The organism is Cohnella algarum (genome assembly GCF_016937515.1).
Taxonomy (GTDB): domain Bacteria; phylum Bacillota; class Bacilli; order Paenibacillales; family Paenibacillaceae; genus Cohnella; species Cohnella algarum.
On the sequence record NZ_JAFHKM010000002.1, the window covers coordinates 1,846,442 to 1,903,847 of the forward strand.

Sequence of the window (57,406 nt, forward strand, 5' to 3'; positions counted from 1 at the left end):
CGCCGCGATGAAGGGCTTCGTCGTCTTCCACCAGCAGCAAGCGAGGCGCCATTTTGTTCGCACATCCTTTTGTTGTATTTTGTGGAATACTACTTTCGGATTAATCCACGGGCAGTCAGACCCAAAAATTGTCGTAAATTGAAGGAAATTATAACGTTGTTATCGACACTATTCTACATGATTCAAGAAATAATTAACTTATAATAAGGAAGAGTTAAAAATAGGAATCGTTGCTCGGCGAATTTGCCGGAAAGGGGCGGCCAGGAGACCTATGGACAATCAGCTCATCATTCATCGCCTGCAATCGTTGCAGAACAGACTGCGAGAGTTGGCGGACAACCTGGGAAATCTGACCGATCCCGAAATCCTCAGAGTCAGCGAAGAAGCGGACCGACTGATCGTTCAATTGCAAAGGATGTACCTGGAACAAGCCGGCAGGCACCGGCACGGCAAGGAAGCGTTATTTCCGGACCCGCAACCTCCGGAAAAAGTCCGTCAAGAGGGCGGCGCATTGTCCCTGAAGCACTCCTGACGTCCATTCGGTCGTATGATTGAAACGATGATCTTGCAGCAAATCCATCAACGTGCCGACGCAGCCCGCTTTCGGATCTTGAGTTCCATAGACGACCCTCTCTACCCGAGACTGAAGGATCGCGCCCGCGCACATCGGGCATGGCTCCAGCGTGACGTATAAGGTGCATCCCAATAACCGCCAAGCCTTCAGATTTTCGCTTGCCTGCCGGATCGCAACCATCTCGGCGTGGCCGGTGGGATCCTTCGTCGTCTCCCTTACGTTATACCCGGCTCCGATCACGATGCCTTCCCGGACAATGACCGCGCCGATCGGCACTTCTCCGAGCCGTTCGGCTATTTTGGCTTGGTTAATGGCCTCTTGCATCCACAATTCGTCCTCCGACAAGGGGGCAGCTCCTCTCTTTTCCCGCGAACATTCATTCGTTGTTAACATGCTGTGCACAATTTTGTGGATAAAATAACTTTACCCACAGAGTTATACACAATATTGTGATTAAATTGGGGATATTGTGATTCGTTTGGGGATAAGTTCCGCCGTCTTCGGTTCTGCTTATCATTTTATCAAAGGGGATTGGAAGTGCAAATTCAACCGGAACGCGAATATAGATATAGAAGGTGTGGACAACCCGAATCCAACGCCCAAGGAGGGATGGCTGTGAGTTTGACGAAGCCTGTCGGTTACCGCTTTCGCGTTCGGCCGGGACGGGAAGCGTCGGGCAAGACGAGCATTTTGGGGCAGGCCACTTGCACGGCGGAAGAGCTGACTTCGTTCGCCAGAAGGCGGAATGCCGGAGCGCCCGATTGCGCCGGGTGGTATGTGGAGATCGGCGAGCGTTACGGCGTGCGGGGGGATTTGGCCTATTGCCAGGCGATGTACGACACGAAAATGTGGACAAAAGAGGCCCCGCCTTCGGAGGAAAAGCTGGCCGAAACGGCGGAAGCCCGGATTCGCGAGCTGCGAAGCTTTGCCGTCGAAGGTCCGCCGTTCGGAGTGCCGAGGACGGCCGTGAGCATGGCCCAGGACGAGCGGAAAATGAAGCAAAGCCGGCCGCGCTGCTGGGAGGATTTGAACGGGAAATGGCCGGGCGCGGGCGACCGTTACGGCCAGGACATCGTATCCATTTGGAGAAACCTGCTGGAATGGGCAGGTAAAGGAGGCGTGCGCGTGGAAAAGAAAGGGGAGAACGGTTCGACGACGTCCGAACGGAACGAGGACGATCTTGCTTGGCTGCGCGAGCGGCGGCTGCTGCCGCTGCCGGAGCCTTCGTCGGGCCGGGGCGTGACCTGGGGCGAACTGGCCGCGCTGCTGCGGCGGCTGGAGGAAAGGCGTCCGGAGGAAGGGCGTTCGGGCAACGCCGCTGCCGAAGGCTGAAGGCTGAAGGGGCGAAGGCCGGCCGAGGAAGGGGCAGGCGGGCGCGGCGGATTTATTGGCAAGCGGAGCGAGGCCTATGTTGGATTTTGTCCAATCAAGGGAGCGCAAAATGCGGAAACCGTTGGCTTGAATGGATTTTATCCAACGAGCAACTTGGAATTTGGGCGAAAACGCGGAAAAGGCCTCGCCTGATTGGATAAAATCCAACGAAGCCGGAAAGTTTCGCGAAAAAGCCGATTTTGGTTGGAAGAAATCCAACCAAGCTTCGCCGAACCCAACGTCATCGCGGCCCAATCCTGTGCAATCCAGCATACTCCTGCCCAGTCTTACGCCATCCCGGCAGGAAGCCTGTCAAGTACCTGTATGTGGCTGCATGTTGCCTCGACTCGCATAATTACGCTAATAATCTCCCGTTCACGAGCCAAAGAAGTCCTTCCCAGAACGGCGAAAGCGTTTCGCTTGCCTAAAGAAAGAAGGAAGCCATTATGTCATCATCATCTTTTGCCAAAAGCAGCAAGACCGCCGGAGCGGGCGGGGGAAAGAGCGCCGTCGTGGCCGGGGCCACCGGGCTCGTGGGCGCCCGGCTCGTTGCGCGGCTGTTGGCCGATCCCCGGTACGGCAGCGTGCTCGCCGTCACTCGCCGGCCGCTGGGCGTTGCGCACCCGAAGCTGACCGAGGCGGTTGCGGAATGGGATCGCCTGGAGGAGGAACCGGTACCGTGGCCTGACGGAGGCGACTGGTTCTGCGCGCTGGGAACGACGATCAAACGCGCCAAAACCCAAGCGGCGTTTTACGTCGTCGACCACGATTACCCGCTCAAGTTTGGCCGGGCGGCCGCGGCGGCGGGCGCCGACGCGCTGCTCGCCGTCACCGCGATGGGGGCGGACGAGCGCTCGCGGATTTTTTACAGCAAGGTCAAGGGCGAAACGGAGCGCGACCTGGGCAAGCTCGGGCTGAAAAGCCTTCATCTCTTCCGCCCGTCGCTGCTGCTCGGGGATCGGGACGAAAAGCGGGCGGGCGAAAGCTTCGCCTCCGTCGTCATGACGGCGACCGCGCCGTTGTTCGCCGGACCCTTGCGCAAATATCGCGCGGTGCAGGCGGACGCCGTCGCGGCGGCGATGATCGCGGCGGCAGCCTCCGCGCGTTCGGAAGGAACGTTCGTCTATGCGAACGACCGCATTCTCGATTTGGCCGCGTCCGCCGAGACCGGTCAAGACGGACAACAATAACGGCCTGCCGCAGGGGCAGGCCGTTCTCTCCGATCGTTTTCAGTTCGCCGCTTGCGCTTGAGTTTGCGCTTGAGTCTGCGTTTGCGTCGTCTGACCGGCACTCGCCGTTACCGTGAGAGTCGTCTCTTCGGTGGCGGGATCGGTATATTTTCTCAAGATCGACACTTCGACGCGGCGGTTTTTCGCGCGGCCGTCGGCGGTCGCGTTCGAGTCGACCGGACGGTACTCGCCGTAGCCGATCGCGCTGAACTTCTTGGGATCGTAAGCCGGGTTTTGCAGCAGGATCATCATAAAGTTGATCGCCCGCTTGGAGCTCAAGTCCCAGTTCGAGTCGAACTCGGCCGTGCGGATCGGCACGTTGTCGGTATGGCCGGAAACGACCATCTCGTAATCCGGATATTCCTGGAGCATCTGCCCGATGGCAACCGCGAGCGTCCGCGCTTCCGGCTTGATGTCCGCTTCGCCGGAAGCGAACAGCGCCGTGTCGCGGATCGTGATCAGCAGCTCCGACTGGTTCAGCTGCGTTTGCAGCTGCGTGGAAAGGCCGTTGTTCTGAATGTATTGATCGAGCGCCTGCTTCAGGTGTTCCAGATTTTCCTGCTCTTGCTGCTGCAGCTGCTCGCGGGTCATCATGCCGTCCTCGGTATGGCGCTGGCGCATGCTGTCGCTCAGCTCGCTTTCGCTCTCGACCATGGCCGACATGTCCAGCAGGCCGACGCCCGAGTTGAAGGCGCTGCGGAACGCGTTGCTCATCGCCTCGAGCTTGGACGTATTGACCGAGCTGGCCGCGTAAAGCACGATAAAAAGGGCCAGCAGCAGCGTCATCAGGTCGGAATAGGGAAGCAGCCAGGATTCGTCCGCATGTTCCTCATGCGGCTCATGCCGTTGCCGCTTTTTGCTCATTGGCCGTCTCCTCCTGCTCTAACAACTTCTGCCGTTCCGTCGGCGTCAGGAATACCGACAGTTTCTGCTGGATGGCGGTCGTGGACACCCCGGATTGAATCGACAGGAGCCCTTCGACCATCATGAGGCGCAGGTCGATTTCTTTCTTGGACAGGCGCTTGAGCTTATTGGCGATCGGGTGCCAGAGCACGTACCCGGAGAAAATCCCGAGCAGCGTGGCCACGAAGGCGGCCGCGACCGCGTGTGCCAGCTTCTCCATCTCTTCCAGGTTGCCGAGCGCGGCGATCAGGCCGATAACGGCGCCGAGAACCCCGAGCGTCGGCGCGTACATGCCCGCCTGCGAAAAAATCTGCGCGCCCGCCCGATGGCGGTCTTCCGTCGCGGAGATATCTTCAAGCAGAACGTCGCGGACGAAATCCTGATCGTTGCCGTCGATGATCATCCGCATGCCGTTGCGGAGGAACTGGTCTTCGATCTCCTCGACGCGGGCTTCCAGCGCGAGAAGGCCTTCGCGGCGGGTAATCGAGGCCCAGTCCGTGAACATCCGGATTACCTCGGACCGCTCGACCAGTTTGGGCTCGACGAATACGATTTTGAACAGCTTCGGTATTTTGGCTAAATCTTTCATCGGGAAGGCTACGCATACGGAAGCCGCCGTACCGACAAAGATGATGACGTAAGCTGCTGCGTTGTTGACCAGGTTGATCAGTGGAGCGTCCTTCAGCATCATGCCTAATACAAGCGCGCCCAAACCCAATACTAAACCTATAATCGTTGAGTTCTTCATTCCTACACCCCAGCTTGTCATGAATAAGTGCATCGTCTTGCCGTTCGGAAGCGACACGTTATTCTTTTTATCGACAGCTTTGGGGTAAAGTATTAGAGATGAACCTGCTTTTTCACAAATTTGCCGTCCGCGGCCGGCGCGCGATCGGGGCGTTTCCGGAAGGTGAACGCGGGAGAGGAGCGACAGGATGGAAAAAAAGAAGCCGCTCGAGGAAGCGGAGCTGGGCGAGGCGCTGCGGAACTTGCAGGGCTGGAAAATCGAAGAGAACAAGCGAATCGCGAAGTCCTATTTATTTCCGTCATTCGGGGATGCGGTGTCGTTCGTGCAAAAGGCGGCCGATATCGCGGAGAAGCAAAATCATCATCCGTTCATCTCGATCGATTATCGTCGAGTGACGCTGCGGCTGACGACGTGGCATTCGGGCGGACTGACGGAGCTCGACGTCGCAGCCGCGGCGGCATACGACGAGCTGTACGGTCCGTCGTAAAGGAAAACCAAAAAAGACGGCCGAACGAGGGGACCGCCCCCGCCCGGCCGACGCTTGCCTTTATCCGTCGCTCAAGGCGCGGTTTATTCCTCTTTGACGACTTTGCCAAACAGCGACAAGGCGTACAAAGCCGCTACGCCGACGACAATGTATACGATTTTGGAACCGACTTCGGCGCTGCCTCCGAAAATCTCGCTCACGACGTCGTACTCGAACAGTCCCACCGAAAGCCAGTTCAGGCCTCCGATAATGATGAGGATCAGGCTGATTACATTGAGCGTCTTCAAACCGCAACAGCCTCCTTGGAGAGTTTGGGTCGCACCCTTTACACATGTATGTGAGGGCTGCGCGGCATATTCCAGTTGGCGGCTCGTCGCGGCGAAACCATGATTACCCGGAAGCGTATAAACCCATAATGGAAAATGAAGATGAGAAGGAGGCGAACGACAGATGAATTGTCCGGTATGCCACGACACGCGCATGAGAGAAGTGGAAAAGGACGGCGTCATGATCGATATTTGCCCGAGCTGCAAGGGCGTATGGCTGGATCGCGGCGAGTTGGACAAGCTGATGAAAGAGGTTCGCGAGGTCAAGGACGATTACAACGACTGGTACTACCAGGACCGGAGACCGCCGCAGTCGCCCCCGCCGCAGTCGTACCCGCAGCAGGGCTACCCGCCGCAGCAGGGATATCCTGCGCAGCAAGGGTACCCGCCCCAGCAAGGATATCCGCAGCAGGGCCATTCGAAATACGGCTACGATTCGAAATACTACGGCCATAAGCATAAGAAGAAGAAAAGCGTCCTGGACGTGTTCGGCGACTTGTTCGAGTGACCGGGCGGCCGGGGCTTCGGATCAGGTCGTGAGTTCAGGGCCGCGAGGTCAGAATCGCGAGTTCGGGATCGGGAGTTCAGGGTCGCGAGGTCCGAATCGCGAGTTCGGAATCGGAAGTTTAGGGTCGTGAGGTTAGAATCACGGTTCGGGATCGCCCTTTGGGGCGGTCTTTTTTGCCGTTTGGGGGAAGAATCCGGGGCGTTTTGGCGAATTATGCTCCGAAAAGACGTACAGTTGCAGACCCCAAAGCGGCAGATGACGGAGGTTCGTATGAACTATCATACAAAAGCGTATGCAGAACCACCTGATGGAGCGGGTTTGTATGATAAATTGTACAAATAAAGTCATGAAAGCGGCAAATGAAGGGTTTTTGTATGAAATATCACACAAAAGCACCCAGCAGAACCACCCGACGGGCCGATTTTGTATGAAATATCATATAAATGGCATCAAAAAAGCGCCAAATGACGGTGTTTTGTATGAAATATCACCCAAAAGCGCCAGCAGAACCGCCCGACGGGCCGATTTTGTATGATAAATCGTACAAATGTCATCGCGAAAGCGGCAGCGGAACCATCCAACGGGCCGACTTGGGTTGAGAAATCGGTTGGGTTCATGGACAAGCGGAAGGATGAAGCGGATTCAGGGATCCTGCTACAGCTTGGAATACGGGTGATCATTTCAGCGGGAGATCGATCTACCGGGAAAATGGAACGCGTTGCAGCTGGATTGGATTTTGTCCAATCAGCGGAGCGAACACGGCGAAAAGGGGAAGCTGCGAAGGATTTTGTCCAATGAGAAACGGGGCTTCCGGACGTGAAAAAGCTCCCGCCAGGTTAGACGAAATCCAACGTAGACCGCGAAATTTTGCAAAAAAGCCGCTCCCGATTGGATAAAATCTGATAAAATCCATCGAAGCTCCGACCAAATGAAAAATGCGCTGAGTCTGCAGGGGCGGGCAGAAGCCATCAGGGGCGAGGACAGCGGTTCTCCTCCTGAAGCACCATGCAGCAAATATGGACGCATCCGTGCATCGCCCGTTTCGTGTACGTATCGGTAACGGCAAAGCCCGCCTTCTCGTAAGCGCGAATCGCCCGCTTGTTCCACGTTTCCACCTCAAGGTCGATTTCCGCTCCGGGATGGCGAGCGGCCGCCTCCGCGCACAGGCTGCGCATCAGTTCCGGTCCCCAGCCCCGGCCGCAGCAGTCCGGCCGAAGCCCCAGGCCGAGGCGGACGACCCCCGCCAGCGGGAAAAACTGCGCATACCCAACGAGCCGGCCAAGCGCGTCGCGAACCGAGGCGTACTGCGCGCGGCGGATATCCGGATCGCCGAATTCCTTCCCTTGCGACCGCATTTCCTCCCACGACGGCCAGCGATACCGGTCGTAAGGGGCCGGGTATCTCCAGGCGCATATTTCGGCCGCGTCCGTCTCCGTCATCGGGCCGATCCGGAAATCCGTCCATCGCACGCCCCTTCTCCCCTTTGCCCGAGAATATCGTTCCTCCAGCATACCACAGCTTCTTCTTCGTGGTATAATGAATCCGCTTCGCGCCGATCGGAGGATCGGCCGGATGAGAGATAAGGAGAGAGAAAATGGCATTGCCGATGAAACGGATTCTTTTGTTGAGCTGCATGGCTTATTTGACCGTAGGTCTCGGCCAGCTCGTGGTCGGTTCGGTCATGGAGCCGATGGTGCATGCCTACGGCATCGGCTACGGCGACGGCGGCCAGTTGGTCATGCATCAATTTTTGGGCGGTTTGACCGGCACGCTGTGCGCGCCCTGGCTTATTCGCCGGTTCGGGCTCAAGAGCCTGCTGACGGCGGGGTTCGCGCTGATGGCGCTGGCCGAGTTTACGTATGTTGCGCAGCCTTCATGGGCGATCATGCTGGCGGCGGCTCCGCTTGCCGGCTTCGGATTCGGCTGCGTGGAGACGACGGTCGGGTCGCTCATCATCAGCTCGGCGGGCAACAAGGCCAATTCGGCTCTGAGCCGGGTGGAGGTGTTCTTCGGCATCGGCGCGTTGGCGATCCCGTTCGCAAGCGCCGCGCTGATCGATATCGGGCAGTGGCGGCTCGCGTTCGCCTGCGTCGGCGGGCTGGCGGTCGCGACGCTGGCGTCGTGGCTGCTGCTGTGGCCGGCGGCGCTGAAGGGAAGCGCCGCGGGCGGCGGACCGGAGGCCGGACGGGCGGCCGCCCGCCCTCCGCGGCTGAGCGGCCGCGTGAAGCTGACGCTTGCGGCCTGCGCCAGTTTTTTCTTCGTTTATGTCGGCTTTGAAATGAGTTTCGCCCATTATTTGCCCTCGATGCTGGTTCAGACCGGAGGCGTGTCCGAAGCGGGCGCGGCGCTGGCTTTAAGCGTGTTCTGGGGAGCGATGACGCTCGGGCGACTGGTGGCGGGACAGCTTGCGGACCGGTTCGGCGGCGCGGCCTACCTGATCGTCTCCTGTTCGGTCTGCGCCGGCGCGTTTATTCTGATGAGCTTGCTGAGCGAAAGCGTCGTCGCGACGATGGCGCTATCCTTCGTCGCGGGCTTCGCCATGTCCGGCCTGTTTGCGATCGCGCTCGTGTTCGGAACGCGCGCCGCTCCGGAGCAGACCGTTGCGCTGACGAGCTTGCTGCTGGGGTGCGGGCTGCTTGGCAGCGCGGTGCTGCCTCGTCTGGTCGGCGATTTTCTCGACCGGTTTGGCGCCGGCCCGACGTATGCGATCGTGGCGGCCCTCGCCGTGCTGCTGCTCGCGATCGCCTTCGTCGCCGTGGCCGCGAACCGCTCCCGCGGAAAGAGCGAGACGGCCGCGGCCCGCGGGTAGGGGCGGCGAATGCTTTTTCAAATAAAACGGTTCATTTTAAAAGCCAAAGGAGTGGATGAACATGCAAAACATCGTTTCGATGAAATGGACGCTCGCCCGCATGTACGAGCCGGATCTCGTCATCGCGGACTGCCGGTTCTGGCTCGGGAAGCCGGATGCCGGAAAAGCCGCCTATGACGAAGACCACATTCCGGGAGCGGTGTACCTCGATCTGGAGCGGGATTTGTCCGCGCCCGTCGGCGAGCACGGCGGACGGCATCCGCTGCCGGAAGCGGATGCGCTAGCCGCCAGCCTGAGCAAGGCCGGCATCGGCAACGGCACGCGGGTCGTTGCCTACGACGACCAGGGCGGGGCGATGGCTTCGAGACTGTGGTGGCTGCTCAAGTATATGGGGTATGAAGAAGTCTATGTAATGGATGAAGGCTATTCGGCTTGGAAACGGAAAGGCTACCCCGTAAGCGCGGAGCAAAAGATTATCGTACCGGCGAGCTTCGCCGCCCGTCCGCGCCCGGAAATGGTCGCGGACGTGGAGAGAGTGCGCGAGATCGTGTCGGGCGGGGGCGCGCTGCTGGTCGATTCGCGCGAGGCCCCGCGCTACCGCGGCGAGGTCGAGCCGATCGACCGCGTGGCCGGGCACATTCCCGGCGCGGTCAACCGCTTCTGGAGCGAAGGCCGCCGCGCGGACGGCACGTGGAAGTCGCCGGAGGAGCAGCGCGAGCGGTTCGCGGATTTGCCGCGCGATCGCGACATCGTCGTCTACTGCGGCTCCGGCGTCACCGCGACGCCGAACGTGCTGGCGCTGCGCGAGGCGGGGTTCGACCGCGTGAAGCTGTATGCGGGGAGCTGGAGCGATTGGATATGCGACCCTTCCAATCCCATTGCTGTTGGAGACGAAGAATAACCGAGAGACGTATAGCAGTACTTACACGATGAATACATCGCCGTGGGATCTAAAGCCCCGACGATGTATTTTTTATTTTCTGAAGTCAACACGGAGTCAACAAGCCGCCCAAAAGCGGTTGTTGGGAATGCTTTCATAACGGGTCAAACCGAACGTTCGCTCGCATCCTGCGTGATGCCCTGTTCAGACAAACAAAGGGCCGGGTCAGCCCACCATTACGATGCTGCAAATCCCGGCCCAACGATTGATAAGAAATAAACAGAAACACTTAAGTCAACAATTCGAAAAGGCGGTGCTTCGATTCAAATTCAGGCGACTTATGGCTTTGTGATTTTATAGACCGAAAAAAACCTCCAATCGGAGGTTTTTTCAGTTATCATAAGGCTAAAATGTTCATTTAGGCGGAGGTGCGAAAATGGCTAAAAAAGCAGAGCCGTTGCCGATTCAGCTGTTCCCGGATGCGGAGGCGTTCGAGGAATGGCTGGCGGAAAATTACGAGGTTTCTCCAGGGATTAGACTTCAGCATGCGAAGAAAAATTCCGGAGTCCAGTCTGTTTCGTACGTGGAGGCGCTTGATGTCGCGCTTTGTTATGGCTGGATCGACAGCCAGAAGGAAGCGCACGACGAGAAGACGTGGTTGCAACGCTTCACGCCGCGCGGCAAGAAGAGCATCTGGTCGCAGGTGAACAAAGACAAGGTCGCCGCCTTGATCGAGAGCGGCAGGATGAAGCCGCCTGGCTTGCAGGCGATAGAGACCGCGAAACAGAACGGCCTATGGGACGCTGCATACGCGCCGCAAAGCACGGCGGAAGCGCCGGAGGATTTCGCCGCCGAGCTCGAGCGAAATCCGCAAGCGAAAGCCGTATACGACGGACTTAACAGGCAAAACAAATACGCGATGCTGTTCCGCCTGCAAACGGCAAAAAAACCGGAAACGCGCGCGAACCGCATCAAGCAATTCATCGAAATGCTCGAAAAAGGAGAGAAGCTTTATCCATAAAGGAGGCCTCTATCGTGAGCAATCTCGTAATCGCGGCATCCCCGCAGACATAAGCCAGCATACAATTTGCAAACAACAGTATTGCTGCCCTGCCGATCTTCGGGTTGTTGGCGTTCCATTCAGTATGACCAGCCACCTGCCCGATTTTTCTTTCATGAACTCGCAGCCATTCCAAGTCAATCGTCGCTTCTTCTCAATCTACTTTCGACAGCGCCAAGACGAACGCCTTCATAGCCGCGTATTCCGACTCCGCCATCCAGTTCTCTAGCTGCTTTTCATCTCCGCTGAAGCAAACTCGCAACGCTTCTTTGAGCTTCGAAAAGTAGGATTCGTCGTTCGAGTCCTGGCTTTCTTCCTTTAAACCTTGAACAAGCTCGCTCCAATCCGGGTTGTCCTGGTCGTAATAGGAGCGTTCCGGATACTGACGCGCGAGCTCTCCGGCCGTATCCAAGGTGCCGGACAAATAAATGACGCTCGCGATATAAGTGCCGATGAATCGATTCGAGGGATCGTTCTCTTGGGCCTGCCGAAGCTGCGCCTCGCCCTCTTCGACTCTCCCTTGCTTCAGCAGCAGCCTCCCGTATTGGGCTTGAGAGTAGCTTTCCACCCTTCCTTGACGGGCTTCGTTCAGCATGCCGTAATATCGGTCGACTTGGGCCCAATCTCCGACGCTTCCATAGTATTCGATCAAGGGAAAAATGGCGTTTCCGGTATCATCGACGCTTGCCAGCTTCTCAAGGTACGTTACGGAAGTCGCGTCGAGCGGGCGCTTAGCGTCCCTGGCGTTAATCTTCAGCAGTTTAGCTATCATCCGAAGACTATGCTTATCGTGGTCGTTTCGTTCATAATCCGCTTTGTACCCGAGCAAGGCTTCCTCCGTGCGGCCCTCCAGAAGCAACCGGTCGGCGTCGGTAAGCGTGCGCTCCTTCAGATAGAAGAAGGGAAGAGGCCCCATCGTCTGCTCGTTCAACCGGTAACCGTTGCTCCGCGTCAACAGCTTCCCGTCGGCATCGTAGGCTTCCACGCTCCAGGAGAATCGGCTGGACGGATCGGCGTACCCAAGCAGATTAGAGGGGTCGGGGATTTCCTTGTCTCCGAATTTTTTATATGAAAAGCCGCTTTGGACACTGTAGAGCGTTTCGAGAGGCAGCTCGATGGAATTGCTCTCGATATGTTCCTTGATTTGGTGTCCTACCGTACCGTTTTCGACTGGAAAAGTCCCGTTCAAAGTGTAGAATGCGGCTCCTTCGACGGGCTCCCATTCGAATTTGACCGTCTTGCCGGTAACGACTTGCTGGTCCACCGGGGAGCGTAATTGGATTAACCTCTGCAAGGTAATGTTCCGGGTCAGATGTTCTCCTCCCCGAAGATCGATCCACTCCTCGTTATAGTTTGCAGGTCGCGTCCAACCGTCGATTTGCTCGAAGTTCAGGCCGATGTAGATCACGTAACTGCCGGGGGCAACGCCTTTGAACGCAAAGTTTCCCTCCGAGTCGGTCAATGTCTGGTAAGGTTCGCTTTCGATCAGGCTATGGTAGACGTCCCTGCTGCTTCGCAAGTACACCCCGATGCCTGCCATCGGCTTGCCGTCACTTCGTTTAATGGTTCCGGATACGCTTGAAGCCGCATTGTCGCGCTGTTCCATGATCCGGGTTTGGAGCTTCGCGATATTGTCGTTAAGATACGTATCCTTCTGGTTCGGCTCTTCGCTCAATTCCGTCAACAAGCGCTCCGCCGTCCCGAAATCTTCGGCATCCGCGTAGATTTTCGCTCGGGCCAGCTTAAGCTCTCTTCTCTGATTATCGTAACGGCCCGAAAGCCTTTGTTCCGTCCGCTCCAGCGCGCGAATCGCGTCTTCAGTCCGGCTTAGAATGAGATATTCGAAGGCCAACTGCTTCGCCGCTCTAACTAAATAACCGTCGATTGGACCGCCTTCCAGATAGGCTTCCAAGTACTTGATTTTCTCCTCTCTCGTCCAGCGCGGCGCATCCGGAAGCGAGGCTGCCGTAGAAGAGTAGAACGTTCCCTCTCCCGCTATAACGTCGAATCTCGTCATGCTCATGTCCGAACCGTTCTCGATCATGTAGCGCCGGATAAGCTCCCACTTGTCGTCCCCGGATGAAGCATCGACTACTCGAAGCAGGTCATTTTTTCCGCCGGCCGTCCCTTGCTCGAAGTGCTTTTTGGCCATCGCGACTTCGATCCTGGGCATCACGATTAGCTGGAGAAGGACAAACGAGGCGCACAGGGCGACGGCGAGCGCGAAGAGATGCTTAACTTTGATCTTTAATTTCAACGCCTTCCACCGCCTTCTCGTAATCGTCCTTCCAGTAGGTATTGCCTCCTGCTTCCACGAGCTGTCTTCCGGCGCGAGGCATATCCCCTGTCGACTCCCCTTTACCCGTATCCTCTTGTAACGGGGCAACGAACAAAATTGCCAACAGCACGGCGAAGCTAGCGCCTATCGGAATAAGCGGCAGTTCGAGTTCGTAATTCCACAAAGCTCGCAGCTTGGCCCGCCATGAACGGGGATGGGTTCGATCCAACACTTCCGCGCCTTTATGAAAACGCAGGTCTCCGAGCTCTTCCTCCAGCCTTTTTCTAATGAACTCTTGCTCTTGCTCCGGTTTCATTCCCATCCTCCTGTTCCTCCAGCATGAGCTTAAGTTTCGCCCTGCCTCTCGCAAGCCTGGCCTTCACCGTATTTTCGTTGCTGCTTGTTTGTTCCGCGATCTCGGCCACGTTTAATCCGTTGAAATAAAATAACACGATCGTCTCGCGATATTTGTAATCAAGCTTCAGCAGCGCTTCGCTTAACTTCTTGTTGCGCCATGCGTCGATCAAGAGCTCCTCCGGGCCCGGTTCTTCTTCCTCAATCATTTGTTCAACATGGGATAGAGGAAATATTCGACTCCAGCTCCAGGTACGCATTTTCATCCGGCACCGGTTTACGGTGATTCGTAGAAGCCAACTTCCAAGCCGGTCGGGATCTTGGAGTTGGGCGATCTTGCGATAAGCCTGTATGAACGTATCCATGACGGCTTCTTCCGCGGCTTGCTTGTCTTTGACCAACAAGTAAGCCGTACGCATCAGTTCGTTGCCGTACCGCTCCATTAACGCTCGAAGCGCGGCTTCGTCTTTTTCCTTCAAGCCCAGAACGATATCCAGAAAGCTTCCTCCTCCCCCTATGTTAAGATGCTTCTTGAATGACTTCGGTTGCGTAAATCGAAATAATAATGAAGAGAGGTATACCGAATACGGATCGCCCGATGTTCTCCATCTGAAGGAAGTGGAAAAACCCGTACCGAGGGACAATACAACATCCCACGCAATAACCCCTGCTACAAATGGGTATTGTCCTCTTTTTGTATATCTGTTATATAATATATATAACAGATATACGCAAGGCGAGGAGTCCGCCATCCGGCCATTCCTCATGTTGCTGTTCTGTGCTAGAAGGAGAGATATTCATGTTCATCGAGCTGGATCTGCAATCGGAGACCCCGTTATACGAGCAATTAATCAACCAGTTGATCGAAGGAATCGCGTCAGGCGCATTGAAGCCGGGCGATCCGCTTCCGTCCGTCAGGAATCTGGCCGAGAATCTGGGCATCAATCTTCATACGGTCAATAAGTCGTACACCTTGCTGAAGCAGGATGGCTTTCTCCAAGTGCACCGGAAGAAGGGCGTTATCGTTCAACCGGACGCGATGCCGGGCGTGACGGAGGAATTCGAGGCCAAACTGTTCCGACAGCTCCGTTCGCTCGCGGCGGAAGCGGCCGTGCGCGGAATGACGGAAGAAGCTTTTACGAATCAATGCAGAAGGCTGTACGGGGACATCATGATGAAGCGTGGAGGGGACGGGCATTGATGATGAACGGAACCGTCATAGCGGTCGCAAGCCTATATGTCATTCAGGCGCTGTTGATCTGCGTACAGAATCTCTTCGGTCCTCGAACCTTGCTGTTCGGAGTGCCGATTCCGGCTGCCGAGACGCAGGATCCGGCCGTCCGGCGGATACGCGCGCAATATGCGATTCTGATGGGGATATTCGTGGTGATTATGGCAGCCGCTTGCTTCTTTTTGATTCGGTACCTGGACGCGGCGCACGCCTTGGCATACCTTTTGACCGCACTGCTCTCTCAATTTCCGCTCTCCGGCATCGCGATCGCGATCTGCAGACAATCGGCGCTGCGACTGAATGCAATCCGCGGCTGGCATGTCCCTGTCGAACACAGAAGGGCGGCCAGCATCCCGAGCAGACGGCTAATTGGAAAATAATGGGCAAAATCTATTGCAATCCCGATGATCCGGCGATCTTCGTTCCGAAACCTTACGGCATCGGCTGGACGGTAAATATGGCCAAACCGATGGGCCGGCTAACGGTCGCAGCGATTGCGGGAGGTTCTTTTATGCTCCTGGTATGGGTATGGCTCCTGAGCAAGTAATATCTATGCAAATCGGTCCGATCTCAAGCGGATTGGAAGGAGAGATCAAATTCCGATGAATTTAGCCGTCAAGTGGATGCAAAAATTCAAAGACCGCGATACCCGGCATAAGCTGAAAGGCTATCGGAACAAAGCGGAGCTCATCCGAAAACGGAATTTTGAAGCATGGGACGAAAAGCGGCTGCAAGCGGAATCTCTCCGGCTGAAAAGGGAAGCAAAATCGGGCAAGCCTTTAGACGAGCTGCTTGTCGATGCCTATGCGCTGGTCTGCGAGGCAGCGAAGAGAAAGCTCGGATTACGGCCTTACGATGTCCAGATCATGGCTGCCATCGCCCTGCACGAGGGATTTTTGATCGAGCAGCAAACCGGCGAAGGAAAAACGCTCTCTGCCGTTATGCCTGCTTATCTGAACGCGCTAACCGGCGAAGGCGTTCACGTGCTGACTTTTAACGATTATTTGGCAAATCGGGATGCGGAGTGGATGGGCCCGATCTATCGTTTCCTCGGGTTAACGGTAAACGCGGCTCAAGCGGGCATGAGCTTGTCCGAGAAACGGGAAGCGTACGCAGCGGATATAACCTATGTTACGGCCAAAGAGGCGGGATTCGATTATTTGCGCGACACGATCGCTCTGAACGAAGCCGATATCGTGCATCGTCCTTTCCACTGCGTCATCGTCGACGAAGCGGATTCGCTCCTCCTCGACGAAGCGCGGGTGCCGCTGGTCATCGCCGGCGAGCCGAGCTCTTCCGGCAGCGACGGAATTCGTTTGGCAGAAGCAGCCAGGCAGCTCAAGCAAGGTGAGCATTACGACTTCGACGAGTTCGAGCGGAACGTTTATTTAAATGAAGCGGGCTCTGCCAAAGCGGAATCGCTGCTGGGATGCGGCAATTTGTACGAAAGCCATAACAGTCATTTGTTGTCGTCGTTGAATTGCGCGCTGCATGCGGAAGCGTTATTGAAAAAAGACGTCGATTACATCGTCCGGGACGGCAAAATCGAGCTGATCGACGAATATACCGGCCGCGTGGCGGAGAACAGGCAATTGCCGGACGGGCTTCAAGCCGCGCTAGCGGCCAAGGAAGGGCTGCAGCCCTTAGCCGGCGGAAAAGTTCTCGGTACGATCACCCTTCAGCACTTCCTTAGCCTATATCCGAAGATTTGCGGAATGACGGCCACCGCGCACGCTTCCGCCGTGGAATTCGAAGAGATTTATGCGCTGCAGGTCGTGCAAATTCCGCCGAACCGGCCAAACATACGGATCGACCATCCGCACCGGATTTATACCCATAAAAAAGCCAAACTTAAGGCGCTTGTACGAGAAATCTCTTCCGTCCATGCGACGGGACGCCCGATTCTCATCGGTACGTCAAGCGTAGGGGAGTCTGACATGCTGGCGGAGGCGCTGGCGGCTGCCGGCGTACCTTGCCATGTTCTGAATGCGAAAAACGATACAGAAGAAGCCGAGATCATCGCCAAAGCGGGAGAAATCGGCGCCGTGACGGTGTCTACGAATATGGCGGGACGCGGCGTCGACATTCGGCTCGGCGGCGGCGACCCCGCACAAGCGGAAATTGTCGCCAGGCTGGGCGGGTTGTACGTGATGGGTACGCATGTGCACGAAAGCGTGCGAATCGACGACCAGCTGCGCGGGCGTTCCGGCCGCCAGGGCGACCCGGGAGCCTCCGTATTTTTCGTAAGCTTGGAGGATGAGTTGTTCCTTCGGTTCGGCATCGAGAAAGCGATTCCGCCCCTGTATCGCGATCTCAAGCAGGATGAGGCTCTCGATGAGTCGGTGCTCCGCAGCAAAATCGCGCATATCCAGCGCGTGATCATGGGCCAAAACTTCCATATCCGCCAGGAACTGAACCATTATTCGGATATGGTGGAGGAACAGAGGCGGATTCTATACGAGGAGCGGCTCGGAATTTTGAAGGGCGAGACGCCGATGAGCCCTTCGGAGCAGCGGGTACGGCTTTATTATATCGACAAGTTCTGGGCTGACCATCTGGCATACGTTTCTTACATTCGCGAAAGCATCCATTTGACGAGCCTCGCCAGCCGCAATCCGATCGACGAATTTCATGCGCAAATCATCCAGGCCTACGAGCAAATTCCGGCTAAAATAAATCGAGAGTCGGAGAAGATGCTCGCAAGGCTCGGAGGTTCGAACGATCCGGCGAAGTGGGAAAAGTTCGGGCTCAAGAGCCCTTCTTCTACTTGGACGTATCTCATCAACGATCAATTCATGGAATACTTGCAGAAGCCCGGCTCGTGGAGCTCAGGAACGATTATCGCTTATTGGATTCGCAAGATGTTGAGACCGGTATTCGGGTGGGAAAAATTTTTCATGCAAGGAAAATAAGGACGGTTGCACGTATATACATGCTTATTTCCGAGCTTATCTTATGGAGGCCGATATGGAAAAGTAACTCATCTCAACGGGTGAGACGGGCTTTGGGCTCGGTTCTCCCGCCACATTCTCTGACACGCCGTCTTGGCTTTCATCCGAGCAGTCCCGGCGGTATTTTCCCTGCTCCAGCTTCATGTCAATAAAATCGACGACCTGCTGCAGCGAGGCGATTTGGTTGACGATATTTTCCCGGTGGCTCCTCATGTGCTCCACCAGCTCAGGATATTCTCCGGGATCTGTGTCGGCGGAGACCGCCAAAAACGGCCGCATTTCCTCCAGCGGCATCCCCGTTTTTTTCAGGCAGGAGATCAGCCGGATCGTATTGATGTCTTCCTGCCGGTAGATGCGGTGCCCGTTGTCCTTCCGATCCGCCCGAGGTAGCAGCGCGATCTTTTCGTAATAACGAATCGTATCCTCGGAGATTCCGGTTTGCTCGGCGGTTTGCTTTATTGTAAAGGTTTGCTCTTCCATCATCCTGTTTCCTCCCGGAGAATGCTTTTTTTGTGCATTATACATCTTGGTGCTGGCTCCAAGTCAAATCTTAGGACAAAAACTTTTGCTTTCGTGCCTTGACTTAGAGTCGACTCCAAGTTATAGAATGTGCGCTATCAGGGAAAATATCCCGCCATCAGGAGGAGACGTAAAATGAACGCGAACCAACGAGAAAATATCGCACTGATTACCGGCGCAAGCAACGGGATCGGGTTGGAATTAACACGGAAGTTGCTGTCGGAGGGCTGGCAGGTGGTTGCTTTGAACCGTTCCGGCTTTCCTGCGGATGATACGCAAATCCAAAAAGCCATCCATAGTGGACGGCTTCGCATGTATAAAATAGCGGATCTCGCCGATTTTTCCAGCTTGAGACGTACTTTGGAAGAGATCAAAGGAAAAGAGCGGCAGATCGACATCTTGTTCAACAATGCCGGCGGAAGCTTTGACGAACTGAGCTATTCGAAACAAGGGCGCGAGAAACATTATGAACTGATGACGGTCGTTCCGTATATCATTCTGATGGAATTGAAGGAACTCTTAAAAAACGCCGGCTTAAAAACGGTAGTCAATACCTCATCGTCAGCATTAAAATTTGTGAAAGAGTTTAATATCGAAATCCTGGAACGCCCCAAAACCTTCCGCAAACTGCTTGGTCCATATGCCGCTTCGAAGCTGGCGCTTTCGCTGTGGACTCAAGCTATCGCACCGCAGCTTGCCAAAGAGGGCATTAAGATCCGCAGCGTTGACCCGGGTAGCAATAATACGCTAAGAAAAGGAAAAAAATCCGGATTACCCATAGTGGCTAAATTGTTAATGAAGCTGTTTTTCTCTCCGCCTACCCACGGCGCGAACCAGTTGTATGAGGGGGCCCTCGGAGAACACCGTAAGGAGACTGGCGTGTTTTTGCTGAAAGGTCAGGTTGCAGATGTAAAATTTAAAGATCAAGCGCGGAACGTTTTGGATAGGGTTCATGCGATTTACAGACACGAATTTCTTGGTGAGCGCGCTTAAAGCCGTGCTCCTTCTTTCACTCGCCTCTTTCTCCTCGCCAACGGCAATCGGATTCTCCTCATAGCCGATGTTGTTTGCAAACGATTATGTATACATCGGGACGAATCGTGAGACTCGCCTCTCCATCGCCATTGCTCGTTGCCCGTCAGCTTCAGTTTAGCGTTCGGAATAAAGACAGGCGCGACATTTCTGTCGCAGCCTGTCTTCAAAGCATTAGGAAACAATCATCCCCCTGCAAGCCAACTCTTGCGACGCCAGTTCTTGAAGCTCATGGAACCCTCCTACGAAAGCGTCGCTTCTTTTAATTCCGGCCTTCCGGCTTCGACCAGCCGTTTGTTTTTAACGAAAAACAAGGTCAGGACGAGCATAAGCAACCCGGTTCCGACCAGAAGCCATTCGATCTCGATCACATCCGCTATAGGACCGAAGATCAGCATGCCGATCGGCATCATGGACGTCGAGATCATGCCGAAGACGCCGAAGATGCGCCCCATGTAGTTCGGATCCACCTTTTCCTGCAGCATGACGGTCGTCGGAGTATTTAACATAGGCATGGCCACGCCGAATACGGCCATCGGGATTAAGTAAATCCAGAAGTTGGGGATAACGCCCAACAGGACCGTACATACGCCCATCACCAGATTGGCGAGAGTCATCGTGTGGATTTTGTTGCGGAAGCCGCCCCACGAGGCGATGAGAGCTCCGCCGGCCATCATCCCGACCGAGAAAGCGATCTCTATGGCCGTCAACCGCCAATAATCGTCCCCGAAGCTGCGCGTCACCTGCAGCGGCGTCAGAAACGCGGCCGGAGCCATCAAAACAAAGAAAATCGCGAAAAAGACAAAAAAGGATTTGAGAAAGCCGTGGTTCCGAATGTAGGCCAGACCAAGCTTAAAGTCCTCCCGATAGCTGGTCGTTTGCGCATCCGACGCCTTTTGGTGCGGCGGAATTTTCAAGAAGAACAACAAAGAGAGAATCGCGATCGCCGCGGTGACCACATCGATAAAGAAGATGACTTCGATCGTAGCCACCGTCAGCAGCGTCGCGCTGACAATCGGAGCGACGAACATCATAAGCGCCTGAAGGGTTCCGTTGATTCCGTTGACCTTCGTCAGCTTTTCCTCCGGCACGATCTGCGGCAGGATCGCCCCTACCGCCGGCGTCTGGATTCCGGTGCCCAGCGCGCGAACGGCCGCAATGACGAACAGCAGCCAAGCCTCGTCGTAACCTAGCAGAAAGGTGATCGCTAGAACCAGAGTCACGGCGGCAATCATGGCATCGGCCAGCATGATCAGATTTTTGCGGTTGAACCGGTCCGCCCACACCCCCGCGAACGGCGACAACACGAAGGTCGGGATGAACCCGCAAAGGATAAACAGCGTCATCATAAGGCCGGATTCGGTCGTGAGCGTAACGTACCACATGATCGCATACTGGACTAACGCGGAACCGAATAACGATATGGTCTGACTACTCATAAACAGAACGATATCCCTTTTCCAATTCTTGCTTCTATGTTCTTCGATTTGTGTCATCCCCAACACCTTTCCGAGTCAAAATAGCGCCGTTATTTGCAAGTATTGCCTTATTGTAACACGTAATACGGCGCTTTACTTATTACGCCTGGGCAAAGCTCTGCGTTCCATTGTTTCTCCCTCTTTCTCGCCCCTATAATAATTGTATACTCTAACTGAATCAGGATTCGAATGGGAGGAATAACGATGGTATTCGTAGCTTTGCTACGGGGAATTAACGTAGGCGGCAACAATAAAATCGATATGAAGCTGCTCAAACGCACGTTCGAAGGGCTGGGACTCGCTCAAGTCGTCACCTATATCAACTCGGGCAACATCATTTTCTCGGACGAGCTGCGTACTTCGGAGGAACTAGCCGCCAAGCTGGAGGAAGCCATTCTTGCCGACTTCGGACTTGCCATTCGGGTGATGATTCGGACCCTGGACGAAATCGGAATCATTATGGACAAGCTTCCCGAAGACTGGACGAACGACGCGAACATGAAAAGCGACGTTCTTTATCTATGGGAGGAATACGATCGCGAGTCCGTACTGGAGGAGCTGCCCGTCAAGCCCGGGATCGATCGGGTCATCTATGCTCCGGGGGCGATTTTATGGTCGTACGATAAAATCAATGCCGCCAAGAGCGGCATGACCAAGATCATCGGCACGAAGCTTTATCGGCAAGTCACCGTCCGCAACGTTAATACGGCCCGCAAAATATACGACCTGATGCAGGCCGCCGCCAATCAGGCATAACGCAACGTGGAGCGAAAACCGGTTAGCAAGTTACGGATCAGAACCGTCAAAACGGGCGTAACAGGCTGCCCGATTCGGTCTGATTCGAGGAAAACTTTAACTGGATAACCCAAGCTGTTCTAATCCAGCAACACTTCTTTCGCAGGATCGCGCAAGAACTCGAACATGGCATGGATTTGCGCGGCCGTATTCCGCTCGACGGAAAGCTCCGGCAACCCGTCCTGGGCGAAAAAGCCCACATCGCTCGTCTCCACGCCGCTGAGGGCCTGGCCGCCGACGATGTCGCAGCGGATGAACAGCTTGTAGATATGATAAGGCTCGGGCGGATGGTCATGGAATTTCTTGTCCAGAACGGCCAAGAGGCGGACCGGCTTCACTTCATACCCCGATTCTTCCCGCACTTCCTTCACGGCAACTTCGGAAGGGGACAGGCCGATGTCGGCCCACCCTCCGGGCAAGGCCCAGGCTCCGTCGATCTTTTCGCGAACGAGCAAAATTTTCCCGTCCCGGAATACGACGGCCCGGATATCCGTTTTGGGCGTGGCGTATCCGGTCTCGCCGGCAAAGGCGAGCCGGATCCGTTCCTTTCCGGCCCATGTATAGGAACTGTAGCAAATTAAACTACCTATTTCTAGGTGAAATCGTGTAATTCCATTCTCCATGAAAGTCATTTTTTTCTAGGTTTACTTGGGCCAGTTCTTCATCCGTTACTTTGATTCCTTTTGGGTACGCTGTTGTGTCCAACTCGGCCTGTACCTTCAGCCCGGTTGTTGTCGTCGTGGACGCAATCAGATTGACAATGACCTCGTGGCTGGTTAGCGGCTTTCCCCGCCAATTCTGGGTGATGCATGAAAACAGACGATGCTCAATCTTGTTCCATTTGCTCGTCCCCGGTGGAAAGTGGCAGACCGATAGGGACAACCCCGTTTCGTCCGACAACGTCTGCAACTCCGTCTTCCACAGCCGTACACGAGAGCCGTTGCTTCCGCCTCCATCCGCTGTGATCAGGAGCTTCGTGGCGTTTGGATAGGTAGCTTGACCCATCGCCGTCCACCAACGGCGGATGCTTTCTACCGCAAAAGCTGCCGTATCGTGATCCGTGCCTACGCTCACCCATCCGGCATTCGCGCTGAGATCATAGACGCCGTATGGATTGACTTTTCCGAGCTCGGGGATTTGAAAATCATGAACGCGTACCTTCTCCGGGCTGCCTTTGGGTTGCCATTCGACACCGCCGTTTTTGAAGTCGCCGACCAACTCTTTTTTCTTGGTATCCACGGAGATCACCGGCTCTCCTTCGTTTTGGAAGGCCTGCACCTGATCGTGAATATGCTGAAATTGCGCATCACGGTCTTCATGACGACCGCCTTCTTCTGTTTTTCGATTGGCCTGCAGACTGTAGCCGAGCTCGTGTAATAGCGTGGCTACCATCTTGTTGTCGGTCTTGTGCCCCATTTCATTCAAGGCGGCAGCGAGTTTACGCGTACTCTTGTTCGTCCAGCGCAGAGGCGAGTCGGGTTCACCTCGGGTAGCGGGATCAATCAACTTCTCCAGATCGCTCAGCAGCGTCGGATCCGTATCCACCGTTCGCTTCCGACCCCCACCCGATTTCCGAATCCGTTCAGGGTCGATCTGCTCCGGGTTCTTCAATTCCCGAATGCCCGCTTGGATGACTTTATGACTGATTCCCAATTCTCGTTCGACGAATGCGATCCCTCCACGACCATAAGCGAGGGCTTCAGTTGCCGCAAATAATCGTCTCTGACGTTCATTCAGAAAGGGGCTCAATTGTTCGTAACGTTGCTTCAACGTATTCTGCATGAGAGGATTCCTCCTTCGGGTTGGAGGCCGTTCTCCTGCCAAGCCGTTGTTTCTACCAGTCTACCAGATTTCGCTACATCGCGCTTTCTTCATTTCCAGCCTTATGTGTAATTTATTAGGGTGTTTATTTCGCTACAGTCCCATAGTTTGCAAGAATGTCCACGCTAAGCTGCCTTAACGCTTCGTACCGTTCGATATCGTAGACGTCTTTCGCATAGGTCAGCCCGGTTTGGGCGATCGCCTGGATCTGTTTGGCCCACTCCAACCATTTCGGCTCGGTCATCGTTTCGCTCCTCTATCTCCGACTTTTATCGTTTCTTCTTCATTCTACTTCGATCCGGGAAATCCTTTGCCGGTTCCGATCTTCGGAAGCGGCTCCGAAAGCCCGCAACGATCGAAACGAATGGCTTCGGCTTCAAATGCGAATACGCCCCCAACCGCCGGAAAGACGGCAGGGGGCGTTTTCGTCAGGATGAGCCGGAGGCTCCGGGGAGCGGGCAGCGCCTGCAGTACTCCGCCGATATTTCATAATAAAGGCAGCAGGTGCGCCGCAACCGGTGCCGGCAACCGTCGCCGGACTCAAGGCCGGCAGGATCGACCAGCCCGGACAGCGGATTGCGCCGCTCGCCGAACGGTTCCCCGGGGATCTCGCGGACAAGATAGCGAAAATCTTCGCGAATGCGGCCGGCGGCATCCCGGTCGCCCGCCTCCTCAAGCGCATCCTCGAATAGCGGGACGATTCGCACGACGACATTTTCCCACAGCACGACGGGAGGGATGCGGGCGGTCTCGGCCAAAGCGCGGAGCAAGGGGGCGACATGCCCGGCAAAAAGCTCCCGCACCGACCGTTCGCGCCACTCATCCCGCCTTCCGGGCTCGGGCTCCGTCGAGCGATCGTCCGCCAGACGAAGATGGGGAAGCTTCGTACCGCCCGGATGGCGTTCCGGGTCCGCATACGTCTCCAGAAAGCAGTGCTCCAATCGCAGCGTTAACTCTTTGTTATAAACGCTCATGGCATACAAAGCGGGCGAAACGGCGAGATAAGCATACCTCTTGACCAGCGTGGATGCCGTCACCCTGCGCGACGGCGACCCGATATAGCCGCCCAGCCAATCGAGGTATTGCTCGCGCGTTTCGCGATCGAGCAAATCGGCGGCGCGCACGCTCCTTCGGCACGAACGCGGGCTGTCCTGCCTGAGCAGACCGAAGCGCTCGGACAAGTCCGTCCATTCCGAAGCGGTAAGAGGGCCCGGCATGTTAAGACGTGCCCAGCAAAGCTTCCGCGACCTGGTCGACGACGAGGTTGATCGCCATCGGGCCGTAGTAGCCGATCCACATGGTCGTATCTACGGTGTAGACGCGATTTTGCTTGACCGGTTCGAGAGACTTCCAGGTTGCCGTCTCCTGAACTTCCTTTACCATCTCCGCGAACATGTCGTCCGTCAGCAGGAAGAGGTGGTCGGCGCCGACATCGGCCAGCGCTTCCAACGAGATGTGATACGCCGTATCGTCGACTTCGGTCGTCGGCTTCGGGGCGATCAGGCCCAGGTCGTCGTAAAGAATTGCTCCCGTGCGGTGCTTGGGCGTATGCACGCGAATCTCGTTGTCCCGCGGGCGGATCAGCCCGACGCTTTGGCCGTCCAGCTTGGCGGCAAGCTCGGCGGACAACTTGGCCGTTTTTTCTTTGTAGGCTTCGAGCACTTGCTCGGCTTCCTGCTCCTTGCCCACGATTTTGCCGAACGTGACCAGCGTATCCCGCCAGTCCTCGTTGCGCATGAGCATGACGGTCGGCGCGATTTTGGACAGATTCTCGTAGATCTTTTCGTGCACTTCGGTGCAAATGATCAAATCCGGACTCATGGCCAGCACGGCTTCCAAGTTGGGCTCCTCATAGGTCCCGAGCACCTTCACGTCCGCAAGCTTGCCGCTGAGATATTCGGGGAAGTCCGCGGCCGCTCCGGCGGCCTTGACGCTTCCGGCCGGCTGCTCGTTCAGAGCCACCAGCTGATCGACATACTGAACGTCCAGCACGGCGATGTTCTCCGGCTTTTGCTCGAGGGTAAGCTCCCCTTTGACATGGCTGATCGTAACCGGATAGCTGCTTTGCTGCGTTTGAGCCGGAGTCGGAACCGGCGTTGCAACGGAGGACGGGGTCGCCGACGCTCCGTTGCCGGATGCGGGACTTCCGCTGCCGCCCGCAGAGCATGCTCCCAACAGTAGCATGATAATCAGCATGAAATTGACCGCCGCCAATGATTTCGTACGCGAATGCATTTTTGCCGCTCCTCTGTCTGTGTAGTGATAATGATTTTCATCATCGACATAACTATACGAGAGGTCGCGGCTTGCGCCAATGGACGAGGACGACAGCGAAAATGCATCCGAACGACGCTTGCGCCGAAATTGCAGAGGGGACAAGCCGAAATGCTTTTTGAAGGAGCGGCTGAAATGATACGCATCGACATATCCGACGGCTTCGGCGACTTCCTTGATCGACGCATCGGTTCTTTGCAGCATCCCCTTGGCTTGTTCCATGCGCACCCGGGTCACATACTCCATGGGGCTCATTCGGCAATACGCCTTGAACTGCCGTTGCAGCTGCCTGACTCCGCATTGAAGAACCTCCGCGAGCTCCCGCAAGTCAAGCGGCTCGGCATAGTGCCGTTCGATATAGCGGACGGCCCGGTCGATCAGATCGGTCCGCAAGGTTTGCGCATTTTCCGCTCGCTGCAGCTGCCTCAGCAATTCGTAGACGAGTTGGTGGAAGAGAGCCCGCACATGGAATTTTTCCAACGGGTCTTCCCGTTCCCACTGCAGATACATCTGCTCCATTCTCGCATAAAGTTCAAGCGGGGAGGCGGGGACAAAACCGTACGCAGCCTGAAAAGGGTTATAATCGCGGTATAGATCGAGCAGCTTCCGACGATACGGAGGCATCATGACCGCTTTATAGTAGATGAGAAAATAGTCGACGGTCTCCGTCACCCGGACGATGTCCAGCGATGCGCCTTTGCCGGCATGGCAAACATAGCTGCGGTCGATCGTGTGGACAACGCCGTCGATCCGTATTTGTCCTCTCCCGCCGCACGCGTACAAAAACGCGCCGGCCGGCAGCCGAATAAAGCGCGCGCTGTCTCCCGCCGGCACGGCGGAGCGCCGCACATCAAGCACTTTAAAGGCCGCGTTATTCCATATCGGCAGTTGTTTCTGCAGCAATCTTCCATCCCCCCCAAGCCATAAAGCAGGCTAAGCCATTATATCAAATCCGGAACAAGCGATTGGCGCCTCGCGTCCATGACATCGGCAAGGACCAGATCCGTCAGGTCGACCTTCCCCGGCCCCCCGTCCGGAGCAACCGGACCTGAATATCCAGCTGTCTGCTGAGCGATATAGGATCCCCTGCGCCGAAGCGCTGAATGTCGACTTCATAGACGCATCCGCGTTTGACGGCGGGGAGATCCGCCCAGATCCGGCTTGCCTTCATTTCCTTCGCCCGCTCGGCTCCGCCGCCCTCCCCGTACACGGTCAGGAAGACGCGGTCCCCGGCATACGCGGGCAATTGCTCGAGCGTGATCGTCCGGTACGGCTCTTTGTCAATCAAGTGCTGCAGCACCGGCTCCGGAGGATTCAATTCCAGACCGTTATACAGGTTATAACCGCCCCGGCCCCACCGGTTGCCGTAAATGACGATGCCGTGCCCCCATACCTCGATGATCGATACCGTCTCCCGCGGTCCGACGGCCCCGTCCAACGTTTTTCGCAGACGCTTGGCCTTCGCTTCATATCGGCCGATTCACTGCCGGGCTTCCTTTCGCTTGTCCAGCATGTCCGCCAGGCGCAGGAAGTGATCCATCGAAGTGCCTTCGCCGTAGGGCAAGAGAACGACGGGGGCAACGGCGGACAGCTTCTCCTCATCGGAAGGCTCCCAGCCGATAATGAGATCGGGGTCCAATTCGCCGACCCGCTCGACGGACAGGGGCGGATCGACCGACTCGATTCCTTCCACAAGCTCTCTAAGGAACGAGTGCGACATCACATTGCTTGTCGCTCCGACGGGGCGGATGCCGAGCGACAGGAGATGCCCCAAATATTGCGTGGCGAACAGCTTCTTGTCGTACTTGAGGTTGCGCGAGTACTGTCCCGGAGCGACGCCGAAGGACTGTTTGAACTTGCGGTTGAAATAAAACTCGTCCCGGTAGCCCACCGCCGAAGCCACGTCTTTTACGCGCGAACCGCTTTGCGACAGCAAATGCCGGGCATGGTTCATCCGCAGCGTCGTGACGTATTCCGTGACGCTCGAACCGGTGAGTTCCCGGAACAACCGGTTGAAGTAGCGCTTCCCGATCATGGCGTCCGCAACGAGCCGTTCGATGTCGATATCGCGGTCAAAATGAGCCTCCAGATAGGCCGCGGCCCGTTCCACGGCCTTTCGGGAGTTGTGCCGCGAAGAAGGGGGGCCGTCTCCGGCCTCCGACCATACCGCTAGCATGATCTCCTGAAAAATCGCCTGGTTGCGAAGCTGCCGGCCAAACTCGGCGCTTCTGCCGTGCCGCAGCAATTCTTGCAGATGCATGACCGTTTTGGCGAACGATCCCGATCCGATTCCATCCCAGCAAACAAAGCCGGAACTCCCGGTCTCTACCTGCGGCGCCGATCCGGCGGAAAAGAGGAGAAACGCGCAAACGAACAGACGGAAACCGCACTCCCCCTTCGTTCCCGCGCGAACGGATATGCCGGGCTCTACCCAAATGCATTGGCCATGGCGAACCTTGCAGCGGCGGCCATGGATACGCAGCGCGCCTTGCCCCTCTATGACGACCAGCAGCAAGCGGACATCGTCGGAACGCTCGGCCCGCCAGCCATTTCGCATGGACAGCAGCTGAATGTCGACGGGAACGCAGCCAATCGACGGAACCGGGCTCGTATCGGGATCTCGCATGCGCAGCTCACACCATTCGAATGAGAATTATTATCATTAAGTGAGTCCATTGTATAAAAAAAGAGCCGGACCCGCAACGGTCCGACTTCTGCTTGTCCAGGCGAATTCAGGATTGGGCGGCAAGAAGACTCTCCACCTGGATATCCATCTGCTTTTCCAGGGAGATCGGATCTCCCGGCGCCATTTCGTCGATATTCAATTCGATGATCCGGTTATTTTTGAAGGCGGGGAGACTCTGCCAGATCGGACTTTCTTTGATCTCCTGCGCCGCTTTGTCTCCGCCGTCCGCCTCGTAGACGGTCAGAAATATATAATCGCCGGCATAGTCCGGCAAAACCTCCAGAGAGATCTGCCGGTACTGTTCTTTGTTCAGAATTTCGTTTTCTACGATCTCCGGAGCGGACAACCCGAGGGCGTTATACAGGCTGAATCCGCCTCTGCCCCAGTTGTTTCCGTATACGAACGTGCCCTGCGCCCATACCTCGACAATCGATACCGTCTCGCCTTCGGCGATGACGCTCGCCAATTGTTCTTTATAGGAGGCCGCTTTTCGGTCGAAGTTTTCTTTCCATTGCTGCGCCTCCTGCTGTTTGCCCAGAATCTCCCCGAACAGCTCCAATTGCTCGATCGAATTCAGCTTGCCATATTCGTATACGATCGTAGGAGCGATCTTCGACAATTGCTCGTAGTTTTCCCCGTCTTGCACAATGATCAAATCGGGCTTCAGTTCAAGCACCTTTTCCGGCGACATCGGGCTTCCGGTATCGGCGATATCCGCTGCAAGATCTTTCAAAAACGGGGTATCGATCAGGTCGCCTCTTGCTCCGACAGGCTTGATGCCGAGCGCCAGCAAATGGCCGACGTATTGATCGGCGACGATCCGCTGCGGATTCGCCGGAATGACCGTTTCGCCCATTTCGTGCGTAACCGTTCGCGTCGCTTCCGCCGAAGGCGAAGCGCTCTCGCCTCCCGGCGCGTCGCCGCTTGCTTCGCTCGCCGCCGTACCCGCTGTACCCGCCGTTTCGGCGGCTTCATTGCTCATCCCGCAGGCTCCTAATGCCAGACTTGCCAACAATGCCAAAGCGCACAAGACGAATCCAAACTTGAATTTAGCCATCGCGTCCCCCTGAGAGTCGAATTGAGAATTATTATCATTGATAAGCATTATAGAGTCGCCTTATTCTGCAAGCAATGGAGAAAAGGGCATAAATCTTTATACAAACGGGTACAAGTCCGGAGGTTCGATCGGCCCGGCCGGAAAAATACCCTTGAAGAAACACGCAGCGTCAGCTTCAGACGACCCTATTCATCGCCGCGCTTATTCAATAATCTTATAGACCCTATATGCATTATATATTTCACCTATTGTCTTTTTAATGTTAAGTTTGCTCTATCCTTTCAATTCCGAGGAGGTTGTCCACATGTCCGTATACCGATTTCGGGCATCGCTGATCGACGGGAAGGAAATCGAATTATCGGCCTACCGGGGAAAAGCGCTCCTGATCGTCAACATCGGCAGCAAATGCAGCTATTCGCGCCAGTTGACCGGTCTGCAAAAGCTTTACGAAAGACGGCGGGAACAAGGCTTCGAAATCCTCGGGTTTCCGTGCAATCAATTTAACGGCAAGGAGCCGGGAAGCCATTCGGAAATTCGGGACTATTGCGAAAGGAACTTCGGCGTGACGTTCCCTTTATTCGAGAAAACGGACGTGAGGGGCCCGTCCGCCCATCCGCTTTTTCAATACTTGACGGAGCAAGCGCCGTTTAAAGGCTTCGATGCCGGGAGCGCGGAAGGCCGGAAAATGAGGGATTTCCTGATGGAAAACGATCCGGACATTTACGCGGGCGACGGGGTGAAGTGGAATTTTTCGAAGTTTCTGGTCGGTCGCGACGGCGAGGTGAAGGGGAGGTTCGAAACGACGGTCGAGCCGCCGGACATCGAGAAGGAAATCGAGGAGCTGCTGTTTAACTAGTAGAATAGGATGATTTCCATCGAGAAGAGGACGGCCTATGAACGGGATCGAACGTTTCCGCGACGAGATTGAAAGGGTGTTCGAAGAAGCTTCGCGGGAGCTGGCGGAGCTGCCCGCCGAATTGCGGGAGCTCGGCCGGGCTTTGCTGCTGCGCAGCCATCCGCTGCGGAACGGGGGCGGCACCAACGCGATCAGCTTCCTGCTGCCGTACTGGCTGCAGGAGGAAGCGGGAGCGCCGACAGAGCTTTGCCATCACCTGGCGGTCGGGAATTTGTACGCGATGCTTCATTTTTTCATATTGGACGATGCGATGGACGGAGGAACGGGGCGCTTTCCTTCGGGAAAACGCAAATCCATGGCGCTCGGGCAAATGCTCCATGTTTATTTCCGGCGGCGGTACGGCCGTTATTTCCCGCTCGACTCCCCTTTGTGGACGTACGAGCGCGACTATATGGAGCAGTGGGCGTCCGCCATGAACCGGGAAGGATCGTCTCCGGCCGATCCCCGGGATTTCCGGCAGCTGGCGGGCAAAGCCGCTCCGGTCAAGCTGTGCGCGGCCGGGCTGTTGATCGGGGCGGGACAGGAGGAGCGCATTGCCGACATGGAAACGGCGGTCGATCTCGCGCTCGCCGTCTTGCAGTTATCCGACGACTGGACGGACTGGCGGGAAGACTTGGACGAGCCGAACCGCAACGCTTTTTTGACGCTTGTCCGGGAAGTGCTCGCGGGAGCGGCCGAAGGTCCGCTGGACGAACGGCTCGTCAAGCGGGCGATCTATCGTCGCCGCTGTTTGGGCCGATTGGCCGACATCGCGGCCGGGTACGGAGACCGGCTGAGACGCATAGAGGGCGTGCCGATCCACCTGGCCGAATTTCAACTCGCCGTCGAGCAAGGACTCCGGGAGGAAGCCCGAAAGATCGACGAGACGGTGGATGAGCTTGCCTCCGGAGGCGGTTTAACACAAATATTGTCGAATTCAATAAACAAATGACGAATTTGTTGTTCATATGGTAACATAAGGGAGGTAGTCCATTAAGCCTAGGGAGGTCATGAAGGAATGTCCGTTGACGCTTTGAAGGTACAGATCGTCAAGAAAGCTTGGGAAGATCCGGTTTTTAAGCAGCAGTTGCTGAACGACCCGAAAAGCGCGCTGAAGCAGGCATTCGGCATCGAGGTGCCGCAGGAAATCGAGCTTAAAGTCGTGGAAGAGACGACGACCAGCTATTATCTCGTTATTCCGCCGAATCCGGAGGACGTCGTCGGCGGAGAAGCCGGCGTGAAATACCACTGGAGCTAATGTTGACGTGCAAGGGGGAACCGGATCAACGCTTCGGTTCCTTTTCCTTTTTCGCTTCGGAACTCCAGCGTCCCCTTCATCACCTCGATAATCCGGAACGTCACCATCAGCCCGAGCCCGGTTCCCTTCGTTTTGGTCGAATAATAAGGCTCGCCCAGCTTGGCGATTTGTTCCTCGTCCATCCCTTCGCCGTTATCCGCAATGCGAATGACCGCCATGCCGTTCTCGGCATGCGCCTCGATTTTGACGATTCCGTTCGACTGGATCGATTCGATGCTGTTTTTGATCATGTTCATAAAAGCCTGTTTAAACTTCGTCGGGTTCCCGAGCACGTAAAGACGATCCGGAATGCGGACTTCAAGAACGGTCCCGTGATAGGCGGCCAACGGGCTGATGATGGACTCGATTTTGCCCAGTTCCTGCTGGATATCGAGGGCGACGACCGTATCCATCTCGGGCTTGGCGAAGGTCAGGAAGTCGGTAATGATTCCCGAGGCCCGGTCCAGCTCGTTGATCGCCATCTCGAAGTGAGGCTTGCTCGCTTCGTCCGATCGGCCGGCGATCAATTGCAAAAACCCCCTCGTCACTTGCAGCGGGTTGCGCACCTCGTGGGCGATCGAAGCGGCGAGATCGCTGATGATTTTCATTTTCTCCGCGCGCTGCAGCTGGTGGTTGAACAGCTCCAGCTCCTTCGAATAGGACAGCAGCCTCCGGTGGTCCGCCGAAATTTTCCGGGCCAGCACGACAATAAGCGAGATGATCAGCAAGACGATTCCGACTTTCCAGAGGTGGAGGATCGGCACGGAATCTTTCGCGTAAATTTTCAGCATGTCCGCGACGCCCATTACGGCAAGGGCTAAAAATCCCAAACCCATGATCGTGCTGTTCCGGTTCCCCCGGACCGATTGAATTACCGATTGGCCGAGGACCAGGAGCAGATGGACCAGGATCAGGGGCGCGAGAAGCCAGAACGTAAACAGCTTGTAGTAGAAAAAGAACGCGTCCCCGATCATCTCGTTCAGAATCAGAACGAGAAAGCCCAGGACGGAGTAGCCCGCGAACCAGCGGCCGAATCTTTTGAAAAAAGCCAGCTTGCCCTCGAATACGGAAGCCACGTAAAAGTGAAGCGCGGGGAACACCGTAAGCATCGACAAATCGAATGTAAATTGCAGCCCCTTTCCGAATTCCTCGAAATAGATAAACGGGAGCGTGGAGTACGTCACGATCATGACGCTCGCCGTCAGGGCGATCAGGCTCAGCGACACCCAGGCCCGCCGCTGCTGGACGTTCAAATAGCCGGAAACGAGCAGCATAAGAAGCCCCATGAAAGCGATGGAGGCGCCGAGAAGAACGCTTGGAAGCTCCTCGCGAATGAAAGTTTCGGACAACTCGTAGAAATCGCCGATCCGGACGGCGCTGCTCGGACCCGCCCGATCCATCGACTCGATGCGGATGTACAGATCGGAAGGTTCCGTTTTCGGCGCCAGCGCCAGGAGCAGCATGTTTCGGTCGAAGCTGAAATCGCGGGAGGAACGGTATAGAAGGCGGCCTTCTTCGTATACGGAAATGTCGAGTCCGTACAGTTGACTGATCAAAAGACCCGGCGTCTGCCAATCCGCGGTAGGCGGGACGGCTACATGCACCCAAGCGCCGTCGTACCCTTTCGGAATCGAGGTTTCGGGCTCGCTTATGTCAGCCGTAATCCAGGGGCCGGTCAGGGAAGGCGGCCGTTCGGACTTATTAGAGTCGGCAAACCATTGAATCTCCCATTCCTTGATCGAAACGGCCGAAGATTCGGACGCTTCGGCAGCCCCGGTCTGCCGGTTTGCGATGGCTAGCGCGAAAATAGCCATAATCAAAACCATAACCGCCCTTAAGCGGGATGCATTCATTTCCTCACCTCAGAAAACGAGCTCATCATGCAAGTTCGACAACTTTCCCGCGAAAGCGAAAATCGGAAAAAGGATAATAGTCCCAGACAATAACTCCGCAACGTCATTATATCGGAAATGAAACGGTTCGGGATAGGATGATCCTTTATACCGTTGCGAAGAATGGATAAATGTGCGTTAAATTTTGTTATAATACAGAAAACGATACCGAAAAACGGAAACCTTTGTCTGTTTCCGGCGAGGAACGGGGGGCGCAAATTGGCGATAGGCGACGAACTGACGGGAAAGGTCAGACATACGCAGCTGAAATTGCGAGGGCAAACGATCGCGCAAGTGCTGGAGGAATTCGACGGCGGGATCATGGGGCTCGACCATGACAAACGCATGGCGAAATACCGGAAAATGAGAGGGAGTCCCTATCTGTTTTTCCGGGGGAGCGCTTACCTGTTTTACTTCGACGTCGGAAGAGAATGGTTTCCCTTTCACAGCGATCCGGAGCGGCCGACGTGGATACAGGGCGATCTGCATTTCGAGAACTTCGGCGCGTTTCGAAGCGAAAAGGGGCGCATCGTTTTCGACGTAAACGATTTCGACGAAGGCTGCACGGGTTCCTATTTGTACGATGTGCTGCGCATGTCCGTCAGTCTTTTTTTGGCGATGTCCGAGAAAGAACTGTCGGCCGGCGAGCAGATGGATGCGGTGTCCGCCTACTTGTCCGCTTACGCCAATCAGATCCGGAAGTATGCCGAGCGCAAGGAGGATCCCCGCTCGCTCGTCTTCGGCGAGCAGACGACGAAAGGCCCGATCCGCAAGCTGCTGAAGAAAACGGAGAAGCTTGCGGCCAGCCACTTGGTCGAGGGCATTACGGAGCTGGAGGAGGGGCGCCGGGTTTTTCGCTGGTCCGAGGAGATTCAGAAGCCGACCGAAGAGGAGCGGGAGCTCGTCATGAACGGTTGGGCCGATTACGTGGGCCAGGTTTCCTCTCGCAGCGGCCTGCCGGAGTCTTTCTATCAAGTGAAGGATATCGCGGTGAAGCACGGTTCCGGCACGGCTTCCATCGGCCTGGACCGATTCTACGTTCTGATGGAGGGAAACGCCGGGCATCAAGGGCTTGACGATATTATTATCGAGATCAAGGAAGTACGGGCGCCGGTGCCGGCCTACTTCATGCCTTACAATGAATCGTTCTGGGAAACATTCGCGCATCAGGGCAAGCGGGTCATCACGACCCAGCAGGCGATGCATCATGAAGCGGATCCGTTTCTCGGGTGCTTGACGCTCGGAGGACGGCATTTTTACGCAAGGGAGCGGTCTCCGTACAAGAAGAAGCTGAAGGCGAGCAAACTCGCGGAACCGAAGGATTGGCAGAAATCCGCGGAGTGCATGGGCCGGATCACGGCCAAGATGCATGCCCGCGCGGATGCGGACGTGGAGGACGGCATTCTGTCCTATCACAGCGAGGACGAAATCGCCCGGGCGATCGGCAAGGATACCGCCGCCTTCTGCGATTATGTGGCCCACAGGGCGCTATCTTATGCGTACCAGGTGCGGGAGGATTACGCGTTGTTCGCGGAGTGGAGCGAGTCCCTGGAGCAACGCGGGCAGGTCAAGGCGGAAAAGCCGCGCCGGAAGCGGAATTGAAGAAAAGGGACCGAGAGTACACCACACCAGTATTTCATGAGGAGTTGCCGACATGTTTTTGCATTTTATCGAGGATCGCGAACATAAAGAGGCTTTTTTGGAACTGGCGCATCGGGTTGCGACGTCGGACGGGTTCGTCAACCGCAACGAATGGAATTACATTCGTTCCTGGAAGCTGGAATTGGGCATGGAGGATTGGGAGCCGGATGCGGGCAAGCGGGAGCGGACTCTCGCCGAGATGATCGGCTGCGTCAAGGAAGAGCAGGTGAAGAACATCTTCTTCGCGGAGGTGCTGCTGCTTATTTTCGCGGATGGCACGTTTAACGATGAGGAACAGAGAATCGCGGGCGAGATGAAAAAGCTTTTCGGATACTCCGACGATATTTTCGAGGCGTTCATGGGTTGGGTGGCGCGCATGGGACAATTGAAGGTCGAAGGGATGCAGCTTATTCTGGACCCGTCCTCGGCGCGCCGATAGCGCGGACGAGCCGGTTGACGGAGCCGGCCTGCGGCAAGCGCCGCGGCAAACCCGAACCGTAAACTCCCGCGATACGAAAGAAGGAGAGGCAGGCCCTGGCGCCCGTCTCTCCTTCTCTTCGGTTGCGAAGCTTCCGGCTCTTTCGCGGACCAAACGGTTCAAGACCCGGCCTGGTCCTGCCGGTACAGCTCCCGGCTTTTGTACCCGGCCTTCAGAATCTCCTTCATTTCCTCGCGCCGCTTCGATCGGGTCGCCTCCTGCTTGGCGCTGTACACGTAACGCGCCCAGTCCTTCGGTAGCCTTCCGTCAGCGACCGGTAAAAGGCAAGCAGAGCCGGCTCGTCCTCCAGATCCTTTTCGATCTGCGGAATCAGCTCGATATAATCGCCGACCCGCTGACTGGCCTTGGAGGCCGTTTTCCCTTTGCCCGCGGCATCCTCTTTGAAGCCGACGACGGTAAACACGTCGTCCAGCCCCACCATGCGCGCGAATTTGATATCGCTATTTCCCAGATAGCCTTCCTCGTCGCTGTTCAGGCCCGACAACAAATCGTCGCGGTGAATGAACGAGGGATAAACTTTGTTGCCTTTCTTCGGGTACGCAGCGAACAGATATCCGTCCGGGTTCAGACGCCCGTTCGAGATCACGTCATCCGTCAGCTTTTTGAGCGACTCCATATCCAGTACGAATGCAAAGATAAGATCGTACGGTTCGTCTCCGAGAGCCGTGTCGTAGCCGGCCATTCCCGCGAAATAATCCGTGCCTTCCGGTTGATGCAGGATAGCGGCCCGCGCGTATTTATGCAGGCCCAGCTTTTCGACGATCGATTTTCCCATGCGCGCCTCATTCCCTTCGTGTGCTCAACATGCGTTCGCTATTATTATAACTCGGGCGAAGGGCGGGGAAACCGGCGATTTCCGCCGGTACGGCAAAAACGTTCAATATACGGCCTCGTCGGACCACTCTCCGGGCAGGGGCGCATCCGGCAGAATCGGGAGTCCGAGCGCTTCCGCCGCCATTTGCAAATAAGGCATGCCATAGTCGAACCCCGGTCGGGATTCGCGGGCATTGACCGCCGAAAGCCATCCTGTTTGGCTGTCGCCCAGACGGTTTAACGTATGCAGATCCTTGCCGTACAGGGAAGAGTCCCAGCGGATTCGCGGAATGAGGGCGGCCACGACCGGGTGCGGGAAGCCGCTCGCTTCGGAGATGATGGCGGAGGCCTTCTCGGGTTCGCTGCGCATGAACGCATGGGCGCGCAGATGGGCTTTCAAATAGGCGATCACGACATCTTCGTTGCGATCCGCCCAATTTCCGTCCGCCACGAGCCCCGTTAAATAATCGCCGCCGATCCCGTCGGACGGAAACGACACGGCCGCCCCGACGGACTGCGCCCAGCTCGGGTAGGGCTCCCACATAAAGCTGGCGCCGACATGGCCGGAGAGGACGCCGTTCAGACAGTCCCGCATCGTCCGGTGGACGATCGGTTCCGTCGATAAGCCGTGCGCGTTCATCCACTGCTGCAGCCGAAAGGAGGCGCTGGAATGGCCGACCGTGGAAATGGCCGATCCGGCCAGCTCATCCGGGCGGCTCGCCGCTCTCCGGGCCGGGACGACAAGGGCGATTCCACCGCCGTTGCGCGCCTTGCCGTCGAACGCCAGAAACAATGGCCGAAACCGGGGCAAAAGATGGCTCAGCGCCCGGCCGGCAATCAACGGATAGTCTCCGACGGCCGCGATGTTCACGGTTCCCCCGATGAGCTTCTCGACAAGCTCCATGCCGTTCGGGGCATTGAGCCAATTCACGCGATAGCGGGTCGACGGGCTTATCCGCCGCAGCTCGTCTTCGAACAATCCCTCCTTTTTGATGATAAGGGTGCTCCATAACAAGGCGGCCCCGCTTTGATAACCGACAGTGACCGTGCGTTCGGCACCGTTTTTCGGGCCATTCTCGTTGCCTTGCCGGGAGTGAAGATGAACCCATGCCCGGAGCTTTTCTTTGTCGATCCAGATTTCCTTGCCGATTTTGATGTGGGGCAGCCGTTTCTCCTTGCGCCACCGATCGATCGTGGCTCGACTGACGCCCAAAATGTCCATGGCTTCCTGAAGGCTGATCAGATCAAATCTCGCGTTGGACATGCGGGGTCGCTCCTCTTGACGCGGATTAATACAAACTAAATTTATGGGATTTATCAGTTATCCTTATCATAAGGGGCGGAAGCCGATATTTCAATGCGCGGTTTCTCATTGCGCTTCGATTTTCCTCATTTCTCCTCATCGTATTGACACTCGATAACGGGCGATGGTAATTTCTTGACAACAAAACTAAGTAAATAGCTTGGAATTGTGAGTATTCAAAAAGCAATGAGGGGCAGTGAGAGAATGAAAAGACGCATTCGAAAGAAGGGCATCCTCGCGAGCGGAATGTTGTGGGTGGCGGCGGTCATGGCGCTGACGCTGCTGGCCGCATGCGGATCGAACGGCGCGAATCAGGGGGCGGGTTCGGCAAGCGGCGGCCCGAGCCCCGGCGCGAGCTCGTCGCCGGCGGCGGGCCCGGACGAAGCGAGCCCGAGCGGGGAAGCGGGCAAAGCCGCGGAGTCGAACAAAACGATTCGCATCGGCTATCAGAAATACGCTTCGATCAACATCTTGAAAGTTCGGGGCGGTCTGGAGGAAAAGCTGGCCGAAATCGGCTACAAGGTCGAATGGACCGAGTTTCCCGGGGGTCCTCAGCTGCTTGAGGCCGTTAATGTCGGCAGCATCGATTTCGGCAACGTGGGCGAAGCTCCCCCGATTTTCGCCCAAGCGGCCGGGACGCCGCTCGTCTACCTCGGCCATTCGCCGGCGAGTCCGAAGGCCGAGGCCATTCTCGTTCCCGAGGATTCCCCGATCAAGACCGGAGCGGATCTGAAAGGCAAAAAAGTCGCCTTGAATAAAGGCTCGAACGTCCATTACCTGCTCGTGAAATATTTGGAGCAGCAAGGATTGGAATACTCCGATATCGAGGTCGTGTTTCTCCCCCCGGCCGATGCGAGAGCCGCGTTCGAAAGCGGCAGCGTCGACGCCTGGGTCATCTGGGAGCCCTTCTACTCCGCGGCGCAGCTGGCGACGAACGCCCGCGTGCTGGCGGACGGCGAAGGACTGGTGAACAATTACGAATTTTATCTTTCCACCCATTCATTTTATGAAAACGACAAGCCGGCGCTGGACGTACTGCTGGAGCAGCTCCGGGAATCCGACCGGTGGGCGGCGGAGAACCCGTCCGAAGTGGCCGGATTGCTTGCGCCGGATCTTGGCCTCGAGGTTCCTTCGCTGGAGCAGGCGCTGTCCCACCGTGGGTTCGGCGTCGAGCCGATAACGGACGATATCGTTCTGGCGCAGCAGCAAATCGCCGACGCGTTTTTCGATCTGAAGCTGATTCCGGAAAAAATCGATATCCGGGAGGGGATCGTCGAGTGAGCGCGGCACGGACGTCGGAATACGGCCGAGAGCGCAGTCAATCATACCCTTCCCGGGATTGAGGAGAATGGCGATGGAAATCTTCTGGTTTATCCCCCTGCACGGGGACGGAAAATATTTGGGAACGTCGGAAGGCGCGCGCGCCGTCGATTACGATTATATCCGCCAAATCGCGCAGGCGGCCGACCGGCTCGGCTATCGCGGCGTGCTCGTCCCGACGGGCAAAGCCTGCGAGGACGCCTGGATCGCGGCATCGTCGCTGATCTCGGCCACCCGCCGGCTTAAATTCCTCGTCGCCGTGCGCCCGGGGCTCATGTCGCCGTCCGTCGCGGCCAGGATGGCCTCCACTTTCGACCGTCTGTCGGGCGGCCGGCTGCTCGTGAACGTCGTGACGGGCGGGGACCCTCACGAACTGGCCGGGGACGGCATTTTCCTCCCGCACGGCGAGAGATACGAACAGACCGACGAGTTTATGACGATCTGGCGCAAGCTCTTGCAGGGCGAGAGGGTGTCCTATCAAGGCAAGCACTTGCGGACGGAGGAGAGTGAGTTGCTGTTCCCGCCGATCCAGCGGCCGCATCCGCCGGTTTATTTCGGAGGCTCCTCGCCCGCCGCCCATCGGATCGCGGCGGATCACGTCGATGTTTACCTGACGTGGGGAGAGCCCCCGGAGGAGGTCGCCAAGAAGATTGCGGACGTGCGGGCGCTCGCCGAAGCGAAAGGCCGGACGGTCCGATTCGGCATTCGCCTGCACGTGATCGTCAGGGAAACGGAGGAAGAAGCGTGGGCTGCCGCCAACCGGCTGATCCGCTACGTGGACGAAGAAACGATCGCGGAAGCGCAGCGCATTTTTGCCCGGTACGACTCCGTCGGGCAAAAGCGGATGGCCGACCTGCACAAGGGCGACAAGTCGTCGCTCATCATCGCGCCGAACCTGTGGGCGGGCATCGGACTCGTTCGCGGGGGAGCGGGCACCGCCCTCGTCGGCGATCCGGAATCGGTGGCGGCCCGGATGAAGGAGTACCGCGAGCTCGGCATCGAGACGTTCGTCTTGTCCGGTTATCCTCATCTGGAGGAAGCCTATCGGGCGGCCGAGCTGCTGTTCCCGCTGCTGCCGCTGAAGCCTCAAGAAGAACAGGACCGCTCGGCGCCGATCGAAGCCGCGGGAGAGATGATCGCGTACAACAAACGCCCGGGCAAACGAACCGTCATGGGGGATGGGGGAACGGCATATGAACTTCATCGTCAAGCTCGCGTATAACCGGTTCGCTCCTTTTTATTTCCCGATTCTCGTCCTCGTGGTCTGGCAATGGCTCGGCCAGTTTGGCTATATTTCTTCCCGCACGCTGCCGACCCCGCTCCAAGTGGCGGAGGCCGGCCTTTCTCTTGCGAAGTCGGGCGAGATTTTCCGATATATTCTCGACAGCACGAGACGGGCATTCATCGGTCTCGGGATCGGGGGCGGCATCGGCTTCATTCTCGGTCTGCTCAACGGCTTGTCCCCGGTTTCGTTTCGCTTCCTGGACAGCACGCTGCAGATGGTCCGCAACGTGCCCCATCTCGCGCTCATCCCGCTTGTCATTCTGTGGTTCGGAATCGACGAAACCGCGAAAATTTTCTTGGTCGCGCTCGGCGTGTTTTTCCCGATCTATATGAACACGCTGCACGGCATTCGTTCGATCGATCCCGGCCTGATCGAGATGGCCAAAGTGTATGGGCTTCGGGGCTTCGCGTTTTATCGCGAGGTGATCCTGCCAGGGGCGCTTTCCTCCGTTCTCGTCGGCCTTCGCTATGCGCTCGGCTTCATGTGGCTGACGCTCATCGTAGCCGAGACGATATCGGCCAATTCCGGCATCGGCTACATGGCGATGAACGCCAGGGAATTCATGAGACTGGATATCGTCGTGTTCGCCATTCTGATTTACGCGATTCTCGGGAAGCTGTCGGATTCGGCGGCCAAGCTGCTTGAGCGCCGGCTGCTGCGGTGGAATCCAAATTATGCCAAGCCGTAAGGGGATGGCATGGGAGGGAACGGGATGAGAGTCAATCAAACGGGAGCCGGGCTCCGCATTCGGGCGGCAACGAAAACGTTCGGGGAAAAAAACGTGCTGCGCGGAATTGATCTGGACATTCCCGCCGGCCAGTTCGTCGCCATCGTCGGGCGGAGCGGATGCGGCAAAAGCACGCTGCTGCGGCTGATCGCCGGACTTGAACGTCCGAGCGGCGGGGAGCTGGCAATCGACGGCGCGGCAATACGCGGAGTGCGGGACGACGCGAGAATGCTGTTCCAGGACGCGCGGTTGTTGCCGTGGAGAAAAGCGGTCGCGAACGTGCAGGTCGGCGTGAAATCGGGCAGCCGGGAGCTCGCGCTGGAGGCGCTCCGGCAGGTCGGGTTGGCCGATCGCGCCGATGAATGGCCCGGCGTCCTTTCCGGCGGCCAGCGGCAGCGGGTCGCGCTGGCCCGGGCGCTGGCGGGAGAGCCGAGGCTGCTCTTGCTTGACGAGCCGCTGGGCGCTCTCGATGCGTTAACGCGCATTGAGATGCAGCGGCTGATCGAGCGGCTGTGGGAAGAGCAGCGATTTACGGCGGTGCTGGTCACGCACGATGTAAGCGAGGCGGTCGCGCTGGCGGATCGCGTTATCCTCATCGAGGACGGCCGGATTGCGCTGGACGTCGACATTTCGCTCGATCGCCCGCGCGAGCGGGACAGCGGTTTTATTTATTTCGAGAAGTTCATATTGGATCGCATTCTCGAGCGCGACGGCTCGGAACGCAGGCGTAACCAAAAGCTTTCCTATTCGATTTAACCTTCGATTCAGCCGTTTCGTCCCGGTTCCCCTTTCCTTCATTCCGGGCGGATTCGCCGTCGAAGCGCCGGCTTGAGCCGGCGCGAATGAAGCCGCAAGGGAAGGATTCCCGTCGTCATTTGTCGAATAGCACTAATCATGATGACGAAAAAACGCATTCTGATCATTACGGCCTTATTTTTGCTCGTCCTGACGGGGATTCGGATGGCCTGGGTAGCCACCAGCAGCATGCCGTCCGAACGTCCCCTTGCGGCGGAAGGCGTGCTCGATCTTCGCGGCGTTTCATTGAACGGCCCGATTTTGCTGGACGGGGAATGGATGTTTTATCCCGACCGGTTTTTGATGCGGGAGAGCGGCGCTTCGCCTGCGGGGGGAGTTCCGGTTGCCCTCCCCGGCTCCTGGAAGGGCAGCTTCGACGATCCGGACCGGACGATCGGCTACGGCTCCTTCCGGCTCCTCGTTCGGCTGGGCGATTCGGCCGAACGGGAGCTTGCGGTGGCGATGCCCAGTTCGGTTTCGGCTTCCGAGCTGTTCGTGAACGGCGTCAAGCTCGGGGCGGCGGGAACGCCGGGAACGACGGCCGAAGAAACCGACGCTTTCGAGGGCCCGTATACCGTGTCCTTCACGGCCGATGGGCCGGAAGCGGAAATCGTGATCCATGTCGCGAATTTCGGCAATGCGTTCGCGGGGGGGCTGCTCGGCTCGGTTCAATTCGGAACCGAAGACGAGGTCGTTGGGCATAAACAATTTTCCATCGCGATGCAGCTGTTCGTCTGCGTCGTCCTGATCATTCACGTGATCTATGCGCTCATTCTCTATTTCATCGGGGCGAGGCACCGGGCGGTGCTTTTGCTGGCCTTGTTAATGGTAGGAGCAAGTCTGACGGTGCTCGTTACCGATGACCAATTGCTCGTCACCTGGCTGAAATTGCCCTACGAAATCAGCATGAGGCTTTTCACGCTGAGCTATTTATGGGCGGCGGCGCTGCTCATCCTTTTCGTCCAGCGGCTATATCCGAATTTGCAGAAGCGGCCGTGGCATATTTATTACGGGGCGATTACGGCGGGCTTGACGGTTGCGGTCGCCCTGATGCCGACCGCCTACGTGCCGTTGGTCGATCAGGCGACTCTTCCCATACTGCTCGCGGGCTTTCTGTATGTACCGGTCATCACTTGGCGCGCGATGCTGACGGTCGAGAGCGACGCGATGTTTTTATGGCTCGGCTCCGTCGCCCTGGTCTTTAACCTGAGTTGGGGAATGATGAATCTGTTTACCCCCGACTTTCGCTCGCTGCATTTCTATCCGCTTGACTTGATCGTCGTCTTTTTTTCCTTCGCCTCCTATTGGTTCAGGCTGTATTTCCGGAGTTCCCAGCAGACCGCGCGGCTGGCTGCCGAGCTGCAGAAAGCGGACAAGCAAAAGAACGACTTTCTTGCCAACACCTCTCACGAACTCCGCAATCCTCTGCACGGGATGATCAATATCGCCCGCAGCGTGCTGGAGGAGCAAAGCGTTCATCCCGCCGGGAAGGAAAAGCTGGAGCTTCTGGTCACCGTGGGCAGGCGCATGTCGATTTTGCTGAACGATCTCATGGATTACGACCGTTTGCAGGGGAAGGGGCTGCGGCTCGAACCGAAAGCCGTGCGGGCGCAGGCCGCGGCCGCCGGAGTGATCGATATGATGGGCTTTATGATGGAGGGCAAGGCGGTCGAGCTGCGCAACGAAATTCCGGAATCGTTCCCTCCGATTCTCGCGGATGAAAACAGGCTCGTCCAAATTTTGTTCAATTTGCTTCACAATGCGCTCAAATTTACGACGGAGGGCCATGTGACGATTCGCGGCGTCATTCGGGGGGAGTCGGCGACGCTTGAAGTCGAAGACACCGGAATCGGCATCGAGCCCGGAGATCTGGAGAGGCTGTTTCGGCCATACGAGCAAGTCGACTCCAGCCTCACGGCGATCGGCGGGGGAATCGGGCTGGGCTTGAGCATCAGCCGGCAGCTGGCCGAGCTGCATGGCGGGACGCTGAAGGCGGAATCCGAGCCGGGCCGGGGGTCGACCTTCCGGCTTACGCTGCCCCTCGCTCCAGAGTCGGGTCGGACGGACGCTGCAACGTATCCGGTCGAGATCCGGTGGCAGACGCCCTTGGCAAATGCGGATTCCGAAGCCCTGCCGGGCCCGGGGCAGATCGCCGCGGCGGCCGAGTACGGCGAACGGATGCCGCGGGTGCTCGTCGTGGACGACGACCCGGTCAACTTGCGCATCCTTCAAGGGATGCTGCCCGGCAACCGGTACGAAGTGGCCACCGCCTATTCCGGGCACGAGGCGCTGGAGCTTATCGCCGGCGGCGAGTGGGATCTTGTCGTGGCCGACGTCATGATGCCCCGCATGTCCGGGTACGAGCTGACACGGAACATCCGAAGGCGATTCTCGATGTCCGAGCTGCCGGTGCTGCTGCTGACCGCCCGCAGCCAGCCGGAGGATATCGCGGCCGGATTCCAGGCAGGCGCGAACGATTACGTGGTCAAGCCGGCCGACATGCTGGAGCTGCAGTACCGCGTTCGCGCGCTGACCGAACTCAAGCTTACGGCGGGCGAACGGCTTCGGATGGAAGCGGCCTGGCTGCAGGCCCAGGTTCAGCCGCATTTTCTGTTCAACACGCTGAATTCCATCGCGGCGCTTAGCGAGATCGATACGGCGAGAATGCGTTCGTTGCTGGACGTGTTCGGCAAATATCTGCAGGCGAGCTTCGATTTCCGCAATTCCGAACGGGTCGTCCCGCTGGGAAGGGAACTGGAGCTGGTAAGGGCTTATCTTTACATCGAAAGGGAACGCTTCGAGGAGCGGCTCCGCGTGCGGTGGGAAGTTCCGGAGAACCTTCTCTCCCCCCTCATTCCTCCGCTTTCCGTGCAGACGGTAGTCGAGAACGCGGTTCGGCACGGCGTTTTAAAGCGAACCGAAGGCGGGACCGTGCGGATCGAAGCGCGGGATAACGGGGATCACGTCGCGATTCGGGTTTCGGACGACGGGGTCGGAATCGAAAAGCGAATTTTGACGAATATGCTGGAGGATCGGCCCGGGAGGGCCGGAGGCATCGGGCTGCTCAATACGAACCGACGTCTGCAGCAAATTTACGGCCGGGGGTTGGACATCGCGAGCGTGCCCGGCCAAGGCACGACCGTCACGATCAGGGCGGGGAAGCCTTGAACTGGAGGCAAATTCCGGATCGTGGCTTTCCGGATCGTGGCTTTCCGGGTCGGGGGCTTTCCCGGGGCTTGCAAACAAAAGGAATGACGGCCGCATACGCGCAGCGGGGTTCCGGCGAGTTGCAAAGAGACGACGAACCTCCTAAGCTTAAAGCAGATCAAAAAACTCGAAGCAAAGGAGACGGCCGCTCGTGAAAAAAAATCGTCTGGGCGCTTCCGAACTGATCGTCGGCGAAATCGGGCTCGGCTGCATGTCGCTGGGCACGGAGGAACGGAAAGCGACGGCGCTTGTCCACGAGGCGCTGGAGCTGGGCGTCAATTTTTTGGATACTGCCGATCTGTATGACGGAGGACGCAACGAGGAGCTGGTCGGCAAGGCGATCCGGGGCCGGCGGGATCGGGTGGTGCTGGCCACGAAGGTTGGCAACCGCCGGATCGCCGGGCAGGACGGCTGGGTCTGGGATCCGTCAAGGAAGCATATTCTGTCGGCCGTTAAAGAGAGCTTGCGCAGACTCGGCACGGATTACATCGACTTGTATCAGCTTCATGGGGGGACGATCGACGATCCGATCGACGAGACGATCGAGGCGTTCGAGCAATTGAAGCGGGAAGGCGTCATCCGGGAGTACGGGATTTCCTCGATCCGCCCGAACGTCATTCGGGAATATGCGGCGCGCTCTTCGGCGGTCAGCGTCATGAACCCGTACAGCATCGTAGACCGCCGGGCCGAAGAGGCCGTGCTGCCGTTGCTGGAGGAAAAAGGGATCGGCGTCATCGCCAGAGGTCCGCTTGCGAGCGGAGCGCTTGCGGCGAATCGGCAGCCCGTCAAAGGCGTGCCGGACTACGAGCTCCCGGAGCTGATCGCGCTTCGCGACGGGCTTGAGGCTCTAACGACGCCGGAAAGAAGCCTCACGCAGCTTGCCATCCGCTATTCGCTGAGCCATCCGGCGGTTGCCGTCGCCATCCCCGGAGCCAGCTCGCGCGAGCAGCTGCTTCAGAACGTCGCGGCGGCGAACGCGCCGGAGCTGACGGAGGAAGAGGTGCGGACCGTGCACCGTCTCAGCAAGGCGAACGTGTACGCGCTGCACCGCTGACTGGAGGCGGCGAGCATAGGGGGTCGAGGCCGAATGCCGCAAGCCGAATACGGTTTGCGGCTTTTGCACTTGCCTGGAGGGTTAGGGTTCTTTCACCCAAACTCCGAACCCAAACTCCGAACCCAAACTCCGAACCCAAACTCCGAACCCAAACTCCGAACCCAAACTCCGAACCCAAACTCCGAACCCAAACCCGACCCCCTCCCTTCTTCGCCTTCGTTGGATTTTATCCAACCGGCAGAGCGAAAAAGGCGAGAGAAGCAGGCTACGCTGGATTTTATCCAACGGGGAATGGGGATTCCGGATAAAAAGCCCCAAAAGGCGTCCCTTGATTGGATGAAATCCAACCGGGGCGGCGAGGAGCCCGAAAACCTCTCTTTTCGCTGGACAAAATCCAACGAAGCCTAATCGGCGGCGGCAACCTAGTATATGGTCTCGAAATAGCGAACGCCGCGCCGCTGGGAGCTGCATGTGGTCCGAAAGGGGGATTCCAACGAGTGGCGGTACCTCTCTTTCCAATTGTAACGTGACGGAATGCGCGAGGGGCAACCGCACCATCCATCCGCTTATCCATGAACCCGTACGATTTTTCCTACAAAATCGCCCCGAGAGGCGGTTCTGCGTACACTTTTGTATGATATTTCGTACAAAACCCCTCGCATTTGCCGCTTCCCGGTGGCAACTGTACGATTTTTCCTACAAAATCGCCCCGCCAGGCGGTTCTATGAACACTTTTGTATGATATTTCGTACAAAACCCCTCGCATTTGCCGTTTCCCGGTGGTATTTGTACGATTTTTCCTACAAAATCGCCCCGCCAGGCGGTTCTGTGCACGCTTTTGTATGATATTTCGTACACCCTCCCCCTTCATCTGGTGCTTCCGTGCCTATGACGGTGCATTTTTTTATCGTACCGTATGATCCGAGCGAAAACGCGAAAACGCGAAAACGCTACTTGGGGACGAACCGCCAGTGTCCCCCTCCACCAGGCCACGTCCGGCGAGTTGCAACCCCCCGTGAATTTGAAGCGTCCATTTAAAGAGCAAATCTATACTGGTTAAAGAGCATATCTATTCTGGCGCGGGATGTGATCGGGGATCGAAAGAGTAAGGAAGATCTTGTTCAGGGTAACCGTCGGGCTGTGGGCAGCCATGGCGTTCGCGGGTTTTTGGGTGTATTTCGGGAAAGCTTATTACCCGGACCTTCCCTACGACGGAGGTTCGAAAAAGGAAGCGATTCAAAAGCTGGAAAATAGCGGAGGCGAGCTGATCGAATTGGCGTCGGACGGCAGCTTCTATTGGCTGGGCCACAAAGGGAACCGGCTGGACGGAAGAAACCGGGTGATCGACCATATGGAAAGCCGGGGATATACATATGATTACGATGAGGGCTCCAGCCTCTTTTTTCAAAAGAACGGGCGGACGATCGTAACGGGAACGAATTGGACGGCAAAATATGTTTTGTACAAAGTGCCGGTCGAGGCCCGCCTTGACGAACGACCGCCGGAGGTGTAGGCTCGAAATCGAATGAGTCCGGCTGGAATGAACGAGCCCTGCGGAACGAAAGGCGTGGTCATGCGGATGAACGTCAGCTTCGCGAAATCGGAAGCGCAGCGGGAGCGTCTCGAGCTGGTCGGAAGACTGGCGGATGAAATGAAGCGGGGCGCTCACGAAACGGATGAGGAAAACGGCTTCAACTTCGGCCATATCGAAAAATTGAAGGAAGCGGGGTATCCGGGCTGGACGGTGCCGGCCGAATACGGCGGAGCCGGGATTACGCTTTACGAGTTCGTGCTGTACCAGGAGCGGCTGGCGCAAGGCGATCCCGCGATCGCGTTGGGCATAGGCTGGCACCTTGGCATCGTCTACGATCTGGCGCACAAAAGGCCCTGGAAGGAAGAAGCGCTCGGCAAGCTTTTCCGGGCCGCGGTTTCAACGGGTGCCTTGACGAACCGGGCGGTTACCGAGAAAACCTCCGGAAGTCCGTCGCGAGGCGGGAAGATGCTTACGTCGGCCGTCGCGACGGCGGAAGGCTATGCGCTGAACGGACGCAAGACGTTTACGACGCTGTCGCCCGTGCTCGATCTCGTCATCGTAACGGCAACCTTGCAGGAGGACGGGACGAAGGCGGACTTCCTGCTTCCGATGTCGACGCCCGGCGTCTCGGTCGATCCGACCTGGAACATGATGGGCATGCGCGGCACCGGAAGCCACGATCTCGTACTGGAGGACGTCCGCGTGCCGGCCGAAGCGCTTGTCCATCGCTACGCGGATTCGGACGGCCAGTCCGCCAGTCCCTTCCTCCTGCATATTCCCGCCTGTTACCTGGGCATCGCGCTGGCGGCGAGGGCGGAAGCGCTCGCCTTTGCCGCGGATTATCAGCCGAATTCGCTGGACCGGCCGATTCTGTACGCGCCGAACATCGGCCAGCTGATCGGGGAGATCGATCTGGAGCTTTCCGCGGCGAGGCACTTCCTCTACTCCGTCGCTTCCCGCTGGGATGAGCCCGTCGCCGATTCTCGGCAGTGGATACCGGAATTGAACGCCGTCAAAGTATTCGCCATCCGGACGGCGCTGTCGGTCGTGGACAAGGCGCTTCGCATCGCGGGGGCTCATGGCCTCGCGTTATCCCACCCGCTGCAGCGGCTGTACCGGGACGTAAGGTTCGGTCTTAGCAATCCGCCGATGGAGGACAGCGCCCTCCGCGTGCTGCATCAGCACGCGATCGCCGAAATCGAGCGGGCGCGGGGGGAGCGGCCCTGAACGGACGGCCGCCCGCCGAATCGGCGGATGACGTCCCGTCACGATTTTTGTCATGGCCGTCACGGGATCGTGAATAGGGCTGTACGGGCAGATGACGGTTTGTTACACTTTATCTAGGAAATGGAGCGAACCGAGAGAGACAAGGTGGCGACGCGATGATATCGATTGTAGTTGCGGACGATCAGCGGCTGCTGCGGGAAGGATTGCAGACGATCCTTCAGATGGAAGAAGGTTTTCGGGTCGCGGCCTTGTGCGAGAACGGCGCGGAAGCGGTCGCCGCAGCCGGGCGGCACCGGCCGGATGTGGTGCTGATGGACATCAAGATGCCGGGGATGGACGGAATCGAAGCGATGAAAACCATCAAGCGCGAGCTCCCCGGCACCGTCGTCCTGATGCTGACCACGTTTGCCGAGGACCAGTTTATTGTCGATGCGATGGCGGGCGGGGCGGACGGCTTCCTGCTGAAAGACATGCCTTCGCGGCAAATCGTGCAGACGATTCGCGAGGCGATGAACGGCGGGGTCATCCTGCCGGCTCCGATCGCTTCGAGGCTCGCCGCCAAGGCGGCCGTCATGTCCGGCGGCAGGAGGGACGCATTCGACGAGGACAAGCTGAAGGAAGCGAACCTTGCATTCACGGAGCGCGAACGGAACATTATTATGCTCATGATCGAAGGCTATGGGAACCGCCAAATCGCCTCTTCGCTCAAGATGGGCGAAGGGACCGTCCGCAACTACGTGAGCGTCATTTACAACAAGCTCGGCACGAGCGACCGGCAGGCCGCGATCGCCATGCTGAAGCCGATGCTGAAGACCTTGCTTTAGCCAGACAGCCTCCCGTCGCGTTCGCCGCGATGCGGGGGCTGCTTTGCCTTGCTCTCCATTCCGCTATCGGAAGGGTGTCTGAACGTCGGCCGTCGTTTAGGTGACGGGAGTCATGATTTTTGTCATATTTGTCATGTTCTGCATGACAGCCTGCTTGTCCGGTGCGGTTCTATGTTAAACTGCATGTATGAAACGCGACGGAGCGGTATGTTCTCCGCGCGAAGGAGCCTGCGGTGGCTATGAAAAAAAGGCAACGCGTTTCCCTTCTGATCTGGTGCCTCTTCTGCGCCATTATTATCTGCGCCTTTCTTCCGGCGCTTCTGGTGGAGCGGCAAGACCGGATGACCGGGGACCGCAAAGCTTTTGTAACGCTTGTAAAGCATTGGGAGATCGCCTTCGGTACGGAAAAACCTTCTCCGGGCGACTGGACGCCCTTGAACGCCGACACGAGGGCCGCTATGGGGCAATATCGGGGGACGGTGTGGCTGCAGCGCAGTCTGCCGGAGCTCGACTGGCGCAGTCCGTATCTTTTTTTCTCCATGATGAACCGGTTTGAAGCGTATCTGGACGGGAACCTGCTGTACCGGTTTAACATGGACGAGAACCGGCGTCATATCAATGGCATGAAAGTGTTTCATCCCGTTCCGGTCAGTCCGCAGGACGAGGGAAAGACGCTGCTGATCCGGACGGAGTGGACGGCGGAACCCTTGTTCGGCAACGATCTGGCGCTTGCCGGCGAGCCGGATCAAATCCTGTATGCGCTCATCAAGGCCGAGCTTTCCTACATCGTCTATTCGATCCTGGGCATTACGGCCGGCATCGTCGGATTGGCGCTGTTCTTGCGAAGCAGGGAGGCGCTGTTCGGCTGGTTCTCTTTGTTCGTTTTGGCCATCGGCTTCAGCTTTTTGCTTTCCTGCCGCTCGTTGCAATGGTTCGTCCAAATGAAGGAGATCTATTACTGGCAGTTGATGCTGGTTCCGATCTCCGTATGGGCCGGCATCGGGTTTTACGGCAATGCGCTTCCAACTGTGGACAAGCGGCTTGTCCGGATCGCGCATGTCGCTTTGACGGTTTTGATTGCCAGCGTCGTCGTCTGCGCGATCGGGTTTCCGGAATGGTACAAGAAGTACACGTTCGCGGGCGTTGCGATTGCGGTGGTGATTATGTTTTCGGTCGTCTCGTGCGTGCTTGCCCTGCAATCCGGGAGGAAGGCCTGGGCCGCGATGAAGGAGGTGCCGCCCGGCATGCTGCTGGAGCGGCAATGGCTTATGCGGGGCTACTGGACGTTTATGCCGTTCGCGAGCCTCAGTCTTATCTCGAACTTGTTTCCCGATCTGCTGACCGTCTTGCTCAACTCGCGGACTTATCTTTACCGCATTATCGAAGGGTTGATGCCGAACAGCCTGTTTCTGTTCATAATCTGCATGGCGATGGTGCTGGTCAGCCGGGTGCGGCGGGTTCACCTGGAGGCGGAGCGCAGCGCGGCCGAGCTTTTGGTCAAAAATCAGGAATTGGAGCACTTCCATCGCAATCTGGAAGATCTAGTCGAGCAGAGAACGGCCGAGCTGGAGCAGGCCAACCGCACTTTGGCCGTCACGCTTCGCGAAAAGGCGGAAACGTTGGCGGAAATGTCGGTGCTGGAGGAACGGAACCGGATCTCCTACGAAATGCACGATGTGGTCGGGCATACGCTGACCGCCGCGATCGTGCAGCTGGAAGCGACGAAAAAGCTGACCGCCCGGGAAGGAAGCATTCAGCAGGAGAAGCTGGAGCTGCTAAGCGAGCTCGTGCGCAAGGGGCTGAACGACATTCGGAAAGCGGTCAGGCTGATGAAGTCTGACGAGGAGCAGCCGCTTCCGCTGGAGGCGTCGCTGCGCGAGCTGATCCAATATACGGAGGATACGATGGAAATCAAGGTGGACAGCGAGATTTCGCTGCCGCCGGAGCTGCCGCTGGGCAAAGTGACGGAGGGCGTGCTGTACCATGCGCTGCAGGAAGGGCTGACGAACGGAATCCGTCACGGGCGCGGCGAACGCTTCCGTTTTACGCTTCGAACGTCCGACGGGAAGCTGATGTTCCGGCTTGTCAACGACGGGCTTCCGTTCGGTTCGGAAACGCCGGGCTTCGGTCTGACCGCGATGATGGAGCGGGTGGAACTGCTGGGAGGCTCGGTCGCGATTCGTTCGTCCGCCGCCCCGGACGGCTCGCCGGCCGGCTGCGAGCTGGCCATCGTCATTCCGCTGTCAGCTTAGGAGCCAGCAGCTTTGATCGGCAGGCAGGAACGCGACCCGGAAAAGAAATGAACGGCCAATACGGCCGCAAGCCGAAAATCGCCGTTTTCGCGGCTCCCTGGCGGGAGGACGCGGAGCGGCTTTTTTTTGCACGAAGGATTGTTTAAAATCTTCACCGCTCGATTCCTGCGACATCTCCCCCATCCGCTCCGACAGCCGGCTCGGCCCTCCGCACGTCCGCTGCCGGCCCGGTTGAGTCGTGGCGACTCATCTCGCCCCGCCATGCGCATACGGCCGCGAGCAGTTGCGTAAAAATGACTCATCTCGCCGCCTCCGCACGTCCGCTAACGATCCAGATGAGTCGTGGCGACTCATCTCGGCCCCGCCATGCGCATGCTTGAAGCGGCCGACGACGGTCGCCTTTGTCGGGGGTAATTTGCTTGTTCTTAGACCGCCGTTTTGGCGCCAATATGCAATCTGAGACATCGGCTCGTCGCAAGCTTATGACTCGGATGACAAAAAAGATGACGGTTTGTAACTATTGCCGCGGCCTGCGTTTTTTTACAATCAACGGGGTACAATCAATCGACGGAATGGAGTTCTGGACATGGGAGAGAGGATCGGGAAAGGAAGACGCCCGGTATGGGCGGTTGCTCTTATCGCGGCGCTGCTGCTGTCGCAATTCGCCGTACCGGCAAGCCGCACGTTCGGTTCGCAGGCTGCGGAGTTGAGCGTTTATGCAGACGAACTGGCGGAATCGTTTTACAACTACAGCTGGTCGGGCGTAAGCCTCGAGGAAACGGAGACGGTGTATGAAGGAAGCCGTTCCATCCGCTTCGAGGCAAATGAAGGACAGGCAATCTATCTGTACAAAGATCGCGTCATGAATGCCGGCGATTACGGCGAGTTCAGATTTTGGCTGCATGGCGGAGAGAGCGGCGGCCAATCGTTCGCGCTGGCCTTTACGTTGGGCGGACATGAAATCGTCAAGCTCGCTTCCGAAAGCCTGCTGCCGGACGGCGTGCCGGCGGGCGAGTGGACGGAAGTGATCGTGCCGCTTGCGGATGCCGGAGCGACAGGCTTGCTGGACGGCATCCAGATTTGGGGCTCGGGAGCGCAGTCGCCCGTTTTCATCGACCGGATGCGCTTTACCGGCGCGGCCGAACCGGGCGAAGAGCCGGGTGGCGAAGAGCCGGGTGGCGAAGAGCCGGGTGGCGAAAACCCGGGCGGTGAAGAACCCGGAGGCGAAGATCCCGGAGGCGAAGATCCCGGACCGGTTGAACCGATCGAACCGATCGAAGGCGTTTATTTGTACGATGACCGGCTGGCGGATTTTGTCACCGATTACAGTTGGGGCGAGGCAAGTCTGGAGGAAAGCGAAGTCAGACGGACCGGCACGCGCTCCATCCGCTTTACGCCTGACGGCGACGAGGCGTTGTACTTGTATAGCAGCCAACTGCTGACCGTCAACGATTACGAGAAGCTTCGCTTCTGGGTGCACGGCGGAGAGACGGGCGGCCAATCCGTCACGCTTGTGCTGACGGCCGGAGGCGAAGCCGCCGCGACCCTTCCGCTGGAAAATTGGCTGCCCGACGGCGTGCCGGCCGGAAGCTGGGCGGCGGTCGAGGTCGATCTGGCCGAGCTGCAGCTTCCGGCCCGACTGTTCGACGGTTTCCGGCTGATCGGAGGCACCCCCGGGGCGCAGGAGCCGATCTATATCGACGATATTGCGCTTACCTCCCGGAAAGCCGCGCAAGCCGCCGTCGCCGAGCTGCGGCTGAGCCAGCCCCGCCTCGTCATGATGCCGGGAGAGGAACGGCGGATCGAGGCGGAAACGTTCCTCGTGTCCGGCGATACGCCGGTCGTAACGGAGGAAGCGGAATGGTCGGTCGATCGGCCGGAGCTTCTGTCCGTAGAAAATGGAAGGCTTACCGCATTGTCCGAGGGCATCGCCAAAATTACCGCTTCCTACCGAACCTTTACGGCGGAGGGCTATGTTCAGATTACCGGCACGCTGGAGGAGCCGGTGTATGTCGACGCGCTGGCGGAAGGATTCAACAATTTCAGCTGGCACGAGAAAGATTTCGCGAGCGTCGAACAGGCCCGAAGCGGCGTCTCGATCAAGTTCGAGCCGGACGGTTGGGACGGCGTCTGGATTTCCGGGGACGAAAAGCGGGACCTTGAACGCTATTACGGGTTCCGGTTCTGGCTTCATGGCGGCAGCGGCGGCGGGCAGGAGCTGTTGTTTCACGTCTATGACGGCAATCAGTCGCTTGGCGCGGTTCCCGTCGGAGAGCTGCTGCCGGGCGGTTCGATTCCCGCGGGGCAGTGGACCCAGGTGACGGTCAGCATGGCGGATTTGGGACTGGAGAGCGGTTCGTTAGACGGGCTCATCGTGCAGGCGGCCACCGAAGAGGATCAGGAAGCGGTCTACATCGACGATATCGCGCTGCTGGCCAATCCGAACCCGGGACGCTTGCCGGAACCGGAGCTCCCGCAAATTACGGTGACGGTCGACCAGGCGTCGGAGCGAAACCCGATCAGCGGCGATATTTACGGCATCAATTTCGACGATAACCATCCGACCGACTCGACGCTGCCGTTCCCGATCGAGCGTTGGGGAGGCAACCAGACGACGCGTTACAATTGGCAGCTGGATACGGCCAACCGGGCGGACGACTGGTTCTATATCAATTATCCTTACGACAATGACAACCCGCAGGACTTGCCGGACGGTTCGATGTCCGACCGGTTCATTGACCGGGTGCTGGGGCGCGGCGACAACGTGCTGATTACGGTTCCGACGATCGGCTGGACGCCGAAGGACCGGACGGTCAGCTACGGATTTTCGCAGGAAAAGTACGGTTCGCAGCTGGAATGGTCCCCGGATTTGCGGGATGCCGGCAACGGCGTTCGCCCGGACGGCTCGCTCGTCACGGGCAACGATCCGACGGATACGTCGAAGCGGGTCGGCACGGAATTCGCGACCGGCTGGATCCAGCATATCGACGAAAGAACCAATGGGAAAGTGCGCATGTACGCGCTCGACAACGAGCCGGAAATTTGGCATGTGACGCACCGCGACGTCCACCCGGAACCTCCGACCTATGACGAGCTCTGGGAAAAAACGGTTTCGTACGGTTCGGCGATCAAGCAGGCCGATCCGGACGCGCTGCTGTTCGGACCGGTGTCGTGGGGCTGGTGCGGCTACTTCTATTCTTCGGCCGACGCGTGCGCCGACGGACCGGACCGCCAGGCCCACGGCGGCACGCCGTTCCTGGAATGGTACGTGCAGCAGGTAAAAAATCACGAAGCGAATACCGGCGTCCGGCTGATCGATTACCTGGACATCCATTACTACTCGCAGGAGCCCGCGGTTCCGTCCGAAGACGAGAGCCCGCTGGCGGCCAAGCGGCGCTTTCAGGCGCTCAAATCGTTGTACGACGAAAACTTCGTCGATCAATCCTGGATCCAGGAACCGATCCGGCTGATTCCCCGGATGAAGGAAATCATCGCGAACAACATGCCGGAACTGAAGCTCGCGATCACCGAGTACAACTTCGGCAACGGCACGGGCATTACGGCCGGGTTGGCCCAGGCGGAAGCGCTGGCCATCTTCGGCAGGGAAGGCGTCGATCTGGCTACCCGTTTCGGCAACTTCCGGGCCGGTACTCCGATCGAGGATGCGTTCAAGCTGTACCTCGACTATGACGGCAACGGCTCGCGCATCGAAGGCAGCAGCGTGGCGGCGAGCTCGTCGCTCTTCGACGCCGTCGGCGCCTATGCGATCGAAGGGACGGACGGAACGACGTACGTGCTTCTGTTCAACAAGGATACGTTGACGAGGGATGTCGCCGTGAATACCGGACTGGCCGGCGGCGCGACCGGCGAGCTGTACCGGTTCGACGCCAAGCAGCGGCTCGGCGCGATCGGCGGGGCCGCCCTCGGCGCGGACGGGTCCGTTACGCTGGAGCTGCCGAAGCGCTCCGCGACGCTCCTTGTCGTACAGGGAAATTAAATAGGAGATCCAAATAAGGACAACGGCAACGTCCCTTCCGCAATCAAGCGGAGGGGGCGTTTTTTTGCGCAATCGATGGAAGTGAGCGCCGCCGTAGAGGAAATCGTTACGCCGCAGAACACATCACAGGCCAAGCGAACGGGTTGATGACGTTAGTGAAAACTTTCCGTTATAACCAGGACGACTGATTACGAATGTTTGAAAATGGACATAACGACTTATATTCAGGGTAAAGGAACCCAAAGGAGGGAACGGCGTGAACAACTTGGACAACTATCGGCAGGGAGAACCCGGCGAACTTCGGCTGAAAGGCAAAACAGCCGTCATCACGGGGGCGGGATCGGGGATCGGGCGCGCCGCCGCGCTTCACTTGGCCCGCAACGGGGCCGACGTCTGCCTCATCGATCTGAACGACAACCGGACCGAACAGGCGGAACGGGAAATTCGCGAGATGGGCAGGGAAAGCCTGTTCGTCGACGCGGACGTATCGGATCCGCAGCGGGTAGAGAAGGCGATTCGGACGGCCGTCGACCGGTTCGGCCGCATCGACGTCGTGTTCGCGAACGCGGGCATTAACGGAACGCTCTCCCCGATCGAGGATCTGCAGCCGGAGGACTGGGACAAGACGCTGGCGACGAACTTGAAGGGAACGTTTCTGACCGTCAAATACGCGATCCCCCATATGAAGCAGGCGGGCGGAAGCGTCATCATTACGAGTTCCGTCAACGGCAGCCGCAAATTTTCCGGTTTCGGCATGGCGGCATACAGCGCCTCCAAGGCGGGGCAGGTCGCCTTTGCCAAAATGGCCGCTTTGGAGCTGGCCCGCTACAAGATCCGCGTCAACGTCATTTGCCCGGGAGCGATCGAGACCCATATCGGCGAAAATACGAATCGCACGAAGCAGGTCGATTAAATCGACATCCCCGTCGAATATCCGGAAGGCAACCAGCCGCTGGAGCATGGGCCGGGGAAGCCGGAGCAGGTGGCCGATCTCGTGCTGTTCCTCGCCTCGAAGCAGTCCAGCCATATTTCCGGAACGGAAATCTTTATCGACGGCGCGGAAACGTTATTGTAGGAAAATAGTTGAAAAAGAAGCTCCCGGACCGCTAGCAGAGCGAAACCGGGAGTTCTTTTTCGCGATATCCGGAAAGCGTCCCGCCGCCGAAGGGCGGGTTTCAAACGCCTTGGCGTCATTTTACCCGGAACGTGCGGTGTCCGTATTTCCGGACGAGGATGAGGGCTGCGGTCAAATAGGCGAGCGATAAAACGAGTATCGCGATGGCGAACGCCTGGGCCGGTCCCCGATAGATAATGCTGAATCCGCTGGCCGACGATACGAGCGAGTTGATCACGTGATAGAACGGATTTTTGGAATTCAGTTCCGTCGTATACGGCTGAAAGATGTAGTACATGAACAAATGATGGACCGAATAAAAGACGGAAAACGACAGAATCAGGATCCACAGCAGGGGA

The 57,406-nt window shown here is 57.5% G+C and carries 52 protein-coding genes and 3 pseudogenes (2 of these 55 cut by a window edge); 32 read left to right on the top strand and 23 right to left on the bottom strand.

The features are described 5' to 3' along the window. Positions 1-52, bottom strand: the start of a protein-coding gene (locus JW799_RS08360; RefSeq protein ID WP_080832170.1) for a response regulator transcription factor. The gene continues 638 nt to the left of window position 1, outside the view; 52 of the gene's 690 nt are visible here — the first part of the coding sequence; the start codon lies at positions 50-52; its stop codon lies beyond the left edge, outside the window. Positions 53-271: 219 nt separating this feature from the next. Here JW799_RS08360 and JW799_RS08365 point away from each other — a divergent pair, with 219 nt between their 5' ends. Beyond that, a complete protein-coding gene (locus JW799_RS08365; RefSeq protein WP_080832169.1) occupies positions 272-532 on the top strand; it encodes an aspartyl-phosphate phosphatase Spo0E family protein in 261 nt (86 codons plus the stop codon). Here JW799_RS08365 and tadA read toward each other — a convergent pair. Then, complete coding sequence (gene tadA, locus JW799_RS08370) at positions 461-919, bottom strand: tRNA adenosine(34) deaminase TadA (protein WP_275901451.1); 459 nt, start codon at positions 917-919, stop codon at positions 461-463. The genes JW799_RS08365 and tadA overlap by 72 nt on opposite strands. 270 nt (positions 920-1,189) lie before the next feature. Here tadA and JW799_RS08375 point away from each other — a divergent pair, with 270 nt between their 5' ends. Beyond that, positions 1,190-1,906 (top strand): hypothetical protein, encoded by a 717-nt coding sequence (locus tag JW799_RS08375; protein WP_080832167.1) that lies wholly within the window; start codon positions 1,190-1,192, stop codon positions 1,904-1,906. Between the two features lie 485 nt (positions 1,907-2,391). Further along, positions 2,392-3,135, top strand: a complete 744-nt coding sequence (locus tag JW799_RS08380; RefSeq protein WP_205429392.1) for a Rossmann-fold NAD(P)-binding domain-containing protein — start codon at positions 2,392-2,394, stop codon at positions 3,133-3,135. Between the two features lie 39 nt (positions 3,136-3,174). Here the strand turns inward: JW799_RS08380 and motB are convergent, their stop codons facing one another. Together motB and motA are read right to left on the bottom strand one after the other, a co-directional pair. Further along, positions 3,175-4,038: a flagellar motor protein MotB gene (gene motB / locus JW799_RS08385; protein ID WP_080832165.1), complete on the bottom strand. Its 864-nt coding sequence runs from the start codon at positions 4,036-4,038 to the stop codon at positions 3,175-3,177. After that, positions 4,013-4,825 (bottom strand): flagellar motor stator protein MotA, encoded by an 813-nt coding sequence (gene motA / locus JW799_RS08390; RefSeq protein ID WP_080832164.1) that lies wholly within the window; start codon positions 4,823-4,825, stop codon positions 4,013-4,015. The genes motB and motA overlap by 26 nt, the downstream gene beginning before the upstream one ends. A gap of 187 nt (positions 4,826-5,012) precedes the next feature. Between motA and JW799_RS08395 the strand changes: the two genes are divergently transcribed. Beyond that, positions 5,013-5,312, top strand: a complete 300-nt coding sequence (locus JW799_RS08395) for a 4a-hydroxytetrahydrobiopterin dehydratase (protein WP_080832163.1) — start codon at positions 5,013-5,015, stop codon at positions 5,310-5,312. Positions 5,313-5,395: 83 nt separating this feature from the next. Here JW799_RS08395 and JW799_RS08400 read toward each other — a convergent pair whose 3' ends face one another. Then, positions 5,396-5,599: a DUF378 domain-containing protein gene (locus JW799_RS08400; protein WP_080832162.1), complete on the bottom strand. Its 204-nt coding sequence runs from the start codon at positions 5,597-5,599 to the stop codon at positions 5,396-5,398. A gap of 163 nt (positions 5,600-5,762) precedes the next feature. Here JW799_RS08400 and JW799_RS08405 point away from each other — a divergent pair, with 163 nt between their 5' ends. Then, complete coding sequence (locus JW799_RS08405) at positions 5,763-6,146, top strand: TFIIB-type zinc ribbon-containing protein (protein ID WP_080832161.1); 384 nt, start codon at positions 5,763-5,765, stop codon at positions 6,144-6,146. A gap of 968 nt (positions 6,147-7,114) precedes the next feature. Here the strand turns inward: JW799_RS08405 and JW799_RS08410 are convergent. After that, entirely contained in the window at positions 7,115-7,615 is a 501-nt protein-coding gene (locus tag JW799_RS08410) for a GNAT family N-acetyltransferase (protein WP_176220582.1), read from the bottom strand. A gap of 125 nt (positions 7,616-7,740) precedes the next feature. Between JW799_RS08410 and JW799_RS08415 the strand changes: the two genes are divergently transcribed. From JW799_RS08415 to JW799_RS08425, 3 genes are all read left to right on the top strand, one after another. Further along, positions 7,741-8,955: an MFS transporter gene (locus tag JW799_RS08415; RefSeq protein WP_240353202.1), complete on the top strand. Its 1,215-nt coding sequence runs from the start codon at positions 7,741-7,743 to the stop codon at positions 8,953-8,955. Positions 8,956-9,016: 61 nt separating this feature from the next. Next, complete coding sequence (locus tag JW799_RS08420) at positions 9,017-9,856, top strand: sulfurtransferase (protein WP_205429393.1); 840 nt, start codon at positions 9,017-9,019, stop codon at positions 9,854-9,856. Between the two features lie 415 nt (positions 9,857-10,271). Beyond that, positions 10,272-10,856: a YdeI/OmpD-associated family protein gene (locus tag JW799_RS08425; RefSeq protein ID WP_080832158.1), complete on the top strand. Its 585-nt coding sequence runs from the start codon at positions 10,272-10,274 to the stop codon at positions 10,854-10,856. A gap of 193 nt (positions 10,857-11,049) precedes the next feature. Here JW799_RS08425 and JW799_RS08430 read toward each other — a convergent pair whose 3' ends face one another. The 3 genes from JW799_RS08430 to JW799_RS28455 are packed head-to-tail and all read right to left on the bottom strand — an operon-like array spanning position 11,050 to position 14,279. Beyond that, positions 11,050-13,152 (bottom strand): carboxypeptidase-like regulatory domain-containing protein, encoded by a 2,103-nt coding sequence (locus JW799_RS08430; protein ID WP_080832157.1) that lies wholly within the window; start codon positions 13,150-13,152, stop codon positions 11,050-11,052. Then, entirely contained in the window at positions 13,130-13,489 is a 360-nt protein-coding gene (locus JW799_RS08435) for a hypothetical protein (RefSeq protein WP_080832156.1), read from the bottom strand. The genes JW799_RS08430 and JW799_RS08435 overlap by 23 nt, the downstream gene beginning before the upstream one ends. Then, a complete protein-coding gene (locus JW799_RS28455) occupies positions 13,458-14,279 on the bottom strand; it encodes a sigma-70 family RNA polymerase sigma factor (RefSeq protein ID WP_240353203.1) in 822 nt (273 codons plus the stop codon). Before JW799_RS28455 ends, JW799_RS08435 begins: the two co-directional genes overlap by 32 nt. Positions 14,280-14,326: 47 nt before the next feature. Here JW799_RS28455 and JW799_RS08445 point away from each other — a divergent pair, with 47 nt between their 5' ends. The 4 genes from JW799_RS08445 to JW799_RS08455 are packed head-to-tail and all read left to right on the top strand — an operon-like array spanning position 14,327 to position 17,670. Further along, entirely contained in the window at positions 14,327-14,728 is a 402-nt protein-coding gene (locus JW799_RS08445; RefSeq protein WP_080832155.1) for a GntR family transcriptional regulator, read from the top strand. Continuing rightward, complete coding sequence (locus JW799_RS08450; RefSeq protein ID WP_205429394.1) at positions 14,725-15,138, top strand: hypothetical protein; 414 nt, start codon at positions 14,725-14,727, stop codon at positions 15,136-15,138. Before JW799_RS08445 ends, JW799_RS08450 begins: the two co-directional genes overlap by 4 nt. Next, on the top strand, positions 15,138-15,305 hold the full coding sequence (locus JW799_RS30000) for a DUF5808 domain-containing protein (protein WP_420830605.1): 168 nt from the start codon (positions 15,138-15,140) through the stop codon (positions 15,303-15,305). Before JW799_RS08450 ends, JW799_RS30000 begins: the two co-directional genes overlap by 1 nt. A 55-nt stretch (positions 15,306-15,360) precedes the next feature. Next, complete coding sequence (locus tag JW799_RS08455) at positions 15,361-17,670, top strand: preprotein translocase subunit SecA (protein ID WP_080832153.1); 2,310 nt, start codon at positions 15,361-15,363, stop codon at positions 17,668-17,670. 36 nt (positions 17,671-17,706) lie between these two features. Here the strand turns inward: JW799_RS08455 and JW799_RS08460 are convergent, their stop codons facing one another. Then, positions 17,707-18,192, bottom strand: coding sequence for a MerR family transcriptional regulator (locus tag JW799_RS08460; protein WP_080832152.1), 486 nt, complete (start codon positions 18,190-18,192; stop codon positions 17,707-17,709). Between the two features lie 171 nt (positions 18,193-18,363). Here JW799_RS08460 and JW799_RS08465 point away from each other — a divergent pair, with 171 nt between their 5' ends. After that, on the top strand, positions 18,364-19,221 hold the full coding sequence (locus tag JW799_RS08465) for an SDR family NAD(P)-dependent oxidoreductase (RefSeq protein ID WP_080832151.1): 858 nt from the start codon (positions 18,364-18,366) through the stop codon (positions 19,219-19,221). 281 nt (positions 19,222-19,502) lie between these two features. On the opposite strand, the gene JW799_RS08470 is transcribed toward JW799_RS08465, so the two are convergent. Beyond that, on the bottom strand, positions 19,503-20,699 hold the full coding sequence (locus tag JW799_RS08470; protein WP_420830606.1) for an MFS transporter: 1,197 nt from the start codon (positions 20,697-20,699) through the stop codon (positions 19,503-19,505). Between the two features lie 243 nt (positions 20,700-20,942). On the opposite strand from JW799_RS08470, the gene JW799_RS08475 reads away from it, so the two are divergent. Then, a complete protein-coding gene (locus JW799_RS08475) occupies positions 20,943-21,494 on the top strand; it encodes a DUF1697 domain-containing protein (RefSeq protein ID WP_080832149.1) in 552 nt (183 codons plus the stop codon). A 119-nt stretch (positions 21,495-21,613) separates the two neighbouring features. On the opposite strand, the gene JW799_RS08480 is transcribed toward JW799_RS08475, so the two are convergent. The 8 genes and pseudogenes from JW799_RS08480 to JW799_RS08515 form a co-directional block, all read right to left on the bottom strand. Beyond that, positions 21,614-22,165 carry an NUDIX domain-containing protein gene (locus JW799_RS08480; protein ID WP_205429395.1) on the bottom strand — a complete coding sequence of 184 codons (552 nt, stop codon included), beginning with the start codon at positions 22,163-22,165 and terminating at the stop codon, positions 21,614-21,616. Next, positions 22,116-23,315 (bottom strand): ISAzo13 family transposase, encoded by a 1,200-nt coding sequence (locus tag JW799_RS08485; protein WP_080835221.1) that lies wholly within the window; start codon positions 23,313-23,315, stop codon positions 22,116-22,118. Before JW799_RS08485 ends, JW799_RS08480 begins: the two co-directional genes overlap by 50 nt. A 127-nt stretch (positions 23,316-23,442) precedes the next feature. Beyond that, positions 23,443-23,598: pseudogene (locus JW799_RS08490) on the bottom strand (NUDIX hydrolase N-terminal domain-containing protein); the annotation flags it as partial. 184 nt (positions 23,599-23,782) lie between these two features. Then, positions 23,783-24,571, bottom strand: coding sequence for an IucA/IucC family C-terminal-domain containing protein (locus JW799_RS08495; RefSeq protein ID WP_205429396.1), 789 nt, complete (start codon positions 24,569-24,571; stop codon positions 23,783-23,785). 1 nt (position 24,572) lies between these two features. Beyond that, positions 24,573-26,531, bottom strand: a complete 1,959-nt coding sequence (locus JW799_RS08500) for an AraC family transcriptional regulator (protein ID WP_205429398.1) — start codon at positions 26,529-26,531, stop codon at positions 24,573-24,575. Between the two features lie 103 nt (positions 26,532-26,634). Then, positions 26,635-27,066, bottom strand: a complete 432-nt coding sequence (locus JW799_RS08505; RefSeq protein WP_205429399.1) for a TroA family protein — start codon at positions 27,064-27,066, stop codon at positions 26,635-26,637. A gap of 42 nt (positions 27,067-27,108) precedes the next feature. Further along, a complete protein-coding gene (locus JW799_RS08510; RefSeq protein ID WP_205429400.1) occupies positions 27,109-28,254 on the bottom strand; it encodes an AraC family transcriptional regulator in 1,146 nt (381 codons plus the stop codon). 106 nt (positions 28,255-28,360) lie between these two features. Continuing rightward, entirely contained in the window at positions 28,361-29,296 is a 936-nt protein-coding gene (locus JW799_RS08515; RefSeq protein ID WP_176220581.1) for an iron-hydroxamate ABC transporter substrate-binding protein, read from the bottom strand. A 379-nt stretch (positions 29,297-29,675) separates the two neighbouring features. Here JW799_RS08515 and JW799_RS08520 point away from each other — a divergent pair, with 379 nt between their 5' ends. From JW799_RS08520 to JW799_RS08530, 3 genes are all read left to right on the top strand, one after another. Beyond that, positions 29,676-30,227 carry a glutathione peroxidase gene (locus tag JW799_RS08520; protein WP_080832142.1) on the top strand — a complete coding sequence of 184 codons (552 nt, stop codon included), beginning with the start codon at positions 29,676-29,678 and terminating at the stop codon, positions 30,225-30,227. Between the two features lie 37 nt (positions 30,228-30,264). Beyond that, positions 30,265-31,218 (top strand): hypothetical protein, encoded by a 954-nt coding sequence (locus JW799_RS08525; protein WP_205429401.1) that lies wholly within the window; start codon positions 30,265-30,267, stop codon positions 31,216-31,218. A gap of 66 nt (positions 31,219-31,284) precedes the next feature. Further along, positions 31,285-31,524 carry an NHLP leader peptide family RiPP precursor gene (locus tag JW799_RS08530; protein WP_080832140.1) on the top strand — a complete coding sequence of 80 codons (240 nt, stop codon included), beginning with the start codon at positions 31,285-31,287 and terminating at the stop codon, positions 31,522-31,524. On the opposite strand, the gene JW799_RS08535 is transcribed toward JW799_RS08530, so the two are convergent. Further along, entirely contained in the window at positions 31,521-33,377 is a 1,857-nt protein-coding gene (locus tag JW799_RS08535) for a sensor histidine kinase (protein ID WP_240353581.1), read from the bottom strand. The genes JW799_RS08530 and JW799_RS08535 overlap by 4 nt on opposite strands. Positions 33,378-33,674: 297 nt before the next feature. Here JW799_RS08535 and JW799_RS08540 point away from each other — a divergent pair, with 297 nt between their 5' ends. Beyond that, positions 33,675-35,057: a DUF2252 domain-containing protein gene (locus JW799_RS08540; RefSeq protein WP_240353204.1), complete on the top strand. Its 1,383-nt coding sequence runs from the start codon at positions 33,675-33,677 to the stop codon at positions 35,055-35,057. Positions 35,058-35,109: 52 nt separating this feature from the next. Continuing rightward, positions 35,110-35,535 carry a hypothetical protein gene (locus JW799_RS08545; RefSeq protein WP_080832137.1) on the top strand — a complete coding sequence of 142 codons (426 nt, stop codon included), beginning with the start codon at positions 35,110-35,112 and terminating at the stop codon, positions 35,533-35,535. Positions 35,536-35,693: 158 nt separating this feature from the next. On the opposite strand, the pseudogene JW799_RS08550 reads toward JW799_RS08545, so the two are convergent. Both JW799_RS08550 and JW799_RS08555 read right to left on the bottom strand, forming a co-directional pair. After that, positions 35,694-36,370 (bottom strand): annotated as a pseudogene (locus JW799_RS08550) (YdeI/OmpD-associated family protein). Positions 36,371-36,472: 102 nt separating this feature from the next. After that, positions 36,473-37,672, bottom strand: coding sequence for a helix-turn-helix domain-containing protein (locus tag JW799_RS08555; RefSeq protein ID WP_205429403.1), 1,200 nt, complete (start codon positions 37,670-37,672; stop codon positions 36,473-36,475). A 243-nt stretch (positions 37,673-37,915) separates the two neighbouring features. Here JW799_RS08555 and JW799_RS08560 point away from each other — a divergent pair, with 243 nt between their 5' ends. From JW799_RS08560 to JW799_RS08620, 13 genes and pseudogenes are all read left to right on the top strand, one after another. After that, positions 37,916-38,992: a sulfonate ABC transporter substrate-binding protein gene (locus JW799_RS08560; RefSeq protein ID WP_205429404.1), complete on the top strand. Its 1,077-nt coding sequence runs from the start codon at positions 37,916-37,918 to the stop codon at positions 38,990-38,992. A 73-nt stretch (positions 38,993-39,065) separates the two neighbouring features. Then, entirely contained in the window at positions 39,066-40,253 is a 1,188-nt protein-coding gene (ssuD, locus tag JW799_RS08565) for an FMNH2-dependent alkanesulfonate monooxygenase (protein WP_205429406.1), read from the top strand. Continuing rightward, complete coding sequence (ssuC, locus tag JW799_RS08570) at positions 40,225-41,004, top strand: aliphatic sulfonate ABC transporter permease SsuC (RefSeq protein WP_205429407.1); 780 nt, start codon at positions 40,225-40,227, stop codon at positions 41,002-41,004. Before ssuD ends, ssuC begins: the two co-directional genes overlap by 29 nt. A gap of 24 nt (positions 41,005-41,028) precedes the next feature. Further along, positions 41,029-41,799: an ATP-binding cassette domain-containing protein gene (locus tag JW799_RS08575; protein WP_205429408.1), complete on the top strand. Its 771-nt coding sequence runs from the start codon at positions 41,029-41,031 to the stop codon at positions 41,797-41,799. A gap of 138 nt (positions 41,800-41,937) precedes the next feature. Beyond that, complete coding sequence (locus JW799_RS08580; RefSeq protein WP_205429409.1) at positions 41,938-45,006, top strand: hybrid sensor histidine kinase/response regulator; 3,069 nt, start codon at positions 41,938-41,940, stop codon at positions 45,004-45,006. A gap of 190 nt (positions 45,007-45,196) precedes the next feature. After that, positions 45,197-46,099 (top strand): aldo/keto reductase, encoded by a 903-nt coding sequence (locus tag JW799_RS08585; RefSeq protein ID WP_080832133.1) that lies wholly within the window; start codon positions 45,197-45,199, stop codon positions 46,097-46,099. A 33-nt stretch (positions 46,100-46,132) separates the two neighbouring features. Then, complete coding sequence (locus JW799_RS08590) at positions 46,133-46,507, top strand: hypothetical protein (RefSeq protein WP_205429410.1); 375 nt, start codon at positions 46,133-46,135, stop codon at positions 46,505-46,507. A gap of 709 nt (positions 46,508-47,216) precedes the next feature. Continuing rightward, positions 47,217-47,612: a hypothetical protein gene (locus tag JW799_RS08595; protein ID WP_080832132.1), complete on the top strand. Its 396-nt coding sequence runs from the start codon at positions 47,217-47,219 to the stop codon at positions 47,610-47,612. Between the two features lie 27 nt (positions 47,613-47,639). Then, entirely contained in the window at positions 47,640-48,860 is a 1,221-nt protein-coding gene (locus JW799_RS08600) for an acyl-CoA dehydrogenase family protein (protein ID WP_240353205.1), read from the top strand. A gap of 155 nt (positions 48,861-49,015) precedes the next feature. Further along, positions 49,016-49,684: a response regulator transcription factor gene (locus JW799_RS08605; RefSeq protein ID WP_080832131.1), complete on the top strand. Its 669-nt coding sequence runs from the start codon at positions 49,016-49,018 to the stop codon at positions 49,682-49,684. A gap of 239 nt (positions 49,685-49,923) precedes the next feature. Next, positions 49,924-51,936, top strand: a complete 2,013-nt coding sequence (locus JW799_RS08610; protein WP_080832130.1) for a sensor histidine kinase — start codon at positions 49,924-49,926, stop codon at positions 51,934-51,936. A gap of 586 nt (positions 51,937-52,522) precedes the next feature. Continuing rightward, positions 52,523-55,933 (top strand): glycoside hydrolase family 44 protein, encoded by a 3,411-nt coding sequence (locus JW799_RS08615; protein ID WP_205429411.1) that lies wholly within the window; start codon positions 52,523-52,525, stop codon positions 55,931-55,933. Between the two features lie 265 nt (positions 55,934-56,198). Then, positions 56,199-57,008, top strand: a pseudogene (locus JW799_RS08620) (SDR family oxidoreductase). A 115-nt stretch (positions 57,009-57,123) separates the two neighbouring features. On the opposite strand, the gene JW799_RS08625 reads toward JW799_RS08620, so the two are convergent. Then, a protein-coding gene (locus JW799_RS08625; protein WP_205429412.1) for a hypothetical protein crosses the window boundary here: on the bottom strand, positions 57,124-57,406 show its 3' portion. 1,316 nt of this gene lie beyond the right edge of the window; 283 of the gene's 1,599 nt are visible here — the last part of the coding sequence; its start codon lies beyond the right edge, outside the window — the gene reads right to left on this strand; its stop codon occupies positions 57,124-57,126.

Bases quoted from the DNA above. Each gene is read 5' to 3' on its own strand.
- JW799_RS08365 (WP_080832169.1), top strand. From the start codon at position 272: ATGGACAATCAGCTCATCATTCATCGCCTGCAATCGTTGCAGAACAGA.
- JW799_RS08380 (WP_205429392.1), top strand. From the start codon at position 2,392: ATGTCATCATCATCTTTTGCCAAAAGCAGCAAGACCGCCGGAGCGGGC.
- motB (WP_080832165.1), bottom strand. From the start codon at position 4,038: ATGAGCAAAAAGCGGCAACGGCATGAGCCGCATGAGGAACATGCGGAC.
- motA (WP_080832164.1), bottom strand. From the start codon at position 4,825: ATGAAGAACTCAACGATTATAGGTTTAGTATTGGGTTTGGGCGCGCTT.
- JW799_RS08395 (WP_080832163.1), top strand. From the start codon at position 5,013: ATGGAAAAAAAGAAGCCGCTCGAGGAAGCGGAGCTGGGCGAGGCGCTG.
- JW799_RS08405 (WP_080832161.1), top strand. From the start codon at position 5,763: ATGAATTGTCCGGTATGCCACGACACGCGCATGAGAGAAGTGGAAAAG.
- JW799_RS08415 (WP_240353202.1), top strand. From the start codon at position 7,741: ATGGCATTGCCGATGAAACGGATTCTTTTGTTGAGCTGCATGGCTTAT.
- JW799_RS08420 (WP_205429393.1), top strand. From the start codon at position 9,017: ATGCAAAACATCGTTTCGATGAAATGGACGCTCGCCCGCATGTACGAG.
- JW799_RS08425 (WP_080832158.1), top strand. From the start codon at position 10,272: ATGGCTAAAAAAGCAGAGCCGTTGCCGATTCAGCTGTTCCCGGATGCG.
- JW799_RS08435 (WP_080832156.1), bottom strand. From the start codon at position 13,489: ATGAAACCGGAGCAAGAGCAAGAGTTCATTAGAAAAAGGCTGGAGGAA.
- JW799_RS28455 (WP_240353203.1), bottom strand. From the start codon at position 14,279: ATGGCGGACTCCTCGCCTTGCGTATATCTGTTATATATATTATATAAC.
- JW799_RS08445 (WP_080832155.1), top strand. From the start codon at position 14,327: ATGTTCATCGAGCTGGATCTGCAATCGGAGACCCCGTTATACGAGCAA.
- JW799_RS30000 (WP_420830605.1), top strand. From the start codon at position 15,138: ATGGGCAAAATCTATTGCAATCCCGATGATCCGGCGATCTTCGTTCCG.
- JW799_RS08455 (WP_080832153.1), top strand. From the start codon at position 15,361: ATGAATTTAGCCGTCAAGTGGATGCAAAAATTCAAAGACCGCGATACC.
- JW799_RS08460 (WP_080832152.1), bottom strand. From the start codon at position 18,192: ATGATGGAAGAGCAAACCTTTACAATAAAGCAAACCGCCGAGCAAACC.
- JW799_RS08465 (WP_080832151.1), top strand. From the start codon at position 18,364: ATGAACGCGAACCAACGAGAAAATATCGCACTGATTACCGGCGCAAGC.
- JW799_RS08470 (WP_420830606.1), bottom strand. From the start codon at position 20,699: ATGAGTAGTCAGACCATATCGTTATTCGGTTCCGCGTTAGTCCAGTAT.
- JW799_RS08475 (WP_080832149.1), top strand. From the start codon at position 20,943: ATGGTATTCGTAGCTTTGCTACGGGGAATTAACGTAGGCGGCAACAAT.
- JW799_RS08480 (WP_205429395.1), bottom strand. From the start codon at position 22,165: ATGACTTTCATGGAGAATGGAATTACACGATTTCACCTAGAAATAGGT.
- JW799_RS08485 (WP_080835221.1), bottom strand. From the start codon at position 23,315: ATGCAGAATACGTTGAAGCAACGTTACGAACAATTGAGCCCCTTTCTG.
- JW799_RS08495 (WP_205429396.1), bottom strand. From the start codon at position 24,571: ATGCCGGGCCCTCTTACCGCTTCGGAATGGACGGACTTGTCCGAGCGC.
- JW799_RS08510 (WP_205429400.1), bottom strand. From the start codon at position 28,254: ATGCGAGATCCCGATACGAGCCCGGTTCCGTCGATTGGCTGCGTTCCC.
- JW799_RS08515 (WP_176220581.1), bottom strand. From the start codon at position 29,296: ATGAGCAATGAAGCCGCCGAAACGGCGGGTACAGCGGGTACGGCGGCG.
- JW799_RS08520 (WP_080832142.1), top strand. From the start codon at position 29,676: ATGTCCGTATACCGATTTCGGGCATCGCTGATCGACGGGAAGGAAATC.
- JW799_RS08525 (WP_205429401.1), top strand. From the start codon at position 30,265: ATGAACGGGATCGAACGTTTCCGCGACGAGATTGAAAGGGTGTTCGAA.
- JW799_RS08530 (WP_080832140.1), top strand. From the start codon at position 31,285: ATGTCCGTTGACGCTTTGAAGGTACAGATCGTCAAGAAAGCTTGGGAA.
- JW799_RS08535 (WP_240353581.1), bottom strand. From the start codon at position 33,377: ATGGCTATTTTCGCGCTAGCCATCGCAAACCGGCAGACCGGGGCTGCC.
- JW799_RS08545 (WP_080832137.1), top strand. From the start codon at position 35,110: ATGTTTTTGCATTTTATCGAGGATCGCGAACATAAAGAGGCTTTTTTG.
- JW799_RS08555 (WP_205429403.1), bottom strand. From the start codon at position 37,672: ATGTCCAACGCGAGATTTGATCTGATCAGCCTTCAGGAAGCCATGGAC.
- JW799_RS08560 (WP_205429404.1), top strand. From the start codon at position 37,916: ATGAAAAGACGCATTCGAAAGAAGGGCATCCTCGCGAGCGGAATGTTG.
- ssuD (WP_205429406.1), top strand. From the start codon at position 39,066: ATGGAAATCTTCTGGTTTATCCCCCTGCACGGGGACGGAAAATATTTG.
- ssuC (WP_205429407.1), top strand. From the start codon at position 40,225: ATGAACTTCATCGTCAAGCTCGCGTATAACCGGTTCGCTCCTTTTTAT.
- JW799_RS08575 (WP_205429408.1), top strand. From the start codon at position 41,029: ATGAGAGTCAATCAAACGGGAGCCGGGCTCCGCATTCGGGCGGCAACG.
- JW799_RS08580 (WP_205429409.1), top strand. From the start codon at position 41,938: ATGATGACGAAAAAACGCATTCTGATCATTACGGCCTTATTTTTGCTC.
- JW799_RS08590 (WP_205429410.1), top strand. From the start codon at position 46,133: ATGCCGCAAGCCGAATACGGTTTGCGGCTTTTGCACTTGCCTGGAGGG.
- JW799_RS08600 (WP_240353205.1), top strand. From the start codon at position 47,640: ATGAACGAGCCCTGCGGAACGAAAGGCGTGGTCATGCGGATGAACGTC.
- JW799_RS08605 (WP_080832131.1), top strand. From the start codon at position 49,016: ATGATATCGATTGTAGTTGCGGACGATCAGCGGCTGCTGCGGGAAGGA.
- JW799_RS08610 (WP_080832130.1), top strand. From the start codon at position 49,924: ATGAAAAAAAGGCAACGCGTTTCCCTTCTGATCTGGTGCCTCTTCTGC.
- JW799_RS08615 (WP_205429411.1), top strand. From the start codon at position 52,523: ATGGGAGAGAGGATCGGGAAAGGAAGACGCCCGGTATGGGCGGTTGCT.